General features: G+C 66.3%; 50 protein-coding genes and 1 tRNA gene (1 of these 51 running past the window's edge). 29 read left to right on the forward strand and 22 right to left on the reverse strand.

From position 1 onward, the window contains the following. From G020_RS0104370 to G020_RS0104390, 5 genes are all read left to right on the forward strand, one after another. A partial coding sequence (locus G020_RS0104370; RefSeq protein ID WP_024328790.1) for an integrase core domain-containing protein occupies window positions 1-352 on the forward strand: 352 nt, incomplete at its 5' end. Continuing rightward, window positions 345-1,688: a restriction endonuclease subunit S gene (locus G020_RS14880; RefSeq protein WP_196800304.1), complete on the forward strand. Its 1,344-nt coding sequence runs from the start codon at window positions 345-347 to the stop codon at window positions 1,686-1,688. The genes G020_RS0104370 and G020_RS14880, both read left to right, overlap by 8 nt. A gap of 46 nt (window positions 1,689-1,734) precedes the next feature. Next, complete coding sequence (locus G020_RS0104380) at window positions 1,735-3,579, forward strand: DUF262 domain-containing protein (RefSeq protein ID WP_024328792.1); 1,845 nt, start codon at window positions 1,735-1,737, stop codon at window positions 3,577-3,579. A gap of 24 nt (window positions 3,580-3,603) precedes the next feature. Beyond that, complete coding sequence (locus tag G020_RS0104385) at window positions 3,604-4,776, forward strand: hypothetical protein (RefSeq protein ID WP_024328793.1); 1,173 nt, start codon at window positions 3,604-3,606, stop codon at window positions 4,774-4,776. A 40-nt stretch (window positions 4,777-4,816) separates the two neighbouring features. After that, a complete protein-coding gene (locus G020_RS0104390) occupies window positions 4,817-5,431 on the forward strand; it encodes a Fic family protein (protein ID WP_018946000.1) in 615 nt (204 codons plus the stop codon). Here G020_RS0104390 and G020_RS15380 read toward each other — a convergent pair. Further along, window positions 5,409-5,573, reverse strand: a complete 165-nt coding sequence (locus G020_RS15380; RefSeq protein WP_168409923.1) for a hypothetical protein — start codon at window positions 5,571-5,573, stop codon at window positions 5,409-5,411. The genes G020_RS0104390 and G020_RS15380 overlap by 23 nt on opposite strands. Before the next feature lie 118 nt (window positions 5,574-5,691). Here G020_RS15380 and G020_RS0104400 point away from each other — a divergent pair, with 118 nt between their 5' ends. Continuing rightward, window positions 5,692-9,030, forward strand: coding sequence for a type I restriction endonuclease subunit R (locus tag G020_RS0104400; RefSeq protein ID WP_024328794.1), 3,339 nt, complete (start codon window positions 5,692-5,694; stop codon window positions 9,028-9,030). Then, window positions 9,027-9,728 (forward strand): M48 family metallopeptidase, encoded by a 702-nt coding sequence (locus G020_RS0104405; protein WP_024328795.1) that lies wholly within the window; start codon window positions 9,027-9,029, stop codon window positions 9,726-9,728. Before G020_RS0104400 ends, G020_RS0104405 begins: the two co-directional genes overlap by 4 nt. Window positions 9,729-9,899: 171 nt before the next feature. Here the strand turns inward: G020_RS0104405 and G020_RS0104410 are convergent. Continuing rightward, a tRNA-Asn gene (locus tag G020_RS0104410) sits at window positions 9,900-9,975 on the reverse strand. Between the two features lie 36 nt (window positions 9,976-10,011). Next, on the reverse strand, window positions 10,012-11,202 hold the full coding sequence (locus G020_RS0104415) for a pyridoxal phosphate-dependent aminotransferase (RefSeq protein ID WP_024328796.1): 1,191 nt from the start codon (window positions 11,200-11,202) through the stop codon (window positions 10,012-10,014). 62 nt (window positions 11,203-11,264) lie between these two features. Here G020_RS0104415 and uvrB point away from each other — a divergent pair, with 62 nt between their 5' ends. From uvrB to G020_RS0104440, 5 genes are all read left to right on the forward strand, one after another. Further along, window positions 11,265-13,346: an excinuclease ABC subunit UvrB gene (gene uvrB / locus G020_RS0104420; RefSeq protein WP_051130320.1), complete on the forward strand. Its 2,082-nt coding sequence runs from the start codon at window positions 11,265-11,267 to the stop codon at window positions 13,344-13,346. 28 nt (window positions 13,347-13,374) lie between these two features. Further along, on the forward strand, window positions 13,375-14,427 hold the full coding sequence (gene nagZ, locus G020_RS0104425; protein ID WP_018946006.1) for a beta-N-acetylhexosaminidase: 1,053 nt from the start codon (window positions 13,375-13,377) through the stop codon (window positions 14,425-14,427). 118 nt (window positions 14,428-14,545) lie between these two features. Beyond that, window positions 14,546-14,914, forward strand: coding sequence for a DsrE/DsrF/DrsH-like family protein (locus tag G020_RS0104430; RefSeq protein ID WP_018946007.1), 369 nt, complete (start codon window positions 14,546-14,548; stop codon window positions 14,912-14,914). A 128-nt stretch (window positions 14,915-15,042) separates the two neighbouring features. Next, complete coding sequence (locus G020_RS0104435) at window positions 15,043-15,594, forward strand: hypoxanthine-guanine phosphoribosyltransferase (RefSeq protein ID WP_018946008.1); 552 nt, start codon at window positions 15,043-15,045, stop codon at window positions 15,592-15,594. Between the two features lie 37 nt (window positions 15,595-15,631). Continuing rightward, entirely contained in the window at window positions 15,632-16,384 is a 753-nt protein-coding gene (locus G020_RS0104440) for an S-methyl-5'-thioinosine phosphorylase (RefSeq protein ID WP_024328798.1), read from the forward strand. Between the two features lie 127 nt (window positions 16,385-16,511). Here G020_RS0104440 and G020_RS0104445 read toward each other — a convergent pair whose 3' ends face one another. Beyond that, window positions 16,512-17,870, reverse strand: coding sequence for an adenosylmethionine--8-amino-7-oxononanoate transaminase (locus tag G020_RS0104445; protein ID WP_024328799.1), 1,359 nt, complete (start codon window positions 17,868-17,870; stop codon window positions 16,512-16,514). Window positions 17,871-17,873: 3 nt separating this feature from the next. Further along, on the reverse strand, window positions 17,874-19,244 hold the full coding sequence (locus G020_RS0104450; protein WP_024328800.1) for a KamA family radical SAM protein: 1,371 nt from the start codon (window positions 19,242-19,244) through the stop codon (window positions 17,874-17,876). Between the two features lie 266 nt (window positions 19,245-19,510). On the opposite strand from G020_RS0104450, the gene G020_RS0104455 reads away from it, so the two are divergent. After that, the gene (locus G020_RS0104455; RefSeq protein ID WP_018946012.1) at window positions 19,511-20,641 is read left to right on the forward strand and encodes an aminotransferase class V-fold PLP-dependent enzyme; all 1,131 of its coding nucleotides are present in this window, start codon (window positions 19,511-19,513) and stop codon (window positions 20,639-20,641) included. Between the two features lie 6 nt (window positions 20,642-20,647). On the opposite strand, the gene G020_RS0104460 is transcribed toward G020_RS0104455, so the two are convergent. The 10 genes from G020_RS0104460 to fabD form a co-directional block, all read right to left on the reverse strand. Next, window positions 20,648-20,986: a PilZ domain-containing protein gene (locus G020_RS0104460; protein ID WP_024328801.1), complete on the reverse strand. Its 339-nt coding sequence runs from the start codon at window positions 20,984-20,986 to the stop codon at window positions 20,648-20,650. Between the two features lie 40 nt (window positions 20,987-21,026). Beyond that, window positions 21,027-22,052 carry a DNA polymerase III subunit delta' gene (locus G020_RS0104465; RefSeq protein ID WP_024328802.1) on the reverse strand — a complete coding sequence of 342 codons (1,026 nt, stop codon included), beginning with the start codon at window positions 22,050-22,052 and terminating at the stop codon, window positions 21,027-21,029. Beyond that, a complete protein-coding gene (tmk, locus tag G020_RS0104470; RefSeq protein ID WP_024328803.1) occupies window positions 22,049-22,684 on the reverse strand; it encodes a dTMP kinase in 636 nt (211 codons plus the stop codon). The genes G020_RS0104465 and tmk overlap by 4 nt, the downstream gene beginning before the upstream one ends. Beyond that, complete coding sequence (gene mltG, locus G020_RS0104475) at window positions 22,684-23,706, reverse strand: endolytic transglycosylase MltG (protein WP_369774037.1); 1,023 nt, start codon at window positions 23,704-23,706, stop codon at window positions 22,684-22,686. The genes tmk and mltG overlap by 1 nt, the downstream gene beginning before the upstream one ends. Before the next feature lie 7 nt (window positions 23,707-23,713). Further along, a complete protein-coding gene (locus G020_RS0104480; RefSeq protein ID WP_024328805.1) occupies window positions 23,714-24,520 on the reverse strand; it encodes an aminotransferase class IV in 807 nt (268 codons plus the stop codon). Beyond that, entirely contained in the window at window positions 24,517-25,872 is a 1,356-nt protein-coding gene (locus G020_RS0104485) for an aminodeoxychorismate synthase component I (RefSeq protein WP_024328806.1), read from the reverse strand. Before G020_RS0104485 ends, G020_RS0104480 begins: the two co-directional genes overlap by 4 nt. A gap of 18 nt (window positions 25,873-25,890) precedes the next feature. After that, window positions 25,891-27,111: a beta-ketoacyl-ACP synthase II gene (gene fabF / locus G020_RS0104490; protein WP_018946019.1), complete on the reverse strand. Its 1,221-nt coding sequence runs from the start codon at window positions 27,109-27,111 to the stop codon at window positions 25,891-25,893. 110 nt (window positions 27,112-27,221) lie between these two features. Beyond that, window positions 27,222-27,461 carry an acyl carrier protein gene (acpP, locus tag G020_RS0104495; protein ID WP_018869396.1) on the reverse strand — a complete coding sequence of 80 codons (240 nt, stop codon included), beginning with the start codon at window positions 27,459-27,461 and terminating at the stop codon, window positions 27,222-27,224. Between the two features lie 127 nt (window positions 27,462-27,588). Beyond that, a complete protein-coding gene (gene fabG, locus G020_RS0104500; RefSeq protein WP_018869395.1) occupies window positions 27,589-28,326 on the reverse strand; it encodes a 3-oxoacyl-ACP reductase FabG in 738 nt (245 codons plus the stop codon). A 32-nt stretch (window positions 28,327-28,358) separates the two neighbouring features. Continuing rightward, the gene (fabD, locus tag G020_RS0104505) at window positions 28,359-29,303 is read right to left on the reverse strand and encodes an ACP S-malonyltransferase (RefSeq protein WP_081647387.1); all 945 of its coding nucleotides are present in this window, start codon (window positions 29,301-29,303) and stop codon (window positions 28,359-28,361) included. 183 nt (window positions 29,304-29,486) lie between these two features. On the opposite strand from fabD, the gene infA reads away from it, so the two are divergent. Continuing rightward, window positions 29,487-29,705 carry a translation initiation factor IF-1 gene (gene infA, locus G020_RS0104510; protein WP_018946022.1) on the forward strand — a complete coding sequence of 73 codons (219 nt, stop codon included), beginning with the start codon at window positions 29,487-29,489 and terminating at the stop codon, window positions 29,703-29,705. A gap of 104 nt (window positions 29,706-29,809) precedes the next feature. Here infA and clpA read toward each other — a convergent pair whose 3' ends face one another. From clpA to icd, 3 genes are all read right to left on the reverse strand, one after another. Further along, a complete protein-coding gene (gene clpA, locus G020_RS0104515; RefSeq protein WP_018869393.1) occupies window positions 29,810-32,086 on the reverse strand; it encodes an ATP-dependent Clp protease ATP-binding subunit ClpA in 2,277 nt (758 codons plus the stop codon). 5 nt (window positions 32,087-32,091) lie between these two features. Next, window positions 32,092-32,418: an ATP-dependent Clp protease adapter ClpS gene (gene clpS, locus G020_RS0104520; RefSeq protein ID WP_018869392.1), complete on the reverse strand. Its 327-nt coding sequence runs from the start codon at window positions 32,416-32,418 to the stop codon at window positions 32,092-32,094. A gap of 229 nt (window positions 32,419-32,647) precedes the next feature. After that, on the reverse strand, window positions 32,648-33,910 hold the full coding sequence (icd, locus tag G020_RS0104525) for an NADP-dependent isocitrate dehydrogenase (protein WP_018946023.1): 1,263 nt from the start codon (window positions 33,908-33,910) through the stop codon (window positions 32,648-32,650). 100 nt (window positions 33,911-34,010) lie between these two features. Here icd and G020_RS0104530 point away from each other — a divergent pair, with 100 nt between their 5' ends. The 7 genes from G020_RS0104530 to G020_RS0104560 all read left to right on the forward strand — a co-directional run bounded on the left by G020_RS0104530 (window position 34,011) and on the right by G020_RS0104560 (window position 42,294). Further along, complete coding sequence (locus tag G020_RS0104530) at window positions 34,011-34,493, forward strand: NUDIX domain-containing protein (RefSeq protein ID WP_018946024.1); 483 nt, start codon at window positions 34,011-34,013, stop codon at window positions 34,491-34,493. 5 nt (window positions 34,494-34,498) lie between these two features. Then, the gene (mnmA, locus tag G020_RS0104535; protein ID WP_024328808.1) at window positions 34,499-35,620 is read left to right on the forward strand and encodes a tRNA 2-thiouridine(34) synthase MnmA; all 1,122 of its coding nucleotides are present in this window, start codon (window positions 34,499-34,501) and stop codon (window positions 35,618-35,620) included. A gap of 61 nt (window positions 35,621-35,681) precedes the next feature. Continuing rightward, window positions 35,682-36,311: a high frequency lysogenization protein HflD gene (gene hflD / locus G020_RS0104540; RefSeq protein ID WP_024328809.1), complete on the forward strand. Its 630-nt coding sequence runs from the start codon at window positions 35,682-35,684 to the stop codon at window positions 36,309-36,311. Window positions 36,312-36,328: 17 nt separating this feature from the next. Then, entirely contained in the window at window positions 36,329-39,082 is a 2,754-nt protein-coding gene (gene acnA / locus G020_RS0104545; RefSeq protein WP_024328810.1) for an aconitate hydratase AcnA, read from the forward strand. 47 nt (window positions 39,083-39,129) lie between these two features. Then, window positions 39,130-39,492: a hypothetical protein gene (locus tag G020_RS0104550; RefSeq protein ID WP_051130319.1), complete on the forward strand. Its 363-nt coding sequence runs from the start codon at window positions 39,130-39,132 to the stop codon at window positions 39,490-39,492. A gap of 2 nt (window positions 39,493-39,494) precedes the next feature. Next, window positions 39,495-40,334 carry an HDOD domain-containing protein gene (locus G020_RS0104555; protein ID WP_018946029.1) on the forward strand — a complete coding sequence of 280 codons (840 nt, stop codon included), beginning with the start codon at window positions 39,495-39,497 and terminating at the stop codon, window positions 40,332-40,334. A 7-nt stretch (window positions 40,335-40,341) separates the two neighbouring features. Continuing rightward, on the forward strand, window positions 40,342-42,294 hold the full coding sequence (locus tag G020_RS0104560; RefSeq protein WP_024328812.1) for a bifunctional diguanylate cyclase/phosphodiesterase: 1,953 nt from the start codon (window positions 40,342-40,344) through the stop codon (window positions 42,292-42,294). Window positions 42,295-42,325: 31 nt separating this feature from the next. On the opposite strand, the gene G020_RS0104565 is transcribed toward G020_RS0104560, so the two are convergent. After that, window positions 42,326-43,717, reverse strand: coding sequence for a lyase family protein (locus G020_RS0104565; RefSeq protein ID WP_024328813.1), 1,392 nt, complete (start codon window positions 43,715-43,717; stop codon window positions 42,326-42,328). A 74-nt stretch (window positions 43,718-43,791) separates the two neighbouring features. On the opposite strand from G020_RS0104565, the gene purB reads away from it, so the two are divergent. Next, on the forward strand, window positions 43,792-45,159 hold the full coding sequence (gene purB, locus G020_RS0104570; RefSeq protein WP_024328814.1) for an adenylosuccinate lyase: 1,368 nt from the start codon (window positions 43,792-43,794) through the stop codon (window positions 45,157-45,159). A gap of 7 nt (window positions 45,160-45,166) precedes the next feature. Further along, complete coding sequence (locus G020_RS0104575) at window positions 45,167-46,333, forward strand: cupin domain-containing protein (protein ID WP_024328815.1); 1,167 nt, start codon at window positions 45,167-45,169, stop codon at window positions 46,331-46,333. Between the two features lie 49 nt (window positions 46,334-46,382). Here the strand turns inward: G020_RS0104575 and dusA are convergent, their stop codons facing one another. After that, on the reverse strand, window positions 46,383-47,456 hold the full coding sequence (dusA, locus tag G020_RS0104580; protein WP_369774034.1) for a tRNA dihydrouridine(20/20a) synthase DusA: 1,074 nt from the start codon (window positions 47,454-47,456) through the stop codon (window positions 46,383-46,385). Between the two features lie 323 nt (window positions 47,457-47,779). Between dusA and G020_RS0104585 the strand changes: the two genes are divergently transcribed. Further along, window positions 47,780-48,085 (forward strand): hypothetical protein, encoded by a 306-nt coding sequence (locus G020_RS0104585; RefSeq protein ID WP_018869379.1) that lies wholly within the window; start codon window positions 47,780-47,782, stop codon window positions 48,083-48,085. A gap of 114 nt (window positions 48,086-48,199) precedes the next feature. Further along, window positions 48,200-49,633 (forward strand): Glu/Leu/Phe/Val dehydrogenase, encoded by a 1,434-nt coding sequence (locus G020_RS0104590; protein ID WP_024328817.1) that lies wholly within the window; start codon window positions 48,200-48,202, stop codon window positions 49,631-49,633. Here the strand turns inward: G020_RS0104590 and G020_RS0104595 are convergent. Next, the gene (locus G020_RS0104595; RefSeq protein WP_024328818.1) at window positions 49,626-51,020 is read right to left on the reverse strand and encodes a M17 family metallopeptidase; all 1,395 of its coding nucleotides are present in this window, start codon (window positions 51,018-51,020) and stop codon (window positions 49,626-49,628) included. The two genes, G020_RS0104590 and G020_RS0104595, sit on opposite strands and share 8 nt — an antisense overlap. A gap of 92 nt (window positions 51,021-51,112) precedes the next feature. Here G020_RS0104595 and G020_RS0104600 point away from each other — a divergent pair, with 92 nt between their 5' ends. From G020_RS0104600 to mnmD, 4 genes are all read left to right on the forward strand, one after another. Further along, a complete protein-coding gene (locus tag G020_RS0104600; RefSeq protein ID WP_024328819.1) occupies window positions 51,113-52,090 on the forward strand; it encodes an ABC transporter ATP-binding protein in 978 nt (325 codons plus the stop codon). After that, on the forward strand, window positions 52,087-52,869 hold the full coding sequence (locus G020_RS0104605; protein ID WP_018946038.1) for an ABC transporter permease: 783 nt from the start codon (window positions 52,087-52,089) through the stop codon (window positions 52,867-52,869). The genes G020_RS0104600 and G020_RS0104605 overlap by 4 nt, the downstream gene beginning before the upstream one ends. A 104-nt stretch (window positions 52,870-52,973) precedes the next feature. Then, on the forward strand, window positions 52,974-54,503 hold the full coding sequence (locus tag G020_RS0104610; RefSeq protein ID WP_024328820.1) for a peptidoglycan DD-metalloendopeptidase family protein: 1,530 nt from the start codon (window positions 52,974-52,976) through the stop codon (window positions 54,501-54,503). 23 nt (window positions 54,504-54,526) lie between these two features. Continuing rightward, window positions 54,527-56,377 carry a tRNA (5-methylaminomethyl-2-thiouridine)(34)-methyltransferase MnmD gene (gene mnmD, locus G020_RS0104615; protein WP_024328821.1) on the forward strand — a complete coding sequence of 617 codons (1,851 nt, stop codon included), beginning with the start codon at window positions 54,527-54,529 and terminating at the stop codon, window positions 56,375-56,377. 145 nt (window positions 56,378-56,522) lie between these two features. Here the strand turns inward: mnmD and G020_RS0104620 are convergent, their stop codons facing one another. Continuing rightward, window positions 56,523-57,671 carry the 3' portion of a diguanylate cyclase gene (locus G020_RS0104620; RefSeq protein ID WP_029681203.1) on the reverse strand. It continues 1,026 nt past the right edge of the window, so 1,149 of the gene's 2,175 nt are visible here — the last part of the coding sequence; the start codon falls outside the window, past its right edge; it ends in the stop codon at window positions 56,523-56,525.

The raw sequence follows: 57,671 nt of genomic DNA on the forward strand, positions 1-57,671 counted from the left end.
CTTTGCGGCCACCGGGGAGCGCAAGCCCACCGGACGCCACCCGTTCGACCGGCTGTGCGCCGACCACGGGATCGAGCATCGTCTGATCCGGCCGAAACGGCCGCAGACCAACGGAATGGTGGAGCGCTTCAACGGCCGCATCGCCGACTTGCTGCGGACCCGGCGCTTCGGCTCGGGAGAACATCTGAAGGACACCCTCCAGGACTACCAGCGCCTTTACAACCATCAGATCGGGCAGAAAGCGCTGGGGCATCGAACGCCGGTTGAGACACTCAAGGCCTGGCAACAGGAACGCCCCGATTTATTTCGTAAACATGTATACAAACAGCCGGGACCCGACAGGTATGTATAAGGATCGGTCAGCTGTGGGATGGGATTTTGCGCCACTTCGGGAATTGGTTGATCCGAACCGAAGAATCACTTATGGCATAGTGCAGCCCGGTGAGTGGCAGGAGCCAGGAAACGGTGTTCCACTCATTCGGGGGCAAGACTATAGCTCAGGCGACGTTGCTATCGAAAACCTCAGATATGTTCATGACAATATTGCATCAAAATATACTCGCTCAACAGTGAAGGAAGGAGACATCCTTTTATCTATCGTTGGGTATGTTGGATTGTGCGCCATCGTGCCTAAGTCAGCAGAGGGCGCGAACATAACCCAGACAACTGCCAGAGTTTCCCCCTCGGGCAATATCCATAGCGGCTATCTTGCCCATTATTTCAGGTCTCAGGATTTCAAAGAAGAGGTAAAGAGATATACAAAGGGGTCAGCACAGCCTGGGCTCAACCTAGACGATGTCGAGAAAATGGTTGTGAGAAAGCCCCAAGCATTGGGCGAACAAATAACCATAGCCAGCATCCTCGACACCCTCGACACCCAGATCCAGAAAACCGAAGCGCTGATCGCCAAGCTGGAGAAGGTCAAGGAGGGCCTGCTCCACGACCTGCTGACCCGCGGCATCGACGAGAACGGCCAGCTCCGCCCCAGCCCCGGGCAAGCGCCGGAGCTCTATAAGGAGTCTCAGCTGGGGCTGATCCCGAGAGAATGGAAAGCGGGCTATTTAATTGATTGTGTGGTTAAAGCGTCAGGCATCAAGCCGGGGCCATTTGGCTCTAGTATTACGAAAGACAGTTATACTGAGAAAGGGTTTAAAATTTATGGTCAAGAGCAGGTTATAAGCGAAAATCAAGATTATGGTAATTACTTTATATCTGGCAGAAAGTTCCAAGAGCTATCAGAGTTTTCTGTCAAAAAAGGTGATGTATTGATCAGCTTGGTTGGGACTATCGGAAGATCACTGTTGATCCAAGATGGGTACAAGGAAGGGGTCATAAATCCGCGGCTAATGAGAATAAGGGTCAATTGCGATATTGCCTTGCCTAGCTTTGTAGCTGAGCTGATAAAATCCAAACCCTTTTCAAGGAGGCTGGTCGCGTTAGCTGGGGGCGGAACGATGCCAGTGATAAATAAGGGGGCCATTAGCAGAGTTGCCATACCTTTAGTTCCGCTTAATGAACAGGAAGAGATTTCTCGCCGAATAATGTCAATCAAAAATCGCATTTATTCGGAAAGCCACCTCCACTCAAAGCTGTTAGCCAAAAAAGCCGGCCTAATGGACGACCTCCTCACCGGCCGTGTCCGCGTCACCCCGCTGCTCAAGCAAACCCAAGCCGCCACCCCAGCATAGACCGGGGCTTCAACAACATCAGGACCGCATCGCACAGGGAACCGCCATGACCACCTTCGACAGCACCAAGCGCTCGCTGCCCGAGCTGCTCAGGGACATCACCACCGGCAAGATCCAGCTGCCGGACTTCCAGCGTGGCTGGGTGTGGGACGACGAGCACGTGCAGAGCCTGCTGGTGAGCATCGCCCGCTCGTTCCCGGTGGGTGCGGTGATGCTGATGGAAACCGGGGGCGAGGTGCAGTTCCAGACGCGCCCGGTGGAAGGGATCGATCCGAACGGTGCGGCCGGTGAGCCCGACCAGTTGATCCTGGACGGTCAGCAACGGTTGACCAGCCTGACCCAGGCGGTGGGGCTGGAGACGCCGGTGGATACCCGGACCTCCAAGGGCAAGCCGATCAAGCGTCACTACTACTTCGACGTGCGCATGGCGCTGGAAGGGGAAGACCGGCTGGAAGAGGCGGTGTTCGCGGTGGACGAGAACCGCCAGACGCGCTCGAACTTCGGCCGCGACGTGGAAATCGACCTCTCCACCCGTCAGCTGGAGTGCGAGCGGCTGTGCTTCCCCTGCGACCGGATCCTCGACGCCTCCGAATGGCTGCAGGACCTGTTCCGCTACAACCAGGAGGCAATGGGCGAGTTCCTGGAGTTCCAGAAGCAGATCATCAGTGCCTTTTCGTCCTATCAGTTGCCCGTGATCGAGCTGAAGAAGGAGACCTCCAAGGAGGCGGTCTGCCTGGTGTTCGAGAAGGTCAACACCGGTGGGGTGCAGCTCTCGGTGTTCGAGCTGATCACCGCCAGCTACGCCGCCGAGGGCTACAACCTGCGCGACGACTGGTACGGCTCCGATATCCGTAATGTTCCCTCCCGGCAGGCTCGGCTCGCGCAGCACGAACTGCTGGCCGATGTGGAGAACACGGACCTGCTGCAGGCGATCACGTTACTGCACACGCGCGAGCGCAAGCAGGAGGATATCGCCGCCGGAAAGCAGGGCAAGCAGGTGCGGCCGGTGAGCGCGAAGCGCGCCTCGGTGCTGGACCTGCCGCTGCAGGCCTACAAGCGCTGGGCCGACGCGGTGGAGCAGGGCTTCGTCGAGGCGGCCTACTTCCTCAAGGGCGAGTGCTTCTACAGCCGCCGGGAACTGCCCTACGCCACCCAGCTGGTGCCGCTTGCCGCCGTGATGACCCTGCTGGGCAACCGCTGGCGCGAGCCGCGCATCCACAACAAGCTCTCCCGCTGGTTCTGGAGCGGCGTGCTGGGCGAACTCTACGGCGGCGCCGTGGAGACCCGCATCGCCCTGGACCTGGAGGAGCTGATGTACTGGTTCGAGGACGACGACGCGCTGCCACGCACCGTGGTGGACGCCTCGTTCGACCCGGCACGCCTCGATACCCTGCGCACCCGCCTGAGTGCGGCGTACAAGGGCATCAACGTGCTGATCCTGCGCGAAGGCGCCCGGGACTTCTTCTGGAAGGGGGATATCCAGGCCCTCGACCAGCAGGGCGTCGAGCTGGATATCCACCACATCTTCCCCCGTGCCTGGTGCGATTCCCGGGAAATCCCGCCCCGGGTGTACGACTCGATCGTCAACAAGACCCCGATCTCGTTCAAGGCGAACCGAATGATCGGCGGGGATGCGCCCTCGGAGTATCTGCAGCGCCTGCAGAACCACGAGCAGGTCCAGCTCGGGGACGCGGATATGGATGCCATCCTCGAGGGCCACCGCATCCCGGTCGAGGCCCTGCGCGCGAACGACTTCGATGCCTTCTACCAGCAGCGCAAGCGCCGGCTGCTGGAGATCATCGAAAAGGCGATAGGCAAGAAGGTTCTCATGGGCACTGATGAAGGCATCGACACGTACGAAGACGCCATTGCACCGGAAGAGTTCTCTTAACGGGTAGAAACCGGAGCGCTGCCAATGCCGACCTACGGAAACATCCTTCTGCGTCAGGACGGGAGCGTTCCTTTCACGACCGCTCGCCGTGCCGCGTTGGGGTTCACTGATGGCCGGGACGAAGTCTGGCTGCGCGATGTTCTGGCCGGCAATCCGGAACTGCTGCCTATCGAGGAGATCGACCCCTCATTCGCACCTCTGATCCCGCTGTGTACCGAGCTGCAAACCGAAGCTGGCCCGGTGGACGCGGTGTTCGTCAGCCCCTCCGGTCGGCTGACGCTGGTGGAGTGCAAGCTGTGGCGCAACCCCGAAGCCAGGCGCAAGGTGATCGCCCAGATCCTGGACTATGCGCGGGCCGTCTCCGGTTGGAGTTACGCCGATCTGCAGCGCCGGGTGGCGGCCGCCACCGGTCGTAAGGGGAATGCACCGTTCGAGACCGCCCGTGAGGTGCAGCCGGATCTGAACGAGGCGGCCTTCGTCGACGCCACAGCCAAAGCGTTGCGGGAGGGGCGCTTTCTGCTTCTGATCGCCGGTGACGGCATCCGCGAAGGGCTCAGCGGCATGGCGGAGCTGATCACCCGCAACGCCGCGCTGGGCTTCAGCTTCGGGTTGGTGGAAGTGGCCCTCTACGAATTCGGCGAGCAGGGCCTGGTCGTGCAGCCTCGAGTCGTGGCGCGGACGGAGACCATCGAACGCACCTTCCTGCGCGTGGGAGATGAGGGAGAGCGCCTTCAGGAAGTGACGGATGATACGGAAGAGGAGGGGGAGCCGGTATCACGCGCCGACGAACGCGCCTGGTGGGAGCCGCTGACCCGGATCAGCTTTGATGATCCCGAGCAGGAACCGCCCGCCTACCGTCCGCGCAACCATGTTCGGGTGCCGATGCCGTATCCAGGGGTCTGGATCACGGCCTTCAAGTTGATGTCCGACGGGGTGTGTGGGGTCTTCCTTGCGGGCAGAAAGACCGATCTCCACCAGGCGCTCGACCGGCTGAACGAGGAGCGCGAGGCGATCCTGGCCGAGCTGCCTGGGGTGTCGCACTCTCGTTACTCGTACGATCCGGAACGACCCGGATTCTCCATCTACGCCGACCTGAACGATTTCGAGACCGACGATGCCTGCCGGGAGTGGTTGTCCCAGCAGCTCAATCGCTACGTGAACGCCTTTCGGCCCCGACTGAAGGCGATGGCCCGGTGAGAGGCACGGTACGCGTGAACCCTATGGAAGCGGAGCGGACATGAGCCGGTATCGAGCGACCGGGCCGGAGGGGAGTGCTGAGCCCGGCTCTGACGGTCGGGTGTTGGCGAACAAGATGGGTATTACCGATCAGCGCGAGCTGGACGAGGCGGAGGCCCAGCTGTTGCGAATGCTGTACGAGGAGGTATTTGCGAACCTGGAGCCAGACCAGCCGCTGGATGTGCCCCTGATCAAGCATTGGCACCGCCGCTGGTTGGGCAACCTCTATGACTGGGCCGGTCAAGAGCGGCAGGTCAACCTGCAGAAGGACGGCTTCATGTTCGCCGCGGCTTCACAAGTCCCGTACCTGCTGAAGGAGCTGGACGAGAAGTGGCTGAAGACGCGGACCCCATGCTGTGACATGGCGCGTGACGAAGCGATCCTCGTGATCGCGGAGATCCATGTGGAGTTGATCCTGATTCACCCGTTCCGGGAGGGGAACGGGCGGATCGCACGCCTTCTCGCTGATGCGATGGCGTATCAGGCGGGTATCGGGCCGATGGACTACAGCGACTGGGATACGAACAAAGCCGAGTATATCGCGGCGATTCACGCCGGGTTGGGCGGCGATTACCAGCCCATGGTCGAACGGGTCAGCCGAGCCGCAGCGATTTGAGGCGCGGGTTGGGTTTGCGCAGCCGGGCTTCAATGGCCTTGCTGGATTCGCCGGTTTCAACCGCCGTCGAGGTCGCGACCGCCCGGATGATGGCCTCGCGGCTCACCGGTTTGCGGGATGTTTTCTTGGGGGGTGCTTTCATGGCGAACTCCTCGCAGTGCAGTTCTGATTATACGCTTTGGGCCAACTCGTTGCCCATGGTACGGAGGACGAAGTTGGCACAGTTGCTATGCTGATCCCACAGACCACTGGAGCGCGGTATGGCCGGGCCGGAATACACGGACGTTGAGAAGCCGCTGATCGATCAGCTGGTCGGGTTGGGGTGGACGCACCTGGCCGGGTCGCTCGAGGATCCGGGCGTGACCCACCGCGAGAGCTTTGCGCAGGTGGTGATGGAACCGGTGCTGCGCGAGCGGGTGCGGGCGATCAACCTGCGCGCGGGCGAGCCCTGGCTGGACGAGGGGCGCCTGGACCAAGTCGTGTCGGCGGTTACGCGCATCCCGGCCAGCAAGGTGATGGAGGCGAACCGGCAGGCGACCGAGCTGCTGCTGGGCGGCCTGAGCGTGGAGGGCCTGCCGGACTGGGACGGCGGCCGGGGCCAGACCATCCGGCTGATCGACTGGGACGAACCGGCGAACAACCACTTTCTGGTGGTGAACCAGTTCAAGGTGAAGTGCCCGCCCGGGTTCGACGTCGGCAAGGGGCACATCATCCCGGATCTGGTGCTGTTCGTGAACGGCATCCCGCTGGTGGTGGTGGAGTGCAAGAGCCGCACGGTGCCGGAGGGCATCAGCCAGGCGGTGGACCAGTTGCGCCGGTATCACGACCAGCGCTTCCAGGATTTCGAGGTCGAGGAGCACGAGGGCGCGCCGGCGCTGTTCGCGACCAGTCAGCTGCTGGTCGCCAGCAACTTCGACGAGGCGCGCGCGGGCACTGTGGGGGCGGCGTTTGCCCACTACCTGAGCTGGAAGACGGTGGTGCCGCGGCGCGAATCGGAGGTGGCCGAGGCGCTGGGCGTGGCGGAGCTCTCCGCCCAGCAGCGCCTGGCGGCGGGGATGCTGGCGCCGGATACGCTGCTGGATATCGTGCGCCACTACACGCTGTTCATGAACGCGGGCGGGCAGACGATCAAGCTGGTCTGTCGCTATCAGCAGTACCGCGGGGTGACCCGCGCGATCGAACGGCTGAAGACCGGACAGACCCGCCGCGAAGACGGCGAGGTGGACCGGCGCGGCGGGATCATCTGGCACACCCAGGGCAGCGGGAAGAGCCTGTCGATGGTGTTTCTGGTGCGCAAGCTGCGCACGGACCCGGAGCTGCGCCGCTTCAAGGTGGTGGTGATCACCGACCGCAAGGACCTCCAGGTCCAGCTCTCGGAGACGGCGGCGTTAACCGGCGAGACGGTGGCGACCGCGGCGAATACCGGGCGCTTGAAGCAGCTGCTGGCCCGGGAGGGTCCGGGACTGGTGTTCGGCACCATCCAGAAATATCGCGACCCCGACACCGAGGGGGAGGGCGGTTCCGGCGAGGCGCCGGGGGACGCGGCGCAGGACGACGTGCGCAAGGTGGCGGATCCGCCCGGCTCGTACGTGACCCCGGCCGCCCCGAAGCGCACCGAACCCTTCGAGGTGCTGAACACCAGCGAGGACATCCTGGTGCTGGTGGACGAGGCGCACCGGACCCAGGCCGGCGACCTGCACGCCAACATGATGCGGGCGCTGCCCAATGCGGCCCGCATCGGCTTCACCGGTACGCCCATCATCATGGGCGAGAAGAAGCGCACGCACGACATCTTCGGCGACTACATCGACCGCTACACCATCAAGGAGGCGGAGCAGGACGGCGCCACCGTGCCGATCCTGTACGAGGGGCGCACGGTGAAGGGCGCGATCAAGGACGGGGCCAGTCTGGACGGCCTGTTCGAGGACCTGTTCCGCAGCTACAGCAAGGAGGAGCTGGAGGCGATCAAGAAGAAATACGCCACCAAGGGGCAGATCTTCGAGGCGCCACAGCTGATCCGCGAGAAGGCCGCGGACATGCTGCGCCACTACGTGACCCATATCCTGCCGAATGGCTACAAGGCGCAGCTGGTCGCCTACAGCCGGCGGGCGGCCGTGCGCTATTTCGAGGCCCTGAACGAGGCCCGGGACGAGCTGCTGCAGGAGGCGATGGCGCTGTCGGTGGAGGACAAGCAGCTCGACGATGCGCAGCTGGTGGCCCGGCCGGAGCGGGTGAAGGCTGCGATCCAGGCCTGGCGCTATCGCGACCTGCTCCGGCGCCTGGAGTTTGCCGTGGTCATCAGCGGCGGCAACAACGACGATGCGGCGTGGGCGCGCTGGACGGACCGCGCTTCGGTGGAGAACCACATCCAGCGCTTCAAGAAGCCGCTGACGCACGACGATTCCGAGAAGGCGGACCCGCTGGCCTTCCTGATCGTCAAATCCATGCTGCTCACCGGCTTCGATGCGCCCATCGAGGGGGTGATGTACCTGGATCGTTCGATCCGCGAGGCGGAGCTGCTGCAGGCGATTGCTCGCGTGAACCGCACCGGCCACCGCAAGACCCACGGCATTGTGGTGGATTACTTCGGCCTGGCCAATCACCTCAAGGAGGCCCTGGCGGCCTACAGCGAGGAGGACATCGAGGGCGCCCTGCAAAGCCTGAAGGACGAGATCCCCCTGCTGCGTGATCGTCATCTACGTGCGGTGGACGTGCTGCGCCAGCAGGGCGTGGAGCGCCTGGAGGACGTGGAAGAGGCCGTGCAGGCCCTGGCGGATGAACGGGTGCGGGCCGAGTTCACGGTGAAACTCAAGGAGTTCAGCCAGAGCCTGGATGACGTGCTGCCACGCCCGGAAGGGCTGGAGTTCGTCAACGATGCGAAGCAGCTGGCCTATATCCACGCGCTGGCCCGCAATCGCTACAAGGATGTGCCGTCGCTGGGGCAGGACGTGGGCAACAAGGTGCGCAAGCTGATTGACGACTACGTGATCTCGCTCGGCATGGACCCGCGCATTCCGCCGGTGCAGCTCACCGATGCCGACTTCGAGCGGCACCTGAACCGTCAGGTGGGCGATCGCGCCAAGGCCTCCGAGATGGAACACGCGGTCCGCTCCCATATCCGCAAGCATCTGGACGAAGACCCGGTGAAGTACGGGCGGCTGAGCGAGCGGCTGGAGGAACTGCTGCAGCAGCTGGATGGCCAGTGGGCGGAGCAGGTCGATGCGCTGGAGGGGCTGATCCGGCAGCTGCGGGAGGATGAGCCCGTGGACGGCGAGGCGCTGCCCGGCCTGCCGGCCCACGCGGTCCCGTTCTGGCGTGAACTGGTGCAGAGCACCGGTACGGACGGCGCTCCGGCCGGGGAGGCCGAAGCGGGCCGGCTGATCGACGTCACCGAGGAGCTGCTCGGGGTGATCCAGGACGAGATCGACGTGCCCGATTTCTGGAAACCTTCCCACGTTCCGGACCAGGAGCGTCTGAAGGGCCAGCTTTTCCAGCAGCTGGTGCAGCGGGACGTGGTGCCGGTGGACGAAGTCGAGCCGCTGGTGGAGCGCTTGTTCGATCTGGCGCGGGCCAACCACGACCGTCTGGTCAACGCATGACGGAGCTGCGGGTAGAAGACCTGACCTTCCGGGTGCGGGAGAGCCGGCGTCGCAAGACGCTGGAGATCACCGTGGACCGGGATGGCGGGCTGTTCATCGCGGCACCGGCGGGGACCGACCCGGAGCAGATCCGAACCTTCGTGGTCGAGAAACGCGGGTGGATCTACCGGAAACTGGCGGAAAAGGCCCAGCGCCACCGGCCACTGCCGAGGAAAGAATACGTGGACGGCGAAGGGTTCCTGTACCTCGGGCGCAGCCACCGGCTGAAGACGGTCCCGGCGGCCGCGCAGGCCGTTCCCCTGAAGCTCGAGGCCGGCCGTTTCCGGATCCGCGAGGATGCCCTGAGCGCCGCCCGGGGGCATTTCATCCAGTGGTACACCGCGCGCGCGAACGACTGGCTGGGCCGTCAGGTGGATGCCCACGCTCGGCGCCTCGGCCTATCGCCCGCAGGCGTCAAGGTGCAGGACCTCGGGTTCCGCTGGGGCTCCTGCGGCCGGGGCGACTGGCTCTACTTCCACTGGAAGACGATCCTGCTGCCCCGCACCATCGCCGAGTACGTTGCGGTGCACGAGCTGATCCACCTGCACGAGCCCCACCACACGCCCGAATTCTGGCGCCGCCTCGAACGCGCCATGCCCGACTACGACCAGCGCAAGCGCTGGCTCGCCGAACACGGCATTGAGGTGGAGGGCGTCTGAGGCATCCGGGCATCTCTGGTGACGCTCAAATCCCATCCGGGGAAGTCGCCAATGGCTGTACTCCGAGGCGATACCGAGCATGTAGCGGGGAGATGCGGCCCCAAGTGGTACAAATCCGGGTACACAAACGAAAAAGGCCAACCCGAAGGCTGGCCTAAGTCGTTGATAATATGGCTCCCCGGGACGGGCTCGAACCGCCGACCTAGTGATTAACAGTCACCCGCTCTACCGACTGAGCTACCGGGGAATTAGCCGCGTATCGTATAGCCCGATCCGGGGTCCGTCAAGCGTTTCGGGAGGCGAACTCGCGCAGGCGTTCCAGTGCCTTGTCCAGCATCTCCAGGCTGGTGGCGAAGGACACGCGCAGATGCCCCGGAGCGCCGAACGCGCTGCCCGGAACCAGGGCCACGCCAGCCTCGTCCAGCAGTCGCTCGCCGAGGGCCACGTCGCTGTCGACCCCGGCACGTTCCATCAGGCCGGTGACCCGCGGGAAGCAGTAGAAGGTACCGTCGGGCATGCGACATTCGATGCCGTCGATGGCGTTGAGGCCGTCCACCACGTGCCGCGCGCGCTGGGCGAACGCCGAGCACATCTGGCGTACGCAGGTCTGGTCGCCGTTGAGGGCAGCTTCGGCGGCCGCCTGGGCGATGGAGGTCGGGTTGGAGGTGCTCTGCGACTGGATCTTCTTCATCGCGCCGATCAGGTCGGCCGGGCCCCCGGCGTAGCCGATGCGCCAGCCGGTCATGGCGTACGCCTTGGACACGCCATTGAGGACGACAGTGCGCTCCAGCAGGTCGGGGGCCGCGTTTACGATGTTGACGAACTCGGTTTCGCCGAAGCGGATGTGTTCGTACATGTCGTCGGTGGCGATGACGATCTGCGGATGGCGCCGCAGCACCTCGGCGAGGGCCTCCAGTTCACCGCGCGAGTAGGCGGCGCCGGTGGGGTTGGAGGGGCTGTTCAGGAAGATCAGCCGGGTGTTGCCGGTAATCGCGGCTTCGAGGGTCTCCGGTCGCAGCTTGAAGCCTTCTTCCTGCGAGGCGCTCACGATGACGGGCCGTGCGCCGGCCAGCATCGCGATGTCGGGGTAGGAGACCCAGTAGGGGGCCGGCACGATCACTTCGTCACCCGGATTGAGCAGGGCCTGGCACAGGTTGAAGATGCTCTGCTTGCCGCCGGAGGAGACCAGGATTTGCCCGGGAGTGAACGTGAGCTCGTTATCACGTTCAAACTTGCGGATGATGGCGTCCTTCAGACCGGCCGTGCCGTCGACCGCGGTGTACTTGGTCTCACCGCGGGCAAGCGCATCAATCGCCGCCTGCTTGATATGCTCCGGCGTATCGAAGTCCGGCTCGCCGGCTCCCAGCCCCACGATGTCGCGGCCTTCGGCGCGCAGCCGGGCGGCCAGGGCCGTCACGGCCAGGGTGGGGGAGGGCTGGATGCGCTGTACACGATCGGATAGCTGGATTTCCAAGGGACTGCCTCGATGTGGATGGGGTCGAGCAGGCGGAGAGGCCGACCGGCTCGCGGCCCGAAATGATACTGAAATCAGACGCGGAGGATAAGCGGTTGGCGGAACATGAAGATGGAACGTTCCGGGTGGTATCGAAATACCAGCCGGCGGGGGACCAGCCCCAGGCCATTCGCGAACTGACCCGGGGCATCGAAGACGGCCTGGCGCACCAGGTCCTGCTGGGCGTGACGGGTTCGGGCAAGACCTTCACCGTCGCCAACGTGGTGGAGAACCTGCAGCGCCCGACGATCGTGCTGGCGCCCAACAAGACGCTGGCCGCGCAGCTCTACGGCGAGTTCAAGGAGTTCTTCCCCAACAACGCGGTGGAGTATTTCGTTTCGTATTACGACTACTACCAGCCGGAGGCCTACGTCCCGTCCTCGGATACGTATATCGAGAAGGACGCGTCAATTAACGACCACATCGAGCAGATGCGCCTGTCGGCCACGCGCGCGCTGCTGGAACGCCGCGATGCCATCATCGTCGCCTCGGTCTCGGCCATCTACGGCCTGGGCGACCCGCGCAAGTATCTGTCCATGGTGCTGCACCTCAAGCGCGGCGAGCGCATCGACCAGCGCGACCTGCTGCGGCGCCTGGCCGAACTGCAGTACACCCGCAACGACACCGAACTGCGCCGCGCGACCTACCGGGTGCGCGGCGAGGTGATCGACATCCATCCGGCGGAATCCGAACGCGAGGCGGTACGCATTGAGCTGTTCGATGACGAGATCGAGCGGCTGTCGTACTTCGACCCGCTGACTGGCGAGGTGTCGGGCACGGTGCCGCGCCTGACGATCTACCCCAAGACCCACTACGTCACCCCCCGCGAGACCCTGCTGGAGGCGGTGGACAAGATCCGCGACGAGCTGAAAGAGCGCCTGGATTTCCTGCGCCAGGAGAACCGGCTGGTGGAGGCCCAGCGCCTGGAACAGCGCACCCAGTTCGATCTGGAGATGATCCTGGAGATCGGCTACTGCAACGGGATCGAGAACTACTCGCGCTATCTCTCCGGACGCGCGCCGGGCGAGCCGCCGCCGACCTTCTTCGACTACCTGCCCGAAGACGCCTTGCTGGTGATCGACGAGTCGCACGTGTCGGTGCCGCAAGTCGGCGGGATGTACAAGGGCGACCGCTCGCGCAAGGAGACCCTGGTGGAGTACGGCTTCCGCCTGCCGTCGGCGCTGGACAACCGGCCGATGCGCTTCGAGGAATTCGAGCAGCTGATGCCGCAGACCATCCACGTCTCGGCCACGCCGGGGCCGTACGAGCGCGAGCACGCCGGCGCCATCATCGACCAGGTGGTACGGCCCACCGGGCTGCTGGACCCGGAACTGGAGGTGCGCCCAGTAGCTTCCCAGGTAGACGACTGCCTGTCCGAGATCCGCGACCGGGTGGAGCGCGACGAACGCACCCTGATCACCACGCTGACCAAGCGCATGGCCGAGGATCTGACCGACTACCTGTCGGAGCACGGCGTGCGCGTGCGTTACCTGCACTCGGATATCGACACGGTCGAGCGCATGGAGATTATCCGCGACCTGCGTCTGGGCGAATTCGACGTGCTGGTGGGGATCAACCTGCTGCGCGAGGGCCTGGACATGCCCGAGGTCTCGCTGGTGGCGATCTTCGATGCCGACAAGGAGGGCTTCCTGCGCTCCGACCGCTCGCTGATCCAGACCATCGGGCGCGCCGCACGCAACGTGCATGGCAAGGCCATCCTGTATGCCGACACGGTGACCGGATCCATGCGCCGGGCAATCGACGAGACCGAACGCCGCCGCGCCCGCCAGATCGAGCACAACGAGGCCCACGGAATCACGCCCGAAGGCATCCACAAGAGCGTGGCGGATATCCTCGAGGCCGGGCAGGCCGCACCCGGCACACGGCGCAAGTCCGGCGAGCGCAAGGGCGCGGACAAGAAGGTGGCCGAGGAGGCCGCCGACTACGTCGACGCGCCACAGAATGCGGCGCGCGAGATCGAGCGCCTGGAACAGGAGATGTTCCAGAAGGCGCGCGACCTCGAATTCGAGGAGGCGGCGCGCCTGCGCGACCGCATCGAGAAGCTCAAGGCCCTCGCTTTCCTGCCCGAGGCCTCGCTATCCTGATGCGCCCCCTGACACCCCGGACCCGCCCATGCGCACACAGGATCCCCGCCCGCCCGGCGTGGTCATGCTCGACCTCGTCGGCACCGAACTGACCACCGAAGACCGCGAACGCCTTCAGCACCCCGCGACCGGCGGGGTGATCCTGTTCGACCGCAATGTCGGCGGGCCCGAACAGGTGCGCGCCCTGACCGGCGCGATCCGCCGTGAGCGCCCCGAACTGCTGATCGCGGTGGATCAGGAAGGAGGGCGGGTACAGCGCCTGCGCGAGGGCTTCACCCGCTTCCCGCCGATGCGCAGCCTCGGGGAGCTGCATGACCAGGTGCCGACACGGGCGCGCGAACTGGCCCGTGCCGCCGGCGAACTGCTTGCCCTGGAGCTGCAGTCGGTGGGCATCGATTTCAGCTTTACGCCAGTGCTGGACCGGGATCTGGAGATCAGCGAAGTCATCGGCGACCGTGCATTTCATGACGATCCCGCGGTGATCGCGGAACTCGGGCTGGCATTCGTACGCGGTCTGACCGCCGCCGGCATGGCCTCGGTGGGCAAGCATTTCCCCGGACACGGGGCCGTGGCCGCAGACTCGCACGTGGCCGTGCCGGAGGATCCGCGCCCGCTGGCCGAGATCGAGGCCGGAGATATCGAGGCATTCCGGCCACTGACAGGGCATCTGGAAGGGATGATGCCGGCGCATGTAGTGTATTCCGCTGTGGATGCACGGCCCGCCGGATTCTCCCGTACCTGGCTTCAGGCCATCCTGCGCCGTGAGACGGGCTTCCAGGGGGCGATCTTCTCCGACGACCTCGCGATGGCCGGCGCCGAAACCATGGGCTCGCCCGCCGAGCGGGCGGACGCAGCCCTGGAGGCGGGTTGCGACATGATCCTGATCTGCAATCGCCCGCAGGAGGCCGATACAATCCTCGATCACCTGCGCGAACACCAGCAGAATGCCGACACCCGGGCGCGCCTGCGGCGCATGCACGCCCGGGCCGTGGAGAGCGATCCGCGCCGTCGCGAGGCCCTGCGCGTCCAGCTGCACGCCTGGCTGGAAGCGGGCCATGCAAGCCCGACGAAGGGTTCCTGACCGCAGCGTTTGCCGCCCCGTTGGCGCCGGGCTACCGACCCGCCTATAATGCGCCACCGGTTCGACACTGAGCTGCTAATAATATACTTAACCAATCCCACAATGATGGAGAATCGTCATGGCCGATAAGCTCATGATCGTCATGGTCAACACCGACCCGAACAATCCGTCCGAACTCGGCGCCCCGTTCTTCCAGGCCACCGTGGCCGCCGCCATGGAATACGACGTCGAGGTCGTGATGACCGGCCGTGCCGGCGAACTGGCCAAGAAGGGCGTGGCCGAGAACCTGTTCGTGCAGGAAGGCAGCAGCAAGAGCGTCTACGACTTCATCAAGGACGCCCACGAAGCCGGCGTCGTGCTGAAGGTCTGCACCCCGACGCTGGACCTGTGGGGCAACGACCTGATCGACGAAGTCGAGGAAACCGTTGGCGGCGCCTACGTGATCTCCGAGGCGATGGACGACGACACCGTCACCTTCACCTACTGAGGCGAAGCGACGGAATCCGTCGAGTGACCGGCCGGCCCCAGCGTCGGCCGGTCCTGTTTCGGGGCGGGGCATTCGCCACGCCCGCAGGCCGGGACTCCGCTTCCGGCCCCAGACGACCGGGGACCCGCATGAATCCCGAACAGGCACGTGCCACGCTCCGCGACGCCGACTGTCTGTACAGCCGTGACGCGGTGGAAACCGCCATTGACCGACTGGCCGAACGCACCGCGCACCAACTGGCGGACGAGAACCCGCTGGTGCTGGGCGTGATGAACGGCGGAGTGGTCCTGCTGGGCGGGCTGCTCACCCGCTGGTCCTTCCCCATGCAGGTCGATTACCTGCACGCTACCCGCTATCGCGGCGCCACGCGCGGCGAGGAACAGCTGCACTGGCTGTCCCTGCCGCACCAGTCCATGCAGGGACGCACCGTCGTGATCGTCGACGACATCCTCGACGGCGGCATCACCCTGGCCGGCATCCAGAACTTCTGCCGGGAGCAGGGCGCCCGTCGCCTGGTCACCATCGTGCTGGTGGACAAGGCCAACCCCGAGCGGGACCCGTCGATTACGGCCGACCATGCCGCCCTCGAGGCGCCGAACCGCTATCTGTTCGGCTACGGGATGGACTACCAGGACTATCTGCGCAACGCGCCCGGCATATTTGCCGTGGCCGAAAACTGAGACACCACACCCGACCAGCGAATCACGAGAGCGCGCGATGACCGCACCCCGACTGGCCATCATTGGCGGCACCGGACTGACCCGACTGAAGGACCTGGAGATCACCCACCGTCGGGTGATGCACACGCCGTATGGCGAACCCTCCGGCCCGCTGGTGTTCGGACACCTCAACGGCATTGAGACGGTGTTCCTGCCGCGGCACGGGGCGCGTCACACCATCCCGCCACATCAGGTGAACTATCGCGCCAACATCTGGGCCCTGCACAACACCGGGGTCGAGGCCGCCATCGCGGTGGCGGCGGTCGGCGGCATAACCGAATGCATGCAGCCGGGGCAGCTGGCAATCCCCGACCAGATCATCGACTACACCTGGTCGCGCGCGAACACCTATTTCGAAGGTGGCCACCTGGACGAGGTCACCCATGTAGACATGACCTGGCCGTACTGTCCCGAGGTTCGCGAAAAACTTCTGAACGCAGCCGGCGAGCTGGAACTGCCTGTCTGCGAGCAGGGGACCTACGGTGCTACCCAGGGACCGAGGCTCGAAACCGCGGCGGAGATCGACCGCATGGAACGAGACGGCTGTGACCTGGTGGGGATGACCGGCATGCCGGAAACGGCCCTGGCTCGGGAGCTGGGCCTCAGTTATGCGGCCTGTGCGGTGATTGCCAACCGTGCCGCCGGGCGCAGCAAGGGCGAGATCACCATGGACGAGATCGGGCGCAATCTGGAAACCGGGATGGAGCAGGTCAAACGTCTTCTTGCTCGCGTGATCGCGAGTCTCGACTGAAGGGGTGCACGCAGACGAGCGTGCTTCTCCGTCCATCTACACGATTTAACATAATATTCATTATGCGACATTACATGGACACAGGAAGGAATCGGTTGACGCGATACGCTGATTACGCGCCGTGTCGTCAGTCGCGGGTGGCGATGTCAATGCCCTCGCCCATGACGTCCACGAGGAAGTCGATCTGCTCCTCGGTGATCACGTAGGGGGGCATGAGATAGGAGACATTGCCCAGGGGACGCAGAAGCGCCCCGCGGGTCAGACCGTGGCGGTAGATATCCAGGCCCCGGCGTTCCTGCCACGGATACGGGGTCCGGCTGGCCTTGTCCTGCACCAGTTCGACCGCGGCGATCATGCCGTGCTGGCGCACGTCGGCCACGTGCGGGTGATCGTTCAGCGGCTCCAGGCGCCGAGCGATGTGCGTGGCCAGCTCGCGATTGCGCTCCAGCACCGGTTCGGACTCGAAGATGTCCAGCGTTGCCAGCGCGGCCCGGCAGGCCAGCGGATTCCCGGTGTAGGAATGCGAGTGCAGGAACATGTTGAGCTTTTCGTAATCGTCGTAGAACGCCTGATAGACCCTATCGGTGGTCAGCAGCGCGGCCATCGGCAGATAACCGCCGGTCAGCCCCTTGGACAGGCACAGGAAGTCGGGCGTGATCGGCCCCTGCTCGCAGGCGAACAGGGTCCCGGTACGGCCGAAGCCCACCGCGATCTCGTCGGCGATCAGGTGCACGCCATGGCGGTCGCAAGCCTCGCGCAGCAGGCGCAGGTATTCCGGGTCGAACATGCGCATGTGACCGGCGCACTGCACCAGCGGCTCGACGATGACCGCGGCGACCTCGTGGGCGTGGCGTTCCAGCGCCTGTTCCATGTGCGCGAACTGGCGGCGCGCCACATCGGCGCAGTCCTCGCCCGGCTCGCGGTGAAAGCAGTCGGGCCCCGGGACATTGATCACGTCCAGCATCAGCGGCTCGTAGGTATGCCGGTACAGCGGCACGTCACTGACCGAGAGGGCCCCGATGGTCTCCCCGTGATAGGCGTTGGAGAGCCCGATGAAGCGAGTCTTCTGCGGCTGGCCGACATTGCGCCAGTAGTGGAAGCTCATTTTGAGCGCCGCTTCCACGCCGGCCGAGCCGTTGTCGGCCAGGAACACCCGATCGAGGCCCGCCGGCGTTATGTCGATCAGGCGTTCGCTCAGCTCCACCACCGGTTCATGGGTGCAGCCGGCCAGGATGACGTGCTCCAGGCGGTCGACCTGGTCCTTTAGCGCGTCGTTGATGCGCGGATTGGCGTGGCCGAACAGGTTCACCCACCACGAGCTGATCGCGTCCAGATAGCGATTGCCGTCGAAATCGTACAGCCACATGCCCTCGCCCCGCTCGATCGGCAGCAGGGGAAGCGTGCCCTCCTCCCCGTAATCCTTCATCTGGGTACAGGGATGCCACAGGGCACGCAGGTCCCGCCGGCGTACGTCTTCGTTGCTCATGGATCAGACCCCGTGGCCGGCCTTCATCGCCTCGAATTCGTCCTCGAAGAAGAACTTCTCCTCGCCGAAGGCCGGCTTCAGCTGGTTCAGCCAGGTGGCGTTCTCGTCGTAACGGGCGAAGAACGGGCGCTGCACCCAGTCCGGGTTGCGGCCCTGGATGAAGCGCAGCACGAAGACCTTCTCCCCGTGGATCTCGGTCACGCCCTGGATCTCCACCTTGCCCGGATCGGCGCTCATGGATGGCCCGCGTGCGGTGCGAGCCAGTCCCGAGACCTGCTGCATCGCCTCGCGGTAGATCTCCCATGCACGCGCCAGCGGCACCTCGAAGTAGCGCCGGGCGCCGGTGTCACGTTCCACGAACATATAGTACGGAATGATCCCGAGCCGCACCTGCTCGCGCCACAGATCGGCCCAGGCCTGCGCGTCGTCGTTGATGTGGCGCAGCAGCGGCCCCTGAGCACGGATCTCGGCGCCGGTGTCACGCACCCGGCGAATCGCCTCGCGGGCGATCGGCGTGCGCAGCTCGTTGGGATGGTTGTAATGCGCCATGAGCGCCACGTGCTTGCCGCCCTCGACCAGCTGTTCCAGCAGCCGCAGCAGGTCATCGGCATCACTTTCGGTCACGAAACGGCAGGGCCAGAAGGACAGCGCCTTGGTCCCGATCCGCACCGTCTGGACATGCTCCAGCCCGGGTTCCAGCAGAGCTTCGAGATAGCCGCGCAGGTTCCTGGTTTTCATGACCATCGGATCGCCACCGGTCATCAGAAGATCGGAGATCGCCGGGTGCTGGCGCAAGTACTGGTGCAGCAGATCGGCATCGGTGGAGGCGATGCGCAGTTCCTTGTCCCCCACGAACTGGGCCCAGCGGAAGCAGAAGGTGCAGTACGAATGGCAGGTCTGTCCCTGACTGGGGAAGAACAGCACCGTCTCGCGATACTTGTGCTGCAGGCCGTTCATGATCTCGCCGTCATCCTCGCTGGGCCGGTTCAGTTCCATCTGGCCGGCCGGATGCGGGTTCAGCTCATCCCGCAGCTCCTTCGCCAGGGCCGCGATCTCCTTGCGCTCGGCCCCGCGGCGATGCAGCGCAGCCATCCGCTCGTAGGCCTCCGGGGACAGCATCTCCCGCTGCGGGAAGGTCAACTGGAACATCGGGTCGTCCGGGATATTGTCCCAGTCGATCAACTCATCGATCACGTACTCGTTGATCCGGAATGGCAGCACGCTGGACACCACGCGCATGTCGAAACGCATGGATTCGGGCACGCGCTCGAGGGCTTCGATCCGATCCAGGTTGCGATCGTTGTAGACCTTGAAGTCACGTGGCTCGATCGAGCCCATCTCCGGGTCCCGGTAGAACTTGAGAACGGAATTCATCCGTGCCTCCTGTCGACGGTCGATGCGCCCGCTCCGGCCCCCGGGGCCGTCGCGATCGTGGGAATACGGTTGCTTCGGGACCGAGGCGGTCACACGGCGGGCCTTCGGGACAAGGACTGCCGCCTCGGTGGTGAGCGGCATCAGGAAAACAGCGCTACGTACGTTATCAAGCACCTCGCGGACGGACAAGAGATTTCGCGTGATCCTCAGGTTACCACCCCTGCGGCAGTGTGGGTTACCCTCGCCGAACCTGAAAGGAGGGCGTCATGCACCCGGAATTCCCCCACAAGGACATCATTCACCTCAACCATGCCGCGGTCGGACCGTGGCCCCGGCGCACCGCCGAAGCGGTCGAGGCCTTCGCCCGCGAGAACCTGCATTACGGCTCGCGGGGTTATGGACGCTGGCTGGAAACCATCGCCGCCACACGGGAGCTGGCGCGGCAACTGATCGGTGCACCCGAGGCGGAAGACGTGGCCTTCGTGAAGAACACCTCGGAGGCGCTGTCCATGGTGGCCTTCGGTCTGCCCTGGCAACCGGGGCAGAATATCGTGATTCCCGAGGGGGAGTTTCCCTCCAACCGCGTGGTATGGCACGCCGCTGCCCAACGTTACGACCTGGAAGTCCGGGAGGTCGCCATCGGCGAGGAGCCCGAGCTGGATCTGCTGCGGGCCTGCGACCAAGCCACGGCCCTGGTGTCCGCGAGTGCGGTGCGCTATGACTCGGGCCTGCGCATGGACGTTCAGTTCCTCGGCAACGAGCTGCACGGGCGCGGCATCCTGTTCTGCGTGGATGCCATCCAGCATCTGGGCGCCCTGCCCTTTGACGCCCCGGGATGCCGTGCGGATTTTGTGATGGCCGACGCGCACAAGTGGATGCTGGCTCCGGAAGGCATCGGTCTGTTCTACGTCAATCCGGAGGTCCGTGATCGCCTGCAGCTGAACGAATACGGCTGGCACATGCTCGAGCACGCCGGCGACTTCGACAATCCCGCGCTGACGCCCTCGCCCGGCGCCCGGCGTTTCGAGCCCGGCAGCCCCAACATGCTGGGCATCCAGGCGCTCCATGGCAGTCTGTCGCTGTTGCTGGAAACCGGCATGGACCGGGTGGACGAAGAGATCCGGGAGCACTGGCTGCATCTCGAGGATCGCCTGCGCGGACTGGGCTGCGAGATCCTCAGTGCCCGCCACCGCCGCGCCGGCATCCTGACCTTCCGCCCCTCCGCGGGCCTGCTGGGGGATACCCCGCTGGAGACCGTCTACCACCGGCTGCAGGCGGACGGCATCCTGTGCGCCATGCGCGGCGGCGGGATCCGTTTCTCCCCGCATTTCTACCACGAGACCGCGGATCTGGACCGCGCGGTGGAGGGGCTGCGCGAGGCCCTGCCGGGCGGGTAAGGCCGCTCAGAAGGTGTGGGTTTTGCGATCCGAATTGAGCATGCCGCCCAGGTGATCCTCGATCCGGCGGCGGGTCTGCCCCTTGTCGGAGGTGTTGAACTGGACTCCGATACCGCGCAGGCGGTTGCCCTGCGCCCGTGGCGGGGTGATCCAAACCACCGTACAGGGCGTTGGCAGGCGATCACCGTCCTCCAGCAGCGACAGCAGCAGGAAGACCTGATCACCCAGCTTGTACGACTTGTCGGTGGGAATGAACAGCCCCCCGTTGCTCACAAAGGGCATGTACGCCGCATACAGCGCGGGTTTTTCCTTGATTGCCAAGGTCAGCATCCCTTGCCCGGCCATGAGCCCTCCCCAATTTCCACAGTGGTTTTTGCAGCGGCGCTCAGTATGCCCCGGAGCGCCCACGCGATGCCAGCCGACTGGCCGTCGCCTGCGGCAGCATGGCCGCCGCCATGTCTTCCAGCCGCAGCTGCGGGTTCAGCTGCGCGCGGGCCTGACGCTGCCAGCGACGCGATTCCTGGACCAGCTCGGCCAGCCCCCGCGCTCCGCGCTCGCGGGCAAAGGCCCGCAGCCGGTCCGGCGGGAACTGCGCGGCGAATCGATCCACCTCGCCGCTCGCCAGCCAGCGCTGGGCCGACAACAGCAGGGCCTGCCAGCGCGGCAGCAGGGTCTCCAGGTTGCAGCGCGCCAGGTGCGTGACCGCCGAATGCAGCTCGCGTGTCTGCAACAGTTCCGCCAGAGCCTCACGTTCCTGTCGCCAGGCGGCGTGACGCTCGGGATCCGCCAGGAGTTCGGCCGCGACCACCGGGCGTCCGAGGCTGGCCGCCCAGGCCTCGTCCACCGCCGAAGGCTCCGGCGCGCCGGCGGCCAGCCAGTCACGTGCGGCCTCGAGATCCGGCGCCGGAAGATGCAGATCCTCGCACCGGCTGCGAATGGTGGCCGGCAGGGCCGAGGGTCGCGCGCTCTCGAGAACGATCAGCCCGCCCGCCGGGGGCTCTTCCAGGGTCTTGAGCAGCGCATTGGCCGCACTGGCGTTCATGGCGTCCGCCGGATGCAGCCGGAGCACTCGCCAGTCACCGGAGCCGCTGAGCGCCAGGAATTCACCGGCTTCGCGCACGGCATCCACCGGGATATCCTTGCCCGGCTCCGGCGGCATCACGTCGTGCAGCTCCGGATGCACGCCCCCGAGAAAACCGCGACACCCGCCACATTCCCCGCAGGCCGGCTGCGTGCCCGTGGCCCTTTCGCAGAACAGGCGCTGCAGCAGGGCCGAGACCAGCAGGCCCTTGCCCACGCCCTCGGCGCCGGTGACCAGCAGGCCACCGGGCAAATGCCCGGCCGCCGCGCGCTGCACCAGCGCCTGCCAGGGCTGCGCGAGCCACGGCGGCACCGCGCCCGGCTCGTTCACGTAGACGCCTCCAGCAAACCGCGGGAGCGCAGTCCATCGAGCATCCGCTGCCCCACGGTGGCGGCATCCGCCGAGGCATCCACCATCAGATAGCGCTGCGGTTCGGCATCGGCCCGGCGCCGGTAAGCCGCGCGGGCACGTTCGAAGAAATCCATCGCCTCGCGCTCGATGCGGTCCCGTCGTCCCCGCTGCACGGCCCGCTGCAGTCCGGTTGCCGGGTCGATGTCGAGCAGGATCACCAGATCCGGTCGCAGATCGCCCTGCACCCAGTCCTCCAGTGCCGCAACCCGGGTGTCGCCCAGACCGCGTCCTCCGCCCTGATAGGCAAAGCTCGCATCGGTAAAACGGTCGCTGACCACCCACTGTCCCGCATCCAGGGCCGGACGGATCACTTCGGCGAGATGCTGCGCGCGCGCCGCGAACATCAGCAACAGCTCCGCTTCCGGGATCATCTCCGGCAGGTCCGGATCCAGCAACAGGCCGCGCAGGCGTTCGCCCAGCCCGGTGCCCCCGGGTTCGCGGGTCGCGCATACTCGGTGGCCGGCCGCCTCCAGCGCCTCGACCAGGGTTTCCATCTGGGTGGTCTTGCCGGCCCCTTCTATGCCCTCGAGGGTCAAAAATCGCCCGGTCATCAACGTCCCCTTCGGCCGTAGCGGCTCGCGTCGCCATCCAGCTGATAGCGGATCACGGCCTCGCGATGTTCGCGATAGGTCTCGGAAAAATGGTGGCTGCCATCATTGCGCGAGACAAAAAAGAACTCCCGGGTGTCCGCCGGCCGCGCGGCCGCTACGATGGCGGCCCGGCCCGGCAGTGCGATGGGCGTCGGCGGCAGCCCTGGCCGGGTATAGGTATTGTACGGATGATCCCGCTCCAGCTCCGCGCCCGTCAGTCGTTGCACGCCGGTCTCCTGCACATACAGCAGCGTGGGATCGGTCTGCAGCCGCATCCCCTCGCGCAGGCGATTCACGAACACGGCGGCCACCCGGTCACGCTCGTCGCCGCGCCCGGTCTCGCGTTCCACGATCGAGGCCAGGATCAGCAACTCGTACGGCTCCTCCAGCGGCAGATCCTCGGAACGCCCCGCCCAGGCCGCATCCAGCGTGGCCCGCATCGCCTCGTGGGCACGCCGCAGGACGTCCAGCGAGTCGGTCCCGGAGCCGAAGAAATACGTATCCGGCAGGAACCAGCCTTCGGGGTGCTCGATGTCGTCGAGGCCCAGGACATCCGGCAGATTGTGGACACCCACCGATTCCGCCGGCGGGTCCAGTTCATCATGCCGGCGCACCGCGGCGAGTGCCTGGCGCACGGTCCAGCCTTCCGGCAGTGTCAGACGGTGCCGGACCACGTCGCCACGTGCCATGGCCTGCACCAGGTCCGCCGGGGTCATCCCGGCATCCACCGCGTACTCGCCGGCCTGGAGCCGGCCCGCCACACCCTGTCGCCGGGCATACACCTCGACCACCCGCGCCGACTCCACCCAGCCGCGGCGTTCGAACTCCCGGCTGAGGCTGCGCAGACCGGTCCCCGGCTGCAGCTCGAAGCGCTGCGGCTCCTCCAGGGCCAGCGGGCGTTCCAGCTGGGCCCGATACCAGTCGGCCAGCCACAGCGCCCCGGCCGCAACCGCCACGAGCGTCAGTACGCCCGCCAATGCCATGATCTTCCTAATCCGCTTCATGCAGTGCCCTCCTGAGCGCCTGCAGGGCCGCAGGCTCGGTCCTCGCCGCCCCGCCCCCGATCAACACGCCCGCGGCCAGCCCCAGCCGCGCGTTGCTCACATACAGTCCGTCGGCGGCCTGCAGACGCTCGTACGTCGGCCAGGCGACCTCGGTGCTGACACCAAATTCCTCGGCCTTCTCCAGCACCCAGGCACGTCGCGTGCCGGCGATTCCGGCCTCGTCGACCGGCGGTGTCACGAGGTGAGTCCCCTCGCGCAACCACAGGTTCCCCTGCGTGGCACAGGTAATCCGACCGGCGGCGTCCCGCAGGATCGCCTCATCCTCTCCCTCGCGCCAGTGCATGCGCGCCAGCACGTTATCCAGGCGTCCCAGGTGCTTGATCCCGCCGAGGGCCGGATTGACGCTGGCCGGTATCGTCGAAAACCCGATGCGCAGTGGCGTCGCTTCCGCGGGATCCGGTCGTGGCATCACCGGCCCGGCACTGACCAGCCGGGTGACCGCTGGCTCCGCCGGAGGCGCATAGCCTCGCGGGCCGCGGCCCCGGGTCAGGGTAAGACGCACCAGACGTTCGCCCGGCCCCGCCGCCGCCTCGATCTCCCCGCGCAGCCACTCCGGGTCCTGCGCGGGGAACCCCAGGCGCTGCAGCCCCAGCTCGAGGCGCGCCCGATGCCACGCCCACAGGCAGGCATGCCGCTGGCGTACCAGTACCGTCTCGAACAGTCCGTCGCCCAGCAGCAGGCCCCGATCGTCGGCCGTCACCTCCGATCCGGAGCCATCGTTCGCCCGACTCACCCCGCGCGCTCCACATCCGTACCCAGTGCATCCAGCAGACCGCGCGCCTTGTGCCGGGTCTCCTCGAGCTCCTGGTCGGGATCCGAATCGGCGACGATCCCGGCGCCGGCGCGAAACCGCAGTTCCCGGTCCCGCACCACCAGGGTACGGATCAGGATATTGGTATCCATGCGACCGTGATCACTGACATAACCACAGGATCCGGTGTAGGCCCCGCGCGGCACTCGGCCCTCCAGTTCCTGGATCACCTGCATGGAGCGGATCTTGGGGCATCCGGTGATGGTCCCGCCCGGGAAGGTCGCGCGCAGCAGTTCTTCCGCGCGCGTCCCCGGCCGCAGCCGTGCCGTGATGCTGGACACGATGTGGTGGACCCGGCGGTAGCTCTCAATGGTCATCAGCTCGGCGACCCGCACGCTGCCGGTACATGCCACGCGGCCCAGATCGTTGCGTTCCAGGTCCACCAGCATGATGTGCTCGGCGCGTTCCTTGAGGTTGACCTCCAGTTCGCCATATAGCTCACGGTCGGCGTGCGCATCCGGGTCGCGCCGACGGGTGCCAGCGATCGGCCGGGTTTCGGCGACGCCTTCCTGAGCCGACACCAGGCGTTCCGGCGAGGAGCTGATCACCTCCGCTCCCGGCAGCCGCAACCAGGCCGCAAACGGCGCAGCGTTGGCACCCCGCAGGCGCCGATAGAGCTCGCCGGTATCCAGGGACCGGTCGGCACGAGCGTGCCATTCGCGTGACAGGTTGGCCTGGAAGGTATCCCCGGCGCGGATGTACTCCAGCGCCCCGCGCACCGCCGCGCGGTAATATTCGGGATCGTCCTCCTCGATCTGCAGCACCGGCAGGTCGCCGCCCCCCGGGCCCGCCGCCGCGTCCGTTGCCACCGCCGCCAGGTCGGCCTCCAGCTGCTCGCGCCGCGCGCGATCAGCCTCGGAATCCACCCACCAGGTGACTCCTTCGTGATGATCGCGGATCAACGCGGCAGGAAACCGCGTCGCAACGGCCGTCGGCAACCATGGATCCGGTGCAAAGCGCCCCAGCGCGGGCTCCAGGTGCCAGGCGAATTCGTAGCCCACATACAGGAACCAGCCACCGAAGAACGGCAGATGGGCATGTTCGGGGGCTGGCATGCACGCGGTCGGCGTACACCCCAGATCGACATCGGCCGCCGCCAGCAATGCGTCACCATCGCCGGCATCCAGCGTACGCCCGGGGAACGCAAACAGGATGGAAAAGCGCGCCGGCGCCTGCCCGATCAGGGCCGACTCCAGCAGATGCGGATAACGCTGGGGGAAACGCCCTGCGAGGACCGCCAGATCGATCCCCGAGGGCAGCCTTTCGACGGCCATGCCCGCGCGAGGCCGGCGTCAGATGGCGCGGAACACCAAGGTTCCGTTGGTGCCGCCGAATCCAAAGGAGTTGGACAGGGCCACGCGGGTGTTCATGTCACGGGCCTCGTTGGCGACATAATCCAGATCGCAGCCCTCACCCGGATTGTCCAGGTTGATGGTTGGCGGCGAGACCTGATCACGCAGGGCCAGCGCGGTAAACACAGCCTCGATCCCGCCCGCGGCACCCAGCAGGTGCCCGGTCATGGACTTGGTCGAATTGACCAGAAGGTTCTTCGCATGATCGCCGAAGGTCCGCTTGAGCCCCTCGGTCTCGGCCAGATCCCCGGCCGGGGTGGAGGTTCCGTGGGCGTTCACGTACCCCACTTCCTCCGGCTCAACGCCCGCGTCTTTCATGGCCCGGACCATGCACTTGGATGCCCCGCTGCCATCCTCGACCGGCTGGGTCATGTGATGGGCATCGGAATTCCAGGCGAAACCGCCGATCTCGCAGTAGATGTTCGCGCCGCGGGCCTTCGCGTGTTCGTACTCCTCCAGGACCATCACCCCGGCCCCGTCACTGAGTACGAAACCGTCCCGGTCGGCGTCCCATGGCCGCGAGGCGCGGGCGGGATCGTCGTTGCGGGTCGACAGCGCGCGCGCCGCGGCAAAGCCGCCGATGCCCAGCGGCGTGGTGGCCATCTCGGCCCCGCCCGCAACCATCGCGTCGGCATCGCCATAGGCGATCATGCGCGCGGCGTCACCGATGTTGTGGGTGCCGGTGGCACAGGCGGAGACGATGGAGATGTTCGGCCCCTCCAGTCCCCGCATGATGGAGAGATTCCCCGCCACCATGTTGATGATGGCGCTGGGGACGAAGAACGGAGAGATCTTGCGGGCCCCGCCCTTCAGGTAGGCACCGTAGGAACGCTCGATGTAGGGCAGCCCCCCGATGCCGGAGCCAATCGCGACCCCGATCCGCTCCGGATCGGAACTGTCCGCGGACAGCCCGGCATCATCCAGGGCCTGGAGTCCCGCCGCCAGACCATAGATGACAAAGGTGTCCATCTTCTTCTGGTCCTTGACCGGGACATAGTCATTGGCATTGAAGTCCCGCACCGCGCCGGAAATCTTGACCGGCATGTCCGAGGCATCGAACACGTCGATGGGCGTGATCCCGCTCTTCCCGGCCTTGATGCTGGACCAGGCCTGGTCGATAGTGGATCCGACCGGGGACACGATGCCGAGGCCGGTGACCACAACACGTCGCTTAGCCAATGATTTTCTCCCTCGAAAGACGGCTGCACGCGGACGGCGAAGAGGGGGACGCGCCGTGTTGGCGCGCCCCCTCGCCGCGACCATGGACCCGATCAGTCCTTGGCGTGCTCGTTGATGTAGTCGATCGCCTGCTGCACGGTGGTGATCTTTTCGGCCTGCTCGTCGGGGATTTCCGTTTCGAATTCCTCCTCGAGCGCCATCACGAGTTCGACGGTGTCAAGCGAGTCCGCGCCCAGATCGTCGACGAAAGCGGCGGCGTTCGTGACATCCTCTTCCTTGACTCCCAGCTGCTCGACAACGATTTTCTTGACGCGTTCTTCAATGCTGCTCATGGTTGAAACATCCCCTTGGATATGAGGCGGGTCCGGTAAAGGTCCGCCATTCTATTGAAAAGCACCGCCGTGATCCACAACCCCGGCGGAGGACTCCGCGTAACGGGCCCGCGGCTCAGTGCATGAATCAGTGCATGAACATGCCGCCGTTGACGTGCAGGGTCTCGCCGGTAATGTAACCGGCCTCGTCGGACGCCAGAAAGCCCACCGCCGCCGCCACTTCCTCGGCGTCACCCAGACGGCCCAGCGGGATCTCGCCCAGCAGCCGTTCGCGCGTCGCCTCGTCCAGCTCGCGCGTCATGTCAGTGTCGATGAATCCGGGGGCCACCGTGTTGACCGTGATATTGCGGGCGCCCACCTCGCGCGCCAGGGAGCGGGCGAAGCCGGCCAGCCCGGCCTTGGCGGCGGCGTAGTTGGTCTGTCCCGCATTCCCGGCCGTCCCGACCACCGAGCCGATCAGCACCACCCGCCCGCGGCGGGCCTTCATCATGCCCTTGATCACTTTCTGCGTGAGCCGGGCGGCCGCGGTGAGGTTGGTGTCGATCACCGCATCCCAGTCCTCGTCCTTCAGGCGCATGAACAGGTTGTCGCGGGTGATGCCCGCGTTGTTCACCAGCACCTCGATGGCGCCCTCGGTCGCCTGAATGTCCTCCAGCGCGGTCCTGACCGATTCGGCATCGGTGACGTCCATGGCGACCCCGCGGCCGCCCCAGGGGGCCAGGGCCTCCGAGATCCGGCCGGCGCCGGCGTCACTGGTGGCGGTGCCCACCACCTGCATGCCCTGTTCCGCCAGACGGCGGGCGATGGCCGCGCCAATGCCGCGGCTCGCCCCGGTCACGAGAGCGATTCGTTGGTTTTCCGACATCAACGGTTTCCTTGCTGTTGGGAAATGGGCGGTCAGCCGGCGGTCAGCCGGTCACGGACGCTTTCCAGGGTGGCCCGATCGGCCACGTCCGGATGATCAATCGAACGGTCGATCCGTTTCGCCAGTCCGGTCAGCACCCGACCGGGACCACATTCCACCTGCACCCCGGCGCCGGCGTCGCGCAGTCCCTGAACGGTTTCCACCCAGCGGACCGGGCGGTAGAGCTGCTCCGCCAGTCGGGTCTTCAGGCTGTCCACGTCGCTCGCCGGTGCGGCGGTCGCGTTCTGCCACACGGGAATCTGCGGGGCACGGAATTCGGCGGTGTCCAGCGCCGCCTGCAGACGTTCGGCCGCCGGGCGCATCAACGCACAGTGGGAAGGGACCGACACCGGCAGCTTCAGCGCCCGTTTGGCGCCTGCATCGCGAGCCGCCGACACCGCGCGGTCCACGGCCCCGACCGTGCCGGCGATCACCACCTGTCCCGGTGCATTGAAGTTCACTGCCTCCAGGGTGTCGCCCTCGGCCTGTGCCTCACACAGGGCGATCACGTCGGCATCCTCCAGGCCAAGGATCGCGGCCATGGCCCCCTCGCCTGCGGGCACGGCCTCCTGCATGGCCCGGGCGCGCTCCGCGACCAGACTAACGGCATCCGGAAACCGCAGGACCCCGGCCGCCACCAGGGCGCTGTATTCGCCCAGGCTGTGTCCGGCCACCGCCATGGGCTCCGGAACCCCCTGTTCACGCAGCATCCGCCAGCAGGCCACGCCAGCCGCCAGCATCACGGGCTGGGTCCAGCGGGTCTCGTCGAGCTGTTTCGCCGGTCCGTGCTGAACCAGGCTCCACAGGTCGGCGTCCAGGCAGTCCGAGGCCTCCTGAAAGGTATCGCGTACCACGGCGAATTCATCACCGACATCGGCGAGCATGCCCACCGACTGGGACCCCTGTCCCGGAAAAACCGCTGCCCAGGAAACTGTCATGGTTCGTGTCCGAAATTCACTGGATGAGAAAGCGGGCGTAGTTTAGGCGCTGACGCCGGCCCCGGCAAACCCCGAAACGCGACCGGTTTCGTGTCCGTCGAACGAAAAACCGGGAGTTTCCCTTGAGTTCCATCCATGCATCCGCATAATGTCGCAACCCTGATTCATTACGCGAGGAACTGCATGGCGAAGGAAGACGAAATCGAGCTCGAAGGAACCGTCGTCGAGACGCTCCCCAACACCACCTTCCGGGTGGAGCTCGAGAACGGGCACACGGTCACCGCGCACATCTCCGGGAAGATGCGCAAGCACTATATCCGGATCCTGCGCGGCGACAAGGTCATCGTGCAGATGACGCCCTACGACCTGAGCAAGGGTCGCATCGTCTACCGCAACAAGTAAGCGCGCCACAGTCTCCCCGGCATGCAAAAGGCCGGCGCCCCGAAGGGTGCCGGCCTTTTTCGTGAGGGACACCACAGGCTCGTGGTGTCCCGTTCGTGGTCGGATCAGGAAGAGACGGCGGGTTCGTGGATATCCATCTCGAGACCGTCCTCGCCCAGGCGCACGGTCACTTCGCCACCCTGCGCCAGCTTGCCGAACAGGAGTTCGTCCGCCAGCGGCTTCTTGATGTGCTCCTGGATGGTCCGTCCCATCGGCCGCGCACCCATCTGCGCGTCGTAGCCGTGCTCGGCCAGCCAGGCGCGCGCCTCGGATTCCACCGTCAGGGTCACCTTCTTCTCGTCCAGCTGGGCCTGGAGCTGGGTGAGGAACTTGTCGACCACGTTCAGGATGGTCGCCTCGTCCAGCGGGCCGAACTGGATGGTGGCATCCAGACGGTTGCGGAATTCCGGGGTGAACGTCCGCTTGATGGCCTCCATCGCGTCGGTGGAGTGATCCTTGCGCGTGAAGCCCACCGACGGCCGCGAAGCCGCTTCGGCACCGGCGTTGGTGGTCATCACCAGGATCACGTTGCGGAAATCCACTTCCCGCCCGTTGGCGTCGGTCAGCGTGCCGTGGTCCATCACCTGCAGCAGCACGTTGAACACGTCCGGGTGCGCCTTTTCGATCTCGTCCAGCAACAGCACCGAATGCGGATGCTTGAGGATCGCGTCCGTCAGCAGGCCGCCCTCGTCGTAGCCGACATAACCCGGCGGGGCACCGATCAGGCGCGAGACCGTGTGGCGCTCCATGTATTCGGACATGTCGAAGCGTGCCAGATGGATGCCCATCTGCTGGGCCAGCTGACGCGTGACCTCGGTCTTGCCGACACCGGTCGGACCGGCGAACAGGAAGGAACCGATCGGCTTGTCCTGGTCACCCAGGCCGGAACGCGACATCTTGATGGCCGTGCTCAGGGTGCCGATCGCCTCGTCCTGACCGAACACCGTCATCTTCAGGTTGCGTTCCAGGTTGCGCAGGGTCTCCTTGTCGGTGCTGGACACCGATTTCGGCGGGATGCGCGCGATCTTGGCCACGATGTTCTCGATGTCCTGCACGCCGATGGTCTTCTTGCGCTGGCTCACCGGCAGCAGCTGGCGACTGGCACCGGCCTCGTCGATCAGGTCAATCGCCTTGTCCGGCAGGAAGCGATCGGTGATGTAGCGGTCCGACAGCTCCGCCGCAGCCTGCAGCGCCGGCTTGGTAAAGCGCACGTTGTGGTGCGACTCGAAACGCGACTTGAGCCCTCGCAGGATCTGATAGGTTTCATCCACCGTGGGCTCGGGTACCTCGATCTTCTGGAAACGCCGCGCCAGTGCGCGGTCCTTTTCGAAGATCCCGCGATACTCCTGATAGGTGGTCGAACCGATGCACTTGAGCTCACCGGAGGCCAGCATCGGCTTGATCAGGTTCGAGGCATCCATTACCCCGCCGGACGCGGCACCGGCCCCGATGATGGTATGGATCTCGTCGATGAACAGGACCGCGGCGGGTTCCTTCTTGAGCTGGGCGAGCACCCCTTTCAGGCGTTTTTCGAAGTCGCCGCGATACTTGGTTCCGGCCACCAGCGCGCCCAGGTCCAGGGCATAGACCGTGGCTTCCTCGATCGCTTCCGGCACCTGGCCATCGACCACACGCCGCGCCAGCCCCTCGGCGATCGCAGTCTTGCCGACCCCGGCCTCGCCCACCAGCAGCGGGTTGTTCTTGCGCCGCCGGCAGAGGATCTGGATGGTGCGCTCGATCTCGTGGTCCCGCCCGATCAGCGGGTCGATCTCGTCATTGCGCGCCTTCTCGTTGAGGTTGGTCGCGTACAGCTGCAGCGCGTTGGTCTTTTCTTCGGTCACCGTCTCGCCCTGCTGCTCGGAGGATTCCTCCGCCTGCTCCTGGTGAATCTGGCCGAGCTCGTCCTCGCCGACCTTCGAGATACCGTGGGAAATGAAGTTGACCACGTCCAGACGCGAGATGTTCTGCTGGCCCAGCACGTACAGCGCCTGACTGTCCTGCTCGCCGAACAGCGCCACCAGGACGTTGGCTCCGGACACCTCCTTGCGACCACTGGACTGCACGTGGAACACCGCGCGCTGCAGGACCCGCTGAAAACCGAGGGTCGGCTGGGTCTCGCGCGTGTCGTTCGGCGGGATCCGCGGGGTGTTTTCGTCGATGTAGGCCTCCAGTTCGTCGCGGATCCGGTCAAGATCCGCACCGCAGGCACGCAGTACGGTGGCTGCACTGGGGTTCTGGGCCAGGGCCATCAGCAAGTGCTCCACGGTCACGAACTCGTGGCGTTTCTCGCGGGCCTCCTTGAAGACCAGGTTCAGACTGAATTCGAGTTCCTTGTCGAGCATGGGGGTCAGGCCTCCTCCATCGAGCATAGCAGTGGGTGCTGATGGCTCCGGGCGTATTCATTCACCTGGGCCACCTTGGTCTCGGCGACATCGCGGGTATAGATGCCGCACACGCCCTTGCCCCGGGTATGCACCTGCAGCATCACCCGGGTGGCCTTCTCGCGATCCATGCCGAAGAAGGTCTCCAGGACCTCCACCACGAATTCCATCGGCGTGTAGTCGTCGTTGTTCAACACGACCTTGTACTGCCGTGGCGGCTTGAGTTCCGGCCTCGATTCATCGACCGCAACGGAATCGTCGTGATCGGGTTGGCGGGGCTTGTCGTCACTCATCTTTCGGTCCAGCTCGCACTCGTGGCGCCCTCGGGCACCGCGTGTTCATTTCTGTAGAGTCCTGACATCATCGAACGGTTCCCGGCGCTTGCCAAGTGTCCGCATGGCGCGGGAGGCCAGCCCGCCTGTGGTGGGAGCGCAGCCCTCTGCGCGATCAGGCATGACCGATCGGCCAGGGGGCTGGCCTCCCACAGGCTGCATCTCCACTGGCTGCCTGCGCCCGGGTCGTTCAGCCGTCCATGTGGCGGATCATCGCCTCGCCGAAGGCGGAGCAGGCGATCGGTTCCACTCCGTCCATCAGCCGCGCGAAGTCATAGGTCACCTCGCCGGCGGCGATCGCGCCCTCCATGCCGCGCACCACGAGATCCGCCGCCTCGGTCCAGCCCAGGTGGCGCAGCATCATCTCGGCCGACAGCACCAGCGAGCCCGGATTGACCTTGTCCTGACCGGCATACTTGGGCGCGGTACCGTGCGTGGCCTCGAACATCGCGGTGGTGTCGGAGATGTTGGCCCCGGGCGCGATGCCGATCCCGCCGACCTGGGCGGCCAGGGCGTCGGAGATATAGTCCCCGTTCAGGTTCAGGGTGGCGATTACCGAGTAGTCCTCCGGGCGCAGCAGGATCTGCTGCAGGAAGGCATCCGCGATGACGTCCTTGATCACGATCTCGCGACCGGTCTTCGGGTTCCTGAACACCTGCCACGGGCCACCGTCGAGGTCCTCGGCACCGAATTCCTCGCGCGCCAGCTCGTAGCCCCAGGCCTTGAAGGAGCCCTCGGTGAATTTCATGATGTTGCCCTTGTGCACCAGGGTCACCGACGGGCGGTCATTGTCGATCGCGTACTGTATGGCCTTGCGCACCAGCCGCTTCGTGCCCTCGCTGGAGACCGGCTTCACGCCGATCCCCGCGGTATCCGGGAAGCGGATCTCGCGCACGCCCATCTCGTCCTGCAGGAAGTCGATGAGCTTTTTCGCCTCGGGCGTTCCGGACTCGAATTCGATGCCCGCGTAGATATCCTCCGAGTTCTCGCGGAAGATCACCATGTCGGTCTTTTCCGGCTCCTTCAGCGGGCTGGGCGTGCCCTGGTAATAGCGCACCGGACGCAGGCAGACATACAGATCCAGCTTTTGCCGCAGCGCCACGTTCAGCGAACGGAAGCCGCCGCCCACCGGGGTGGTCAGCGGGCCCTTGATCGACACCTTGTATTCGCGCACTGCATCCAGCGTCTCATCGGGGAGGCCGGAGTCATCGTCGTAGACCTGCGTGGCCTTCTCGCCGGCATAGACTTCCATCCACTCGATCGCCTTCTGGCCGCCATAGGCCTTCTCCACCGCCGCATCCGTGACCCGGCGCATCACCGGGGTGATGTCCGCGCCGATGCCGTCCCCCTCGATATAGGGGATCACCGGACGATCCGGCACCACCAGGCCGCCGTCCTTGCCCACCTCGATGGGTTGGCCTTTCTCCGGGATGCGAATGTGCTGGTACGCCATGAAGACTCCTTTTGCAGCGCCGTGTCATTGGGATTTGGATGCCGGCGATTATACATGGCCTCCGTGGCCTTCGCCGCCGGGCGGCGGGTATCATTGCGCCATGAATGAACGCCTGCGCTGCCATATCACCGTCGCTGCGGTCATCGAGGATCGAGGCCGCTTCCTGTTTGTCGAGGAAGAGGATGCGGGCCTGCGCGTTCTCAATCAGCCCGCGGGCCACCTGGACCCGGACGAGGACCTGATCGCCGCAGTGCGGCGCGAGGTCCGCGAAGAGACGGCCCTCGAATTCGCCCCGCAGCACTCGCTGGGCTGCGACCTGCTGCGTCTGGCCGACGGCGCGGTCATCCTGCGCGTGGCCTTCACCGGTACGGTGTCGGCACCGGCGCAGCCGATCCGCCGCGACCCCGCAATCCTCGCCACCCACTGGCTGGATGCCGCCACCGCGCTGAACGGTCATCGCCTGCGCAGCCCGCTGGTGGCCCGCAGCCTGCGACGCTGGGAATCGGGTCTGCGCCTGCCGCTGGAATCTGCCGGCGAACTCGTCGACAACGTGCGGCCCGCCCCCGCACGCCCCGAGGAATGAGCCGCATGGCCACCAGTGAACGCATCATCGTCGGGCTCTCCGGCGGCGTGGATTCGGCGGTCGCCGCCCTGCGCCTCCTGCAGACGGGACACCGCGTCGAAGGCCTGTTCATGAAGAACTGGGAAGACGATGACGCGGACGGCCACTGTGCCGCGGAAGACGACTACGCGATGGCCCGCGAGGTCGCGGCCACCCTGGAGATCCCGTTGCACAAGGCGAACTTCGCCGAGGATTACCGCCAGCGGGTCTTCGCCCACTTTCTCCACGAGTACCGCGCCGGCCGCACCCCCAACCCGGACATCCTGTGCAACCGCGAGATCAAGTTCCGCGCCTTTCTCGAGCAGGCCCAGGCACTGGGCGCCGACGCCATCGCCACCGGCCACTATGCCCGCGCCTGGCACGGCCCCGACCACAGCGAACTGCGACTCGCCGAGGACGCCAACAAGGACCAGACCTATTTCCTGCACGCCCTGGATCAGGCACAGCTGCGCCCGGCCCGTTTCCCGCTGGGGGACCTGCCCAAGGAACGGGTGCGCGAACTGGCATACGAGCACGGCCTGCCCAATCACGCGCGCAAGGATTCCACCGGCATCTGTTTCATCGGCGAACGCCCGTTCCGCGAATTCCTCGCCCGTTATCTCGAGGGCAGCGAGGGCGACATCTGCACCCCGGACGGTCGCGTGGTCGCCCGCCATCACGGCCTGATGTTCTACACCCTGGGGCAGCGTCAGGGACTGGGCATCGGCGGGGTCGAAGGCGCGGCCGATGCCCCCTGGTACGTGGTCGACAAGGACCTCGCGGGCAACCGACTGATCGTGGCGCAGAATTCGGCCCATCCGCTGCTGATGAGCCCGGAGCTGACGACCGAACCCGTGCACTGGATCCACCGCTTTCCGGCCGACGGGGAAACCCTGCAGGCGCGTCTGCGTCATCGCCAGCCGCTGCAGGACTGTCGGGTCTGTCCGGAGGTGGACGGACGCGCGCGCGTGGTCTTCGAACAGCCGCAGCGTGCGGCCACGCCCGGCCAGTCCATCGTGTTCTATCGCGACGGCACCTGCCTGGGGGGCGGCGTGATCGCCACACGCCACACCCTGTCCGCGGACACCCCGGTTGCCGCCGGGGCATGAGTCCGGAGGGCGGTTTCCGGTATAGTGCCTCCCCTGATACCCAGACCCGGACGGACACGGCTTGGAGCGCAGCGACCACAACCGCACCCTGGCACTGGCGGCCATCTTCCAGGCCGCGAGCCTGGTCAAGGACCTGGCCTGGCGAGGCTCCTGCGACGAATACGAGCTGGAGGTCCTGATCGGAAGCCTGTTCGCCTTCGACTCGACCACGCCCGAGGAGATCTATCGCGGCGAAGTCAGCCTGCGTACCGGGCTGGAACGCGTGCGCACCCAGCTGGAAAGCGGTGGCAAGCCGCCGGACATGGAGATCACCCGCTACGCGGTGGGGCTGATCTTCCTCGAACGCAAGCTGCAGAAGCGCGGCGACATGATGCAGCAGCTGGCCGACGGCCTGCAGGGCGCCCAGCGGCAGGTGGACTACTTCACCCTGACCCACGAGAGCGTGATCTCGCGGCTGGGCGAGATCTACAAGGAGACCATCTCCGAGCTCGGCCCGCGCATCATCGTCCAGGGCGAACAGAACAATCTCTCCAGCCCGGATACCGCGGCCCGTATTCGCGCGCTGCTGCTGGCCGGCATTCGCGGCGCCGTGCTGTGGCGCCAGGCCGGCGGCTCGCGCTGGAAGCTCCTGTTCGGGCGCAAGCGCCTGATGAACGAGGCCGGCCACATTCTTCAACGTCTCAACACCTGACTTCGGATGGACGCATCATGAGCGACGCTATGCCCCGGAACACCCGCACCCTGTCCGCCGGCGGACACGAGTGCCAGTACGTCCCGATCGCCGACGACCGACGCGCGCAGACCCTGCCCTTCGCGCTCAAGGTGCTGCTGGAAAACCTGATGCGCCACGAGGACGGGCGCACGGTGACCCGCGACGACATCGAGGGCCTGCTGGACTGGGACCCGGCGGCGGAACCCTCGCGCGAGATCGCCTTCCGGCCAGCGCGCGTGCTGCTGCAGGACTTCACCGGCGTCCCCGCGGTGGTCGACCTCGCCGCGATGCGTGACGCCATGGAAGACCTCGGCGGCGATCCAGCGAAGATCGCGCCCCTGCAGCCGGCGGAGCTGGTGATCGACCACTCCGTGCAGGTCGATTCCTACGGCGAGGCCAATTCCATGAACCTGAACGCCGAGCTGGAATATTCGCGCAACCGCGAACGCTACAGCTTCCTCAAATGGGGCCAGCAGGCGTTCGAGACTTTCAAGGTCGTGCCCCCGGATACCGGCATCGTGCACCAGGTCAACCTGGAGTACCTGGCGCGCACCGTGTTCCTCGAGGACCGCGCCGACGGCAGCTGCATGGCCTATCCCGACACGCTCGTCGGCACCGACTCCCACACCACCATGATCAACGGCCTGGGCGTGCTGGGCTGGGGCGTGGGCGGGATCGAGGCCGAGGCCGCCATGCTGGGCCAGCCGATCTCCATGCTGATCCCGCAGGTGGTCGGCTTCCGCCTGACCGGCAAGCTGGCCGAGGGCGCCACCGCCACCGACCTGGTGCTGGTGATCGTCGAACAGCTGCGCAAACACGGCGTGGTCGGCAAGTTCGTCGAATTCTTCGGCGACGGCCTTGCCGACCTGCCGCTGGCCGACCGCGCCACCATCGCCAACATGGCCCCGGAATACGGCGCGACCTGCGGGATCTTCCCGATCGACGACGAAACCCTGGAGTACCTGCGCCTGACCGGCCGCGAAGAAGGCCACATCCAGTTCATCGAGGCCTATGCCCGCGGGCAGGGCCTGTGGCGCGACGACAGCGCCCCGGTGGCGCGCTACTCCGACCTGCTGGAGCTGGACCTGTCCACCGTCGAGCCGAGCCTCGCCGGACCCAAGCGTCCGCAGGACCGGATCCCGCTGAGCCAGGCGGGTGCCGAGATCAGTCGCCACCTGGACACGGTCCTGAAGGAACGCGTTTCCGGCAAGGACGAGCCGTCGGAGGCCGAACGCTTCGCCACCGAAGGCGGCCATACCGCAGTGGGCGTAGAGCATCAGGCGGAAGAACCGCATCACACAGCCATCGAGATGGGCGGCGAGACCTTTACCCTGGACCACGGCGACGTGGTGATCGCTGCGATCACCTCCTGCACCAACACCTCGAACCCGTCGGTGATGCTGGGGGCCGGCCTGGTGGCGCGCAAAGCGCGCGAGCGCGGCCTGAAAGTCAAGCCGTGGGTCAAGACCTCGCTGGCCCCCGGCTCGCGCGTGGTGACCGATTATCTGCAGAACGCTGGCCTGCTCGAGGACCTGGAAGACCTGGGCTTCTATGTGGTCGGCTACGGCTGCACCACCTGCATCGGCAACTCCGGTCCGCTGCCGGAAGCGATCAGCGAGGCCATCGTGAAGGACGACCTTGTGGTCTCCTCGGTGCTCTCCGGCAACCGCAATTTCGAGGGCCGCATCCATTCCGAGGTGCAGATGAACTTCCTCGCCTCACCGCCGCTGGTGGTGGCCTACGCCCTGGCCGGACGCTCGAACCTGGATCTCTACAACGATCCGCTGGGCGATGATGCCGATGGCAATCCCGTCTATCTCAAGGACATCTGGCCGACTTCTCAGGAGGTGCGTGACGAGGTGGCCCGCCATGTCGGCGCCGGCAGCTTCACCACCGCCTACGGCGACCTCTATACCGGCGAGGACCGCTGGCGCAATCTCGAGGCCCCGTCAGGCGACCGCTTCGATTGGCAGGAAGACTCCACCTACGTGCGCAAGCCGCCCTACTTCGACGGCATGGGCATGACGCCCGCCGAGACCCCGGACATCGAGGGCGCGCGGGTCCTGGCCCTGCTGGGCGATTCGGTGACCACCGACCATATTTCGCCGGCGGGCTCCATCGCATCGGACAGCCCCGCCGCCCGTTACCTGGAAGAACAGGGGGTCAAGCCCGCCGACTTCAACTCCTATGGCTCGCGGCGCGGCAACCACGAGGTGATGATGCGCGGCACCTTCGCCAACGTGCGCCTGCGCAACCTGCTCGCACCGGGCACCCAGGGCGGCGTAACGCGGCACCTGCCGGACGGCGAGCAGATGTCCATCTACGACGCCTCCATGCGCTATCAGGCCGAGGGGACCCCGCTGGTCGTCATCGCGGGCAAGGAATACGGCACTGGCTCCTCGCGCGACTGGGCAGCCAAGGGGACCCTGCTGCTGGGCGTGAAGGCGGTCATCGTGGAAAGCTACGAACGCATCCACCGCTCCAACCTGGTGGGCATGGGCGTGCTTCCGCTGCAGTTCCACGACGGCGAGAACGCCGAATCGCTGGGCCTGACCGGCGAGGAGACCTATACCATCACCGGCATCCGGGGTGGCGAGGCCAAGGAAGCGACGGTGACCGCAACCGCCGATGATGGCTCACGGAAGGAGTTCCGCGTGCGCGTACGGCTGGACACCCCGCAGGAGATCGACTACTACCGCCACGGTGGTATCCTGCCGTACGTCCTGCGTCAACTTGCGGGCGAAGGCTGAATCGCATCATGTCGCGAATCGCCCCCACTGCGGAACTGCGTGCCGGGATGACGCTGGCCGCCCCGGTGCATGACCGTTCCGGTCGCCTGCTGATCCCCGCGGGCATGACCCTGCAGGACAAGCATCTGCGGGTCCTGCGGGCCTGGGGCGTCAGCGAGGTGCGGATCCAGGACGGGGACCCGCCCGCGACCGAACCCGTCCCGGATGCGGCCGAGGGTACGCAGCCGACCGCCGGCGAAGAGGATCCGGATGCCGCCGAGGCGCGCCTTGGCGCCACTGCGGACGAAGCGCTGGCGGAACGCTTCCAGCACTGCGACATCGAGCGCTTTCCGATGGACGGGATCTACCGCATCGCGCGACGTGCGATGATCGACGAACTTCGGCAGTCCAGGGGTGCGGGCTCGCGATGACTATGCGGTTGGAAGATTTCCTGCAGGCGGATGACGCGCTGTGCAGCTTCTCCGGTGCGTTCAATGCCATCGTCGAACGCATCAACGATCCAACCGCGAGCGTCGCCGACATCACCGAGGCGATCGAACTGGACCCCACGGTCGCGGCCAAGACCCTGCGCCTGGCCAATTCGTCGTTGTACGGGTTCCCGCAGGAGATCGAGACCCTGCATCGGGCAGTGGCCATCATCGGCCTGCAGCAGATCCGGCAGATCGTACTGTCCACCGTGGTGATCGAACATTTCCGCGGCCTGCCGGTGATCGGCGTGGACATGAGTTCGTTCTGGCGACACAGTCTGGCGACCGCGATCATCGCCCGCGGAATCGCCCGTTTCCGTCGCGAAGCCAACGTTGACCGGCTGTACCTGTTCGGGCTGCTGCACGACATCGGCCGTCTGATTCTGTTCCTGCGCCTCGGCCGCGATACCGAGGAGCTGATCAACCTGCGCGAACGCGACGGTGAGCTGCTGTTCGTCACGGAACAGCGTTTTCTCGGATTCGACCATACGACCATCGGCAGCGGCCTGCTGGAGCAATGGGGCATGACGCCCGCTCACGTGGAAGCCACCCGCTATCACCACGACCCGCTGGCCGCGCCCGCCTTCCCGGTCGAGGCCGGCATCGTGCACGTCGCCGATTCGCTGGCCAACGCCCTGCGCCTGGGTTCCTCCGGGGAGCGCATGGTGCCGCCGGTCCGGGCCGAGGCTTTTGAACGGATAGGACTGGAGACCGCCGCCTGTGAAGATATCGCCGATACGGCACGCGAACAGCTCGATCAGCTGGCCCGAATCCTCCTGGACTGACCCCGCCATGAGCCCTTCGTACCGGACGCCGGAAGAATTCGAGCAGCTGCAGGAGCGAATTCGCTACCTGGAGCAGAGCCTCGAGGGCAACGCCTACGTGATGGACGTGCTGTCCTCGACGACGGCAATCTTTGGCGATACCGAGGGCAACCGCCGCCCCGAAGTGATCGTGCGCAACACCCTCGAAGCCGTGCGCCGCCTGCTGGCGCTTCCGGAGTCGGCCATCTATCTGCTCGACGGCGACGCCTCGTTCAATCTGGCCCAGCACGACGCGGAAGACGATACCCCCGGTGACCTGCCCGACCGTGTGGAACAGCTGATCCAGCAGGGGACCTTCTCCTGGGCCCTGCACGAAAACCACCCGGTGTTCCTGCCCGCCGGCGAAGATGGCGGGATGGTGCTGCTGCACGTCATATCCACCCGTACCCGGGTGCGCGGGATGTTCGCCGCCCGGCCGGGCCAGGACGAAGCCCCGCGTCACGAACTGGTCATGTCCGCCCTGACCCTGGTGCTGTTCAACGCGGCCTACGCGCTCGAATCGGCCGATCTCTACCACCTGATGGAACGGCGCCAGCAGGCCCTGCAACGCATCACCGAACGGCAATCGCGCGAGCTCCTGCATCACATGTCGCACGACTCGCTGACCAACCTGCCCAACCGCATGCTGTTCAGTGACCGTCTCGCCCAGGCCATGGAGCGTCATGCCAACGGCTCCAGCCATGTCGCGCTGATCCTGCTCGACCTGGACAATTTCAAGCGGCTGAATGACGCGCTGGGTCATCGCGCGGGGGACGAACTGATCCGCAAGGTAGCCACCGATCTTTCCGTCCTCCTGGAGACCCCCCGCGGATCAACGGGTGGCCAGGGCCCCAGCCCGACGCTATCGCGGCTGGGTGGCGACGAATTCGGCATCCTGGTGGAGGGGATCCAGGGGCTCGAGGGCGTCGTCCGTCTGGTGACCGAAATCGTGCGGACCACGGCGGTGGAACGGACGGTGGCCGACCATCCGGTGCTGACCTCCTGCTCGGCCGGAATCGCGGTGTTCCCCTACGACGGCGACGAACCCGACACCCTGCTCAGCAACGCCGACGCCGCGATGTACGATGCCAAGGAACGTGGCCGCAACGGCTTCCGCTTCTACACCCAGGACCTCAATTCGCGAACCTTCCGGCACTTCCGCCTGGAAACCGACCTTGGCGGCGCCATCGAGGATGACCAGCTGCGGCTGCATTATCAGCCCAAGATCGAGCTGGCGACCGGCCGTGTCGTGGGTGCCGAGGCCCTGATCCGCTGGGACCACCCGCGTCTGGGGATGCTGCCCCCCGGTCAGTTCATGGAAATCGCGGAAGACATGACCCTGATCGAACAGATCGGAGAATGGGTTCTGCAACAGGCCTGCCGCGATCTCGCCTCCCTGCCCGGAACCGCGCAGGCGCTTCCGCATATCGCCATCAACGTCTCCGCGCGCCAGCTGCGCCAGCCCAATCTTGCGGAGGAATTCTTCGCGATCACCGAGGAACACGGGATCCCCGCCGACCGCATCGAGCTGGAGCTCACCGAGAGCGTGATCATGGATGACGCCGACACCGCCGCGCGCGTGTTCCAGCGCCTGCGCGAAGTCGGCATGTCACTGGCAGTGGACGACTTCGGTACCGGACACGCATCGCTGACCCAGCTCAAGCAGCTTCCGGCCGACACCCTCAAGATCGACCGCTCCTTCGTGATGGATCTGGAGAAGAGCCACGAGGACGCCAAGATCGTGCGTGCGATCGTGGTCATGGCGCGCAGCCTGGACATGCAGCTGGTGGCCGAAGGAGTGGAAACCGACGCGCAGATCCACTTGCTGCGGGAATTCGGCTGCGATTACGCCCAGGGGTTTCGGTATTCCCGGCCGGTCGCCTTCGACGAATTGCGGGAGATGATCGTCAACGACGTGCGCATGCTGCCCGAGTCCGAATAACGCGAACACCGAACCGCGCCGAACGGCCGGTTCAGGCGCCGCCGTCCGCTCCTCCGGTCAGACGCAGCGGATCCAGCAGGCCGCGCAGGCGATCGCGATCCATGCCGGTGTGCTCCGCCGCCACTTCGATGATCGGCCGCCCGGAGGCGTAGGCCTCCTTGGCGATGCGGGCCCCCGCCTCATAACCGATCTCGGCGTTGAGCGCGGTCACCAGGATCGGGTTGCGATCCAGGGCCGCGCGCATCACCTCCTCGTTGACGCTGAAGCCCGCCACCGCGCGCTCGCCCAGATGGTCGGCAGCGCGCGCCAGCAGCCCCGTCATCTGCAACAGGTTGTCGGCGATCAGCGGCAGGCCCACGTTGAGCTGGAAGTTGCCGGCGGCGCCGGCGGCCGTGACCGCAGCGTCCAGTCCGATCACCTGGCGCGCCGCCATCAGCACCGCTTCAGGAATAACCGGATTCACCTTGCCGGGCATGATCGAACTGCCCGGCTGCAACGCCGGCAGCGCAATCTCGCCGAGTCCGGCGAGCGGGCCCGAGTTCATCCAGCGCAGGTCCTCGGCGATCTTGATCAGCGCGGTGGCCACGGTCCGCAGCTGACCCGAATATTCCACTGCGGTGTCCTGGCTGGCCAGCGCGGCGAACCCGTTCGGCTCGCGCCGGAATACCAGCCCGGTGCGTTCGGACAGGCGCTCCGCCACCCGCTCGCCGAACCCTTCCGGGGCATTGACCCCGGTACCCACCGCGGTCGCGCCGATGGCCAGCCGCCCCAGCCGGTCGCGGGTCGCCTCGAGGCGCTCCACCGCCTGCTCCAGCTGCGTGCGCCAGCCGGACAGTTCCTGGTCCAGGCGTACCGGCATGGCATCCATCAGATGAGTACGACCGGTCTTGACCAGGGTCTTTGCCCCCGCCTCGCGCCGTGCGATGGTCGCGATCAGGCGCCGCACCGCCGGAAGCAGCTCGTGTTCCAGCTGGTTGAGCGCGGCCACGTGCAGCGCCGTGGGGATCACGTCGTTCGAGCTCTGCGAGCGGTTCACGTGATCATTGGGGTGGACCGCCCCGGTGGCGCCGGTCGAGGCCAGATGCGCCAGCACCTCGTTCATGTTCATGTTGCTGCTGGTGCCCGAGCCCGTCTGGTACACGTCCACCGGGAAGGCATCGGCATGCTCGCCCAGCGCCACCGCCTCGGCCGCCTGCACGATGGCCTGCGCGGCCTCTCCGTCCAGCTGGCCCAGACCGTGATTGGCCTCGGCACAGGCCGCCTTGACCTGCGCCAGGGCACGGATGAAGGCGCCCGGCAGCGGGCGTCCGGCGATGGCGAAGTTGTCCATTGCACGCTGGGTCTGCGCGCCCCACAGGGCATGTTCGGGCACCTCCACGGTGCCCAGGCTGTCGTGTTCCTGGCGATGGCCTGATCGGGTCATTCCTGGCTCCGGCGGTCGACTTGATCGTTGTATTATACTGCGCCGCACAAGCAAGCCCCATCACAAGGCCGACCATGTCCCTGAACGCCCTCACCGCCATCGCCCCGGTCGATGGCCGTTATGCCCGTCACACCCGCGACCTTGCTCCCTGGTTCAGCGAGCAGGGCCTGATGCAGGCCCGCGTGCGCGTCGAGATCGCCTGGCTCAAGGCGCTGGCCGCCGAGCCCGCGATCACCGAGGTCCCGGCGCTCTCCGCCGAAGGCACCGCCGCGCTGGAGCGCATCGCGGCCGAGTTCGACAACGCCGCCGGCGAACGCGTGAAGGCCATCGAGGCGACCACCAATCATGACGTCAAGGCGATCGAGTACTACATCAAGGAGCAGATGCAGGACCATTCCGAACTCGCCGCGCGCATGGAGTTCGTGCATTTCGCCTGCACCTCCGAGGACATCAACAACCTCGCCTACGGCGTGATGGTGCGCGAGGCGCGCAACGAGGTGATGCTGCCGGCGCTGGACGGCATCGTGGATACCCTGCGCCAGTTGAGCGGGGAGTTCGCCGACCAGCCGATGCTCTCGCGCACCCACGGTCAGCCCGCCTCGCCCAGCACCATGGGCAAGGAGATCGCCAACGTAGTGCACCGCCTGCAGGCCCAGCGCGAGCAGCTGGCCGGCGTGGTCTGCCGCGGCAAGATCAACGGCGCGGTGGGCAACTTTAATGCCCACGTGGTGGCCTACCCCGAGGTCGACTGGCCGGCACTGGCGCGGCGCGTGGTCAGTGACCTGGGCCTCGAGCCCAGTTCGCACACCACCCAGATCGAGCCGCACGACTACCTCGCCGAGATGTTCCACGCCTTCATGCGCGCCAACACCATCCTGCTGGATGCCTCGCGCGACATCTGGGGCTACATCTCGCTGGGCTATTTCAAGCAGAAGGTCGTGGCCGGCGAAGTCGGCTCCTCGACCATGCCGCACAAGGTCAACCCGATCGACTTCGAGAACGCCGAAGGCAACCTCGGCCTGGCCAACGCGGTGTTCGATCACCTCGCCGGCAAGCTGCCGGTCTCGCGCTTCCAGCGCGACCTCACCGACTCCACCGTGCTGCGCAACATCGGCATGGGCTTCGCGTGGTCGCTGATCGCCTGGAAGGCCTTCGCCCGCGGACTGGGCAAGCTGGAGATCGAATCCACTCGCATGGACGAAGATCTGGATGCCAACTGGGAGGTCCTCGGCGAAGCGGTGCAGACGGTGATGCGCCGCTACGGCATCGATTCGCCCTACGAGAAACTCAAGGACTTCACCCGCGGCCGCCGGATCACCCCTGAGGCCCTGCACGAGTTCATCGACGCGCAGGACATCCCCGAGGAGGCCCGCGCGCGCCTGCGCGAGCTGACCCCCGGGCGTTACACCGGTCTGGCGGACCGCCTGGCCCGCGACGTCTGAGTCGACCATGGCAGCGCCCGATCCGGATACCCCGCTGACCCTGCTGGGCGGACTCACGCCGGCCGCGTTCCTGCGGGATTACTGGCAGCAGAAACCCCTGCTGATCCGCGGCGCGATCCCCGGGTTCCAGAACCCCATCGAAGCCGACGATCTCGCCGGTCTGGCGACCGATCCCGAGGCCGGCAGCCGGCTGGTCCTCGGCCACCGCGAGCGCAACGACTGGGACGTGGAATACGGCCCGTTCGAGCCGGACCGCCTGGCCCGGCTGCCGGAACGCGACTGGACCCTGCTGGTCAGTGATATCGAACGGTTCTGGCCCGATGGCCCCGGATTCCTCGCGCAGTTCGATTTCATCCCGCGCTGGCGGCGCGACGACCTGATGATCTCGTACGCCCCGCCCGGCGGCTCGGTGGGCCCGCACGTGGATCAGTACGACGTCTTCCTGTTTCAGGCGGCGGGCCGCCGCCGCTGGCAGATCCAGGATCGGCCCGGGAACCCGGAATGCTTCGAGGATTTGCCGCTGGCGATCCTGCGGGACTTCCGGCCCACCGACTCCTGGGATCTGGAACCGGGCGACATGCTGTACCTGCCGCCGGGCGTCCCGCATTACGGTGAATCCCTGGATCGCGAATGCATGACCTGGTCCGTCGGCTTCCGCGCCCCGGCCATCCTCGACGTGCTCACCGGGTTCCTGGAAGAACGCGCGAACGTGATCGGGGATCAGGCCCGCTTCGAGGACCCGGGGCGCCCCGCCGACCAGTGGCCGGGGGAGCTTCCGGCCGGCGACCGGCGCGAACTGCGCGACGCCCTGCGGGCCCTGCTGGCGGCGGACGATGCCGATCTGGACGCCTATCTCGGCCGCTTTCTGACCCGTCCCACGGCAGGCATCGGGCTCGCTGCCCCGGACGAGGACGCCCCGCCCCCGGCCCCGCAGCCGGGTGTGCGTTACCGCATCCATCCGGGCATCCGTCGGGCCTGGTTCCACGGTCCGGACGGCCCGGTGCTGTGCATCGCCGGGCATGATCACCCCACGCCGGCGCTGGAACCGGAACAGCTGGAGATCTTTTGTACCGTGGAGACCCTCGCTGCGGCGGACTGGGAGGCCGGTTTCCCGTCGATCCATCGGGTGCTGGAGGACGGCCTGCGCGAGGGGTGGCTGGAGCCCGACGACTGAGGGAAACACGCAGCGGCGCTGCCGCCCGGGGCCAGCCCTGCGGCGGATTTCAGCCGGCCGGGGCCACCGCCTCGCCCTGCGCCGCCGGACAGGCGGCCGCCGCCCGTTCAATCAGTTCGGGGCCGGCATCCGGCCGATGGGCCCCCTCGGTCAGGATCCGCCGCCACTGCCTCGCCCCGGGTTCGCCGTGGAACAGCCCCAGCACATGGCGGGTCAGCCGCGCCAGCGGCACGCCGTCACGGCGCATCGCTTCGGCCATGTCCAGCAGCCCGCCGACCACCTCGGCACGCTCCGGCCGCCAGGCCTCGCCGAAATACAGCCGATCGACCTCCGCCAGACTCCACGGCCGGTGATAGGCATGGCGCCCGAACATCACTCCGTCCAGCGTGGCCAGGTGTTCCCGCGCGCTGACCACGTCGTCCAGCCCCCCGTTCAGCACGATCACGCACCCCGGGAATTCGGCCTTCAGCCGGTGTACCCGCGCGTAGTCCAGCGGCGGGACGTCGCGGTTGTCCTTCGGGCTCAGTCCCTGCAGCCACGCCTTGCGCGCATGCACGATGAAATGCCGGCAACCGGCATCCGACACGGTACGCACGAAGGCATGCAGATCCGCATCCGAATCCTGCTCGTCGATACCGATGCGATGCTTGACCGTCACCGGGATGTCGACCGCCGCCTGCATGGCCTCCACCGCGCGCGCGACCCGGTCGGGTGTCGCCATCAGGCTGGCTCCGAAATCGCCGGACTGTACCCGGTCCGACGGACAGCCCACGTTGAGATTGATCTCGTCGTAGCCGAAGTCCTCGCCAATGCGCGCGGCCTCCGCCAGCGTGTCGGGCTCGGATCCCCCCAGCTGCAGCGCCAGCGGATGCTCGACCTCCGCGTAGCCGAGGAGATGCACGCGATCGCCCCGCACCACCGCGTTGGCATGCAGCATTTCGGTGTACAGCAATGCGTGCCGTGTCAGGAGCCGGTGGAAGCGTCGGCACCAGCGGTCCGTCCAGTCCATCATCGGCGCGACGGAAAAGCGCTCCGGCCGGCCCGCGAGCGATGGCACGCAGGCCGTCGGCGAGCCGGATTGCGGCGCGCACACGATGGGGTTGGCAGAAGGCGGATCGGACATTCCGGGCTGAACCATAAACTGGCCGCCCATGGTGTCCCGGCGCGCCCCCGACGTCCAGTAACGCCCGACTCTGCCTGTGCCAATGCGACACGGGTCAGCCTGACCCGCTGTGTCCGACCGACTCAACCGCCCGCCGCCGGGCTATCTCTGGAACCATTTCACAGAATCCACCGTAACCCACTGATCCTTCGGGCTTCCAGACACCCTCTCCCTCACCTGGCACGGCCCCTGCTTTCCCGTCGGGTGCAGACGCCGGCTTCGCCGTTATTTTCGGCCTCCGGAGTCTGCGAGAACTTTCTACAGCCTCCAAGGAGCGCAGATCCATGAAATATCGCAAGACTGCCATCGCTTTTGCCCTCTCCTCCCTGTTCACCATTGGCTCCATGGCTACCGCCGGCGCCATGGGCGGCGGCGGTGCCGAACAGGGCGGTGCCCCGCCGGCCGAGGAAGGGGCACCGGAAGCGGGGGCTCCCCCGGAGGCCGGTGGTGCGCCTGACGCCGGAGGGGCTCAGGGCGGTGCGCCGCCGGCAGACGAGGGTGCTGCCGGGGGTGCCGATGCCGGTGGCGCGCCCATGGGTGCAGAAGAAGACGAAGACGACGACGAAGACGACGGCGCTCCGGACTGGTAACGCGCCCTCCCCTGCACACGCCGAAGCGGTCCTGCGGGCCCTTCGGCGTCTTTTTGCCTGCATGCGGGCCTGCGCATGTACAATCCGATGCGAATTCAGTCACGGAATCGCCGGATGACGTCTCCCGCAACCCCGCAGACCAACGATTTCCAGCAAAACGTTTCGCGCATGGTGGAACGCGCGATGCGCTACCTCGAGATCCCCGACGGGGCACACGAAGCGCTGCAGACCTGCGATTCGGTCATCCAGGTGTCTTTCCCCATCCAGTTCCGGGACCGCGTGGAGGTCTTTCATGGCTGGCGAGCCGTGCATTCCGCGCACCGGCTCCCGGTCAAGGGCGGCATGCGTTTCGCGCCCACCATGGACCAGGCCCACGCCGAGGCCCTCGCGGCACTGATGTCCTACAAGTGCGCAATCATCGACATCCCGTTCGGCGGTTCCAAGGGCGGCCTGCGCATCGACCCGCGCCAGTACAATGAATGGGAACTGGAACGCATCACCCGCCGGTTCGCCCACGAACTGATCCAGCGCGACTACATCTCTCCGGCGCAGAACGTCCCGGCCCCCGACGTCGGCACCTCCCAGCGGGAAATGGCCTGGATGGCGGACACCTATCGCCAGCACCGTCCGGACGATATCAACCACGTCGCCGCGGTGACCGGCAAACCGGTGGATCTGGGCGGCATGCGTGGCCGGCTGGAAGCCACCGGCCGCGGCGTGCAGTACGCCCTGCAGGCCTTCTTCCGTTCGAAGGCGGCCGTCGCGGAGGCGGGCCTCGAGGGCGGCCTGAGTCAGCAGCGGGTCATCGTCCAGGGCTTCGGCAACGTGGGCTATCACCTCGCCCATTTCCTGCAGCAGGACAACAACGTCCGCATCGTCGGGATCATCAAGAGCGACGGCGGCATCTACGCCGAGCAGGGCCTCGATGTCAACGCGGTACATGACTACATGAACCGCACGGGCACCCTGGAAGGCTATCCGGGCGTGCGTTTCGAACGCGATGGCAACCGCCTGATGGAAGAAGACTGTGACGTGCTGGTCCCGGCCGCGCTGGAAGGCGCGATCCACGAGGACAACGCGCCGCGCATCCGCGCCCGCCTGGTGGTCGAGGCCGCCAACGGCCCCTGCACCTTCGAGGGCGACCGCATCCTGCAGCAGCGCGGAATCACGGTGCTGCCCGACGTGTTCGTCAATGCCGGCGGCGTGGTGGTCTCCTATTTCGAATGGGTGCGCAACATCCAGCACATCCGCTTTGGCCGCATGGAACGCCGCTACGACCAGGCCCAGGGCCAGCACATCGTCAGCGCCATCGAGATGATGACCAACCAGGATGTGCCCGAGTGGCTGCGCGACTCCATCGTGCGTGGTGCCGAGGAGATCGATCTGGTGCGCTCGGGCCTGGACGACACCATGCGCGAGGCCTTCAGCGAGATGCAGGAAGTGCGCGAGGTGGAAAGCAACGGTGAGGTCCTCGACTACCGTACCGCGGCGTACCTGATCGCCCTGCGCAAGATCATCCGCGCCCGTCCCGACCTGAAGGTCATCTGACCCGACCGAAACGGGCCTCCAGCGCCGCGAACACCGCCCGCAGCCCCATCGCCTCGCCACCCTTCGGCCGGCCCGGGCGTGCGCGGGTGTTGAAGGCCATGATGTCGAAATGCAGCCAGGGCGTTTCGGCCGGCACGAAATCCTGCAGGAACAGCGCCGCGGTGATCGCCCCGGCCTGCCCGCCCGAACTGGCGTTGACCACGTCGGCCACGTCGCTCTCCAGCATGTGCCGGTACGGCGCATGCAGTGGCAGCCGCCAGACCGGATCGTCCCACGCGCGTGCCGGCTCTTCCAGGGCGGCCGCCCAGGCGTCGTCGCTGGCGAAGAACGCGGCGATCTCGTGCCCTACGGCCACCCGCGCCGCACCGGTCAGGGTGGCGAAATCCACCACCAGGGCCGGCTCCAGTTCGCCCGCGCGGTCCAGCAGATCGGCCAGCACCAGGCGGCCCTCGGCATCGGTATTGTCGATCTCCACGGTACGCCCGCTGCGCGTGCTCAGGACATCGCCCGGACGGAAGGAACGCGAACCCACCGCATTCTCCACCGCCCCGATCAGGACCGTCAGGCGGACTGCAAGTCCGGCCCGCATGATCAGGCCGGCCAGCCCCAGCGCCGTGGCCGCACCGCCCATGTCCTTCTTCATCTGCCGCATCGCACTGTCGGGCTTGATGTTCAGACCGCCGGAATCGAAACAGACCCCCTTGCCCACCAGTACCACCGGCGGGGCATCCTCCGGCCCCCAGGTCAGCTCGATCACCCGCGGGTGGTGTTCGCTGGCGCGCCCTACGGCATGGATGCATGGCCAGTCCCGGGCCACCTCATCGGGATCCACCACCACCCGGGCGGCTCCGCCGTGACGTTCGGCCAGATCCTCGGCCTCCGCCGCCAGTTCGCCCGGCATCAGATCGGCCGGGGCCGTATTGATCAGATCGCGGGTGTGGCCGATCGCCGCCACCATGGATGTGACCCGCTCCCGATTCACCCCGTCCGGCCAGATCAGCCGCACCGGCTGATCCTCCCCGTCCGGTTTGCTGCGATAACGCCCGAAGCGATACCGTCCCAGCCCCCAGCCGACCGCAGCCCGTCCGCGTGCCTCTGCCGCAAGACCCGCCCCCTGCAGGCGATAATCTCCCCCCGGCAGGGACCCCGCCGCCGCGGCCAGCATCCACAGGGGCTGGTCGACGTCGTAGCCGACCAGGACCGCTTCCAGCTCACCCTGGTCCCCGGCGATCTGCAGAACGCCTCCGGCCTCGCCGGTAAAACCCGTCGCCCGCGCCCAGCGCGCATAGCGCGCGGGCCGCCCCTCCAGCGCGGCATGCAGGGACTCCGGCGTCACCGGGATCAGTTCAACGGCGGCGGGCGACTCATCAACAAAAACGGATTCCACTGGGGGCTTCCTCATCAGCACGGCAAAGGCCCCATAATAACGCCACCTGCGGCCGGGACGCCCGGCCCCCACCGACCGACAGGGAACGTGCCATGACGCCAGCACTGGAAATCCGCGGGCTGCGCAAGACCTACAACAACGGCTTCGAAGCCCTCAAGGGAATCGATCTCGAGGTCTCCCCCGGCAGCTTTTTCGCCCTGCTCGGGCCCAATGGCGCCGGCAAGTCCACCACCATCGGCATCATCACCTCGCTCGTGAACAAGACGGCCGGGGAAGTCCGGGTGTTCGGCCACGACCTCGACCGGGATCCCCGGGGCGTAAAGCGCTCGATCGGTCTGGTCCCGCAGGAGTTCAATTTCAACCAGTTCGAACCGGTGGGCGAAATCGTCGTCAACCAGGCCGGCTACTACGGCATTCCCCGCCGCGAGGCCTGGGACCGCGCCGGCCACTATCTCAACGAACTGGGCCTGTGGGACAAGCGCGAGAACATGGCCCGCACGCTCTCCGGCGGCATGAAACGCCGCCTGATGATCGCCCGCGCCCTGGTGCACGAACCGCGGCTGCTGATCCTCGACGAACCCACCGCCGGGGTCGACATCGAATTGCGGCGCTCCATGTGGGACTTCCTGCAGAAGATCAACGACGACGGCCGGAGCATCATCCTGACCACCCACTATCTCGAGGAAGCCGAATCGCTCTGCCGCAACATCGCGATCATCGACGACGGGCGCATCATCGAGAACACCACGATGAAGCAGCTGCTGGCCCAGCTCGAGACCGAGACCATGGTCCTGGACCTGGTGGAACCCCCGCTGGCGGTCCCGGAGGGCGGCCCGATCCCGCTCCGACGCATCGACGAACTGACCCTGGAGGCCGAGATCCACTCCAACCAGAACCTGAACGATCTGTTCCAGCTCCTTGATAACCAGGGGATCCGGGTCCAGAGCATGCGGAACAAGGCGAATCGTCTGGAAGAGCTCTTTGTCCGCATGACCCAGAACGAGGCCACCCGCAGCCCGCTGACACCCGGCGGCGACGGAGCCACCGAGCAGCAGGAGGGCCAGGCATGACCCGCGCGGATCTCCGGTTGTGGGGCACCGCCCTGCGCACCATCGCAATCAAGGAAATACTGCGTTTTGCCAGAATCTGGGTGCAGACCGTGCTGCCCCCGGTCGTCACCACCGCGCTGTACTTCATCATCTTCGGGGGCCTGATCGGCGAACGCATTGGCGAAATGGAAGGCTTTCGCTACATGGACTTCATCGTTCCCGGGCTGATCATGCTCGCGGTGATCACCAACAGCTATTCCAACGTCGTATCATCATTCTTCGGTTCAAAGTTTCAGCGTCATATCGAGGAGCTGTTGGTCTCGCCGATCCCCAACAGCGTCATCATCCTGGGCTTCATATTCGGCGGCGTAGCACGCGGGCTCACCGTGGGCGTGGCCGTTCTGATTGTCTCGCTGTTCTTTTCGCCCCTGAGCGTGCACAACCCGATCGTGATGCTGCTGGTCGTCCTTTTGACTTCCATCCTGTTCGCACTGGCCGGACTGATCAATGGAGTATTCGCACGAACTTTCGACGATATCGCGCTGATTCCAACGTTCGTTCTAACCCCTCTGACCTACCTCGGAGGCGTCTTCTATTCAATCAGCCTGCTGCCCGATTTCTGGCAGGGCGCGTCCATGCTGAACCCGATCTTTTACATGGTGGACGCCTTTCGTTACGGCAGTCTGGGAACCAGTGACTTTCCCGTGATCGCATCCTTTGCCATCATCGCGATGTTCATCATTGTGCTCTATGGTCTGGCACTGTGGCTTCTGAATCGGGGAACGGGCATTCGCTCATGAAGACATTCAAGCGACGGCACCGCGAGAATCGGCGCATCCGTGAGGGTGGTTCACCTCGCGGCCAAACGTGGTATAAATCGGCAACGCCCAACGGAACCACGTCCATGAACGGTCAGCGCAGGATCACGTCTTCGGTCATCGTGGGAACCGCCGGCCTCGCCCTCGCAGTGGGTTCCGGCCTGGTCCTCGCCTCCAAGCCACAGGAAACGCAACAGCCCCTGCAGATCGCGCCACTCTCGACCGCGGACTCCGGGTCGCCGTACAACGGCTCCGGGGCTCGGGGCACGGAGATCCGTGCTGACTGGAGCCGGGCCTCGGTGGCCGAGCCGGTGCCCGCGGTGGGCGGCGCGGTTCCGCCGGGGGACACCCGCACGGTGGCATTCGCATTCGAACCCGACCAGGATGCCGGAGAGCCGCCGACGGCCAGCGAGCCGACGACCGGGGCCACGTCATACGAAACCTTTGACCTGGATGACGACGAGCCCTCCGCAACGGCCGAACTCGGCCACTCGGACTGGAATTCGCACACCCTGGATCGCAACGAGCGCCTCTCCGGGCTGTGGGAACAGGAATGGGATCTGCCGCTGGCCACGCTTTATCGCCTGCTGGACGACGACGAAAATGCCGACATCCTGAACCGTGTCCGCCCGGGCCAGGAGATCGAGTGGCAAGTGGACGACGAAGGCTACCTGACCCGGATGCGGCTGTGGACCGACAGCGCCTCGGGCTACGAATGGGTCCGCGAGGAGGACGGCTGGGACTTTGACCGCCATGAGGTCGAGAATGCCCGCGAGACCTCGCACCTGATCATCAGCGCCGAGATCGACGGCTCGATTTCCGCGGCCCTTTCTCGCCAGACCGAACTGTCCTCGCGGGCGGCCGCGGCGATCGCCGTGCTGATGGACCGCCACCTGCCGGTGCGCCTGAACGCACGCGCCGGCGATGAATTCACCCTGCTGGTGGAACAGGAGACCGTCGTCGGCGAGGACACGCCGCAAAACCTGAGACTGCTGGCGTTCGACTACAACGGCGAGCGGATTCAGGAGGAAGCCGCGCGCAACGTCAACGGACGCTTCTATCGCCCGGACGGCGAAAGCCTGCTGCCGCCGTTCGACCGCCGCCCCTTCTCCGGCAACTACCGCATCAGCTCGGGCTTCGATCCGCAGCGACGGCACCCGGTCACCGGGCGGGTCGCGCCGCACCACGGGACGGACTTCGCCATGCCGGTGGGGACCCCCGTTCAGGCACCGGCGGATGGTCGAGTCACGCGCGTCGAGCACGACCGGTATGCCGGTCGCTTCATCGTGATCGAACACGGGCAGGGCTACTCCACGCGCTATCTCCATCTGGACCGTGCCCTGGTCAGCCCGGGGGATGATGTCGAGCGGGGCGATCGCATCGCCCTGTCGGGCAACACCGGACGCAGTACCGGCCCGCACCTGCACTACGAGGTGCACGTAAAGGGACGGCCGAAGGATCCGATGCGAGTGGCGTTGCCCGAGAGCGACTCGCTCGAAGGCGAAGACCTCGAGCAGTTTCGCGAGATCGGCGAAGTCCTTTTCGCGCAGCTGGAGAACGGGCAGCGCGGCGAACAGGTCGCTCTGCGGCCGTTCAGCGAACTCGCCGGGCAATAAGAACCGACCCGCCGCCCCCGCCGTTGCCCGAAGCACTGGCCTTTGCACGTCTCGAATGGAGGGACGGACAGCCCGTCTCTCCCGAGTTCGGCGACGGCTATTTCGGCTCGGACGCGCCGCTCGAGGAAGCGCACGAAGTCTTTCTCGAGGCCAACGACCTTCCGCGGCGTTTTGCCCGGCCCGGCGCCCGACTTGCGGTCGCCGAGACCGGCTTCGGCACCGGTCTCAACGCCCTTCTGACACTGCGGGAGTGGCGCGCGCGGGCGCAGCCCGACGGCTTCCTGTCCCTGATCGGCTTTGAATCACGCCCCCTGCACCCCGACGACCTCGACCGCGCACATCGGATGCTGGGGCTGGACGGACCTGACGCCGAGCGTCTGCGCAGCGGTTACCCACCTCCGGTAACCGGCCTGCACCGGATCCATTTCCCGCAGGCACGAGCAGTCCTGACCCTGGTGTTCGGTGATGCGGCCGTCACCCTCCCGCAGCTGAATGCCGGCGTGGATGCCTGGTACCTGGACGGATTTGCACCGCGTCGCAACCCCGGCCTGTGGAATATTGGCGTGTTCCGTCAAATGGCGCGTATCTCCCGGCCCGGCACCACCTTTGGAACCTATGCAGCGGCCGGACAGGTGCGGCGGGACCTGGAAGCGGCGGGCTTCACCGTGCGGCGGGAACCCGGCCATGGCCGGAAACGCGAACGGCTGTGCGGTCATTTCGGCGACAGCAAACCCGCAAGCGACCCGGAAGATCGCCCGCGGCCCGAGCGCGTGGCGGTCATCGGCGCGGGTATTGCCGGGCTCTCGGCCGCCCTCGCCCTGCAGGACCGCGGCTGCAACGTCCACCTGTTCGATCCCGCCGGTCCCGGCGGCGGAGCCTCCGGTAACCCCGCGGCGGTGCTTCTGCCCCACCTGCTGCCCGACGACGCCGGGCTCAATGCCCTCGCCCTGACCGGGATGCGGCATACGCATGCGCTGATCAAGCGTGCCGCCGAAGGGCTGAACGGCGATGAATCCGAGGTCCTGCTGGGAGACAGCGTCGCCTTCCATGGTATTTCGGGGCATGCGCGCAAGCGCGTGCAGCGCCTGCGTGCGCGCGATCCGGCCGAGAGCGGGTATCTGTTCGATCCCGCCGCCACCACCCCTGCCGGCGCCCCGGGCCCGGTTCTGGACTACCCCGGCGGACGAGCGGTCAACATGAGCGCCCTCTGTCGCGGCCTGGCCGGCGCTCTTCCGGCAGTGGAACGCTACCGGGTCAGGGAGGTCCGGCCCGGACCCGACGAAGTGCTGCTGGAGTTCGACGGGGATCCGGCAACAAGCACGACCTTCCACGCCGTCGTCATCGCCACGGCTGGCGTGCCCCTTTGTCCCGAACAGGCACGGCTCGACACCGTTGGCGGACAGATGACCCGTCTGCGTTACCCGCTGGCAAGTCGCGATTTCCGGGTGCGCACCGGCCAGGGCTACTGGATACGCCAGGACACGGACGACCACTGGATCGGCGCAACCTATCGCCATGACGGCCTGCCCGATGATCCGTCCCTCCCGCCCGAACCGACTATCGAAGACGACCATCACAACCTGAGGCACCTGGCATGGGTACCGGGGATGCCGTCTCCGGAGGATGCCCGCATCATGGAACGCTGGACCGGGATCCGCGCCGTCTACCGGGACCGTCTGCCGCTAGTGGGAGCATCCAGCATGGACGCGCGCGGCCGGGTGATGCTGACGCTCGGGCACGGCTCCCGTGGGCTGCTGTATGCCCCGATCAGCGGTGAACTGGCCGCCGACCGGCTGGTGGACCTGCCGGAACCCGTTGAAAAGGCCGTGGCACGGCGCCTTTCACCGCGGCGCCTGGACAAGGGTCCGGGTTAAGGAAACGCTGATCCATGTGCACGCTGGCGGTGGTTCCCCGGGTTTTCCGAGACAAGGCGCGTCGCGCAGCGGGTAGTGACTCCGCCTGCAAGCGACGCAACGCAGGATCGGGGAACCGGGAGTGCCAACCCCGATCAGTGTTTCCTTAACGGACGTCGTCCCCCTCCACCCACGCCACCGCATTGCGTCCCCGCCCCTTCACCCGGTACATCGCCCGGTCGGCGGACGCGATCAGTTCGGACAGGCTCTCGCCGTGCTCCGGATGAAACGCAACGCCAATGCTGGCCGTGACGACGACCGAAACCAGCGCACCGTCATCCAGGGTCAGCTCCCATCGGGTTTCGAAGACGCCGCGGATCCTCTCGATGAGGGGGGGCACTTCATCCCGTGAGGCGAGGGATCCCGTCAGTATCAGGAATTCGTCGCCACCCAGACGCACGAGCAGGTCCTCGGCCCGCAGCTGGTCCGCGAGAGCCGCGGACAACCTGCGCAGTAGCTGGTCACCCACCGCATGTCCGTACTGGTCATTGACCGGCTTGAAACAGTCCAGATCGATGAAAATCATGGCCAGCTGCTCGCCCTGGCGTCGGGCACGGGAAGACATGCGGGGAAACGCGCGTTCCAGCGCCGCACGATTGGCCGCCTCGGTCAGTGGATCCTGCCACGCGAGCGTCTGGAGCCGCTCTTCCAGGTGGCGGCGGGCCGTGACATCCAGCGCATGCCAGACCACCGCCGCCCGGCCTTCGAAATGCGCGGCAATGGGACGCACGCGGGCCTCGAACCAGCGTTGCCCGTCCTCGCGGCATTCGCCCGGGGCATATCCCTCCGCCGATCCGGCCGGATGCAGAACGCCCGGGTCCAGAAGATATTCGGTTTCCTGCAGGGCTCCCTCGGAGAGCGCACGCCTTACAACCGCGAGAAACTGCCGGGCCACGGGCTCGGGCAGCAACTCCTCCACGCAATGGCCCACGATCGCCCCGGGCCCCTCAGCGTCGACTTCCCCCCGTGCCCAGGCATCTCCGAAGGAGCGATATACCCTCCCCTCTTCGCCAATGACCAGCGCGTGCCCGGGCATGGCCTCGAACAGGGCATCCTGCAGGTCGCGCGCCTGGGCAAGGGCCTCGAACAGCATCCGGTTTTCGTGCACGTCCACGAGGATGAGGAGCATGGCCTGCCCCTGCTCCCATGGGATCGGCACCCAGCGCAGCAGATGGAAGCGCCAGTGACCATCCGCCATGCGGACACGGACCTGACGGCCGGATGGCTCCGGGTCTTCTTCGGAGAAGTCGAGATC

The organism is Thioalkalivibrio sp. ALR17-21 (genome assembly GCF_000420185.1).
GTDB lineage: Bacteria > Pseudomonadota > Gammaproteobacteria > Ectothiorhodospirales > Ectothiorhodospiraceae > Thioalkalivibrio > Thioalkalivibrio halophilus.

Excerpts from the sequence above, each read along its gene's own strand:
- fabD (WP_081647387.1), bottom strand. The coding sequence starts at position 29,303 with ATGACAGTTTCCTGGGCAGCGGTTTTTCCGGGACAGGGGTCCCAGTCG.
- fabG (WP_018869395.1), bottom strand. The coding sequence starts at position 28,326 with ATGTCGGAAAACCAACGAATCGCTCTCGTGACCGGGGCGAGCCGCGGC.
- G020_RS0104450 (WP_024328800.1), bottom strand. The coding sequence starts at position 19,244 with ATGAATTCCGTTCTCAAGTTCTACCGGGACCCGGAGATGGGCTCGATC.
- infA (WP_018946022.1), top strand. The coding sequence starts at position 29,487 with ATGGCGAAGGAAGACGAAATCGAGCTCGAAGGAACCGTCGTCGAGACG.
- G020_RS0104560 (WP_024328812.1), top strand. The coding sequence starts at position 40,342 with ATGAGCCCTTCGTACCGGACGCCGGAAGAATTCGAGCAGCTGCAGGAG.
- G020_RS0104485 (WP_024328806.1), bottom strand. The coding sequence starts at position 25,872 with ATGGCCGTCGAAAGGCTGCCCTCGGGGATCGATCTGGCGGTCCTCGCA.
- mltG (WP_369774037.1), bottom strand. The coding sequence starts at position 23,706 with ATGGCATTGGCGGGCGTACTGACGCTCGTGGCGGTTGCGGCCGGGGCG.
- G020_RS0104565 (WP_024328813.1), bottom strand. The coding sequence starts at position 43,717 with ATGACCCGATCAGGCCATCGCCAGGAACACGACAGCCTGGGCACCGTG.
- G020_RS0104385 (WP_024328793.1), top strand. The coding sequence starts at position 3,604 with ATGCCGACCTACGGAAACATCCTTCTGCGTCAGGACGGGAGCGTTCCT.
- G020_RS0104430 (WP_018946007.1), top strand. The coding sequence starts at position 14,546 with ATGGCCGATAAGCTCATGATCGTCATGGTCAACACCGACCCGAACAAT.
- purB (WP_024328814.1), top strand. The coding sequence starts at position 43,792 with ATGTCCCTGAACGCCCTCACCGCCATCGCCCCGGTCGATGGCCGTTAT.
- G020_RS0104610 (WP_024328820.1), top strand. The coding sequence starts at position 52,974 with ATGAACGGTCAGCGCAGGATCACGTCTTCGGTCATCGTGGGAACCGCC.
- G020_RS0104435 (WP_018946008.1), top strand. The coding sequence starts at position 15,043 with ATGAATCCCGAACAGGCACGTGCCACGCTCCGCGACGCCGACTGTCTG.
- uvrB (WP_051130320.1), top strand. The coding sequence starts at position 11,265 with ATGATACTGAAATCAGACGCGGAGGATAAGCGGTTGGCGGAACATGAA.
- G020_RS0104600 (WP_024328819.1), top strand. The coding sequence starts at position 51,113 with ATGACGCCAGCACTGGAAATCCGCGGGCTGCGCAAGACCTACAACAAC.
- G020_RS0104605 (WP_018946038.1), top strand. The coding sequence starts at position 52,087 with ATGACCCGCGCGGATCTCCGGTTGTGGGGCACCGCCCTGCGCACCATC.
- G020_RS0104390 (WP_018946000.1), top strand. The coding sequence starts at position 4,817 with ATGAGCCGGTATCGAGCGACCGGGCCGGAGGGGAGTGCTGAGCCCGGC.
- mnmA (WP_024328808.1), top strand. The coding sequence starts at position 34,499 with ATGGCCACCAGTGAACGCATCATCGTCGGGCTCTCCGGCGGCGTGGAT.
- nagZ (WP_018946006.1), top strand. The coding sequence starts at position 13,375 with ATGCGCACACAGGATCCCCGCCCGCCCGGCGTGGTCATGCTCGACCTC.
- G020_RS0104530 (WP_018946024.1), top strand. The coding sequence starts at position 34,011 with ATGAATGAACGCCTGCGCTGCCATATCACCGTCGCTGCGGTCATCGAG.
- acpP (WP_018869396.1), bottom strand. The coding sequence starts at position 27,461 with ATGAGCAGCATTGAAGAACGCGTCAAGAAAATCGTTGTCGAGCAGCTG.
- G020_RS0104555 (WP_018946029.1), top strand. The coding sequence starts at position 39,495 with ATGCGGTTGGAAGATTTCCTGCAGGCGGATGACGCGCTGTGCAGCTTC.
- G020_RS0104590 (WP_024328817.1), top strand. The coding sequence starts at position 48,200 with ATGACGTCTCCCGCAACCCCGCAGACCAACGATTTCCAGCAAAACGTT.
- acnA (WP_024328810.1), top strand. The coding sequence starts at position 36,329 with ATGAGCGACGCTATGCCCCGGAACACCCGCACCCTGTCCGCCGGCGGA.
- G020_RS0104460 (WP_024328801.1), bottom strand. The coding sequence starts at position 20,986 with ATGGCCGGGCAAGGGATGCTGACCTTGGCAATCAAGGAAAAACCCGCG.
- G020_RS0104445 (WP_024328799.1), bottom strand. The coding sequence starts at position 17,870 with ATGAGCAACGAAGACGTACGCCGGCGGGACCTGCGTGCCCTGTGGCAT.
- clpA (WP_018869393.1), bottom strand. The coding sequence starts at position 32,086 with ATGCTCGACAAGGAACTCGAATTCAGTCTGAACCTGGTCTTCAAGGAG.
- G020_RS0104575 (WP_024328815.1), top strand. The coding sequence starts at position 45,167 with ATGGCAGCGCCCGATCCGGATACCCCGCTGACCCTGCTGGGCGGACTC.
- G020_RS0104380 (WP_024328792.1), top strand. The coding sequence starts at position 1,735 with ATGACCACCTTCGACAGCACCAAGCGCTCGCTGCCCGAGCTGCTCAGG.
- icd (WP_018946023.1), bottom strand. The coding sequence starts at position 33,910 with ATGGCGTACCAGCACATTCGCATCCCGGAGAAAGGCCAACCCATCGAG.
- G020_RS0104455 (WP_018946012.1), top strand. The coding sequence starts at position 19,511 with ATGCACCCGGAATTCCCCCACAAGGACATCATTCACCTCAACCATGCC.
- tmk (WP_024328803.1), bottom strand. The coding sequence starts at position 22,684 with ATGACCGGGCGATTTTTGACCCTCGAGGGCATAGAAGGGGCCGGCAAG.
- G020_RS14880 (WP_196800304.1), top strand. The coding sequence starts at position 345 with ATGTATAAGGATCGGTCAGCTGTGGGATGGGATTTTGCGCCACTTCGG.
- G020_RS0104585 (WP_018869379.1), top strand. The coding sequence starts at position 47,780 with ATGAAATATCGCAAGACTGCCATCGCTTTTGCCCTCTCCTCCCTGTTC.
- G020_RS0104400 (WP_024328794.1), top strand. The coding sequence starts at position 5,692 with ATGGCCGGGCCGGAATACACGGACGTTGAGAAGCCGCTGATCGATCAG.
- G020_RS15380 (WP_168409923.1), bottom strand. The coding sequence starts at position 5,573 with ATGAAAGCACCCCCCAAGAAAACATCCCGCAAACCGGTGAGCCGCGAG.
- dusA (WP_369774034.1), bottom strand. The coding sequence starts at position 47,456 with ATGTCCGATCCGCCTTCTGCCAACCCCATCGTGTGCGCGCCGCAATCC.
- G020_RS0104550 (WP_051130319.1), top strand. The coding sequence starts at position 39,130 with ATGACGCTGGCCGCCCCGGTGCATGACCGTTCCGGTCGCCTGCTGATC.
- clpS (WP_018869392.1), bottom strand. The coding sequence starts at position 32,418 with ATGAGTGACGACAAGCCCCGCCAACCCGATCACGACGATTCCGTTGCG.
- G020_RS0104440 (WP_024328798.1), top strand. The coding sequence starts at position 15,632 with ATGACCGCACCCCGACTGGCCATCATTGGCGGCACCGGACTGACCCGA.
- G020_RS0104405 (WP_024328795.1), top strand. The coding sequence starts at position 9,027 with ATGACGGAGCTGCGGGTAGAAGACCTGACCTTCCGGGTGCGGGAGAGC.